The 57,671-nt window shown below is 44.5% G+C and carries 53 protein-coding genes, 2 pseudogenes and 1 riboswitch (2 of these 56 cut by a window edge); of the genes and pseudogenes, 22 read left to right on the top strand and 33 right to left on the bottom strand.

Translation table 11 applies throughout. The annotated features are described in order from the left end of the window. The 3 genes from L1D23_RS18020 to L1D23_RS18010 all read left to right on the top strand — a co-directional run. Nucleotides 1–196, top strand: partial view of a methyl-accepting chemotaxis protein gene (locus tag L1D23_RS18020; protein ID WP_239869584.1) — the 3' end only. The gene continues 1,466 nt to the left of window position 1, outside the view; the window shows 196 of its 1,662 coding nt (coding positions 1,467–1,662); the start codon falls outside the window, past its left edge; the stop codon is at nt 194–196. Nucleotides 197–627: 431 nt separating this feature from the next. Further along, nucleotides 628–2,208, top strand: a complete 1,581-nt coding sequence (locus L1D23_RS18015) for a S8 family peptidase (protein ID WP_239869582.1) — start codon at nt 628–630, stop codon at nt 2,206–2,208. A gap of 225 nt (nt 2,209–2,433) precedes the next feature. Then, entirely contained in the window at nt 2,434–3,864 is a 1,431-nt protein-coding gene (locus tag L1D23_RS18010; RefSeq protein WP_239869580.1) for an amidohydrolase, read from the top strand. A 51-nt stretch (nt 3,865–3,915) separates the two neighbouring features. On the opposite strand, the gene L1D23_RS18005 is transcribed toward L1D23_RS18010, so the two are convergent. Next, nucleotides 3,916–4,446: an AAA family ATPase gene (locus L1D23_RS18005; RefSeq protein WP_239869578.1), complete on the bottom strand. Its 531-nt coding sequence runs from the start codon at nt 4,444–4,446 to the stop codon at nt 3,916–3,918. A 203-nt stretch (nt 4,447–4,649) separates the two neighbouring features. Between L1D23_RS18005 and L1D23_RS18000 the strand changes: the two genes are divergently transcribed. The 5 genes from L1D23_RS18000 (at nt 4,650) to guaD (ending at nt 11,779) form a co-directional block, all read left to right on the top strand. Then, entirely contained in the window at nt 4,650–5,381 is a 732-nt protein-coding gene (locus L1D23_RS18000) for a GntR family transcriptional regulator (protein ID WP_239869569.1), read from the top strand. A 312-nt stretch (nt 5,382–5,693) separates the two neighbouring features. Beyond that, nucleotides 5,694–7,139 carry a xanthine dehydrogenase small subunit gene (gene xdhA / locus L1D23_RS17995; RefSeq protein ID WP_275667360.1) on the top strand — a complete coding sequence of 482 codons (1,446 nt, stop codon included), beginning with the start codon at nt 5,694–5,696 and terminating at the stop codon, nt 7,137–7,139. Continuing rightward, on the top strand, nt 7,132–9,522 hold the full coding sequence (gene xdhB / locus L1D23_RS17990; RefSeq protein ID WP_239869553.1) for a xanthine dehydrogenase molybdopterin binding subunit: 2,391 nt from the start codon (nt 7,132–7,134) through the stop codon (nt 9,520–9,522). Before xdhA ends, xdhB begins: the two co-directional genes overlap by 8 nt. 37 nt (nt 9,523–9,559) lie before the next feature. Then, entirely contained in the window at nt 9,560–10,411 is an 852-nt protein-coding gene (gene xdhC / locus L1D23_RS17985) for a xanthine dehydrogenase accessory protein XdhC (RefSeq protein WP_239869551.1), read from the top strand. Nucleotides 10,412–10,441: 30 nt separating this feature from the next. Next, nucleotides 10,442–11,779 (top strand): guanine deaminase, encoded by a 1,338-nt coding sequence (gene guaD / locus L1D23_RS17980; RefSeq protein WP_239869541.1) that lies wholly within the window; start codon nt 10,442–10,444, stop codon nt 11,777–11,779. A 39-nt stretch (nt 11,780–11,818) separates the two neighbouring features. Here the strand turns inward: guaD and L1D23_RS17975 are convergent, their stop codons facing one another. Together L1D23_RS17975 and L1D23_RS17970 are read right to left on the bottom strand one after the other, a co-directional pair. Beyond that, nucleotides 11,819–13,924, bottom strand: a complete 2,106-nt coding sequence (locus L1D23_RS17975; RefSeq protein ID WP_239869539.1) for an ATP-binding protein — start codon at nt 13,922–13,924, stop codon at nt 11,819–11,821. A gap of 5 nt (nt 13,925–13,929) precedes the next feature. Next, nucleotides 13,930–14,430, bottom strand: coding sequence for a hypothetical protein (locus L1D23_RS17970; protein ID WP_239869530.1), 501 nt, complete (start codon nt 14,428–14,430; stop codon nt 13,930–13,932). 401 nt (nt 14,431–14,831) lie between these two features. Here L1D23_RS17970 and L1D23_RS17965 point away from each other — a divergent pair, with 401 nt between their 5' ends. Beyond that, nucleotides 14,832–16,028, top strand: coding sequence for a S8 family serine peptidase (locus tag L1D23_RS17965; protein ID WP_239869520.1), 1,197 nt, complete (start codon nt 14,832–14,834; stop codon nt 16,026–16,028). 180 nt (nt 16,029–16,208) lie between these two features. Here L1D23_RS17965 and L1D23_RS17960 read toward each other — a convergent pair whose 3' ends face one another. Further along, nucleotides 16,209–18,332 (bottom strand): TonB-dependent siderophore receptor, encoded by a 2,124-nt coding sequence (locus L1D23_RS17960; RefSeq protein ID WP_239869653.1) that lies wholly within the window; start codon nt 18,330–18,332, stop codon nt 16,209–16,211. Between the two features lie 139 nt (nt 18,333–18,471). After that, nucleotides 18,472–19,404: an AraC family transcriptional regulator gene (locus L1D23_RS17955; RefSeq protein ID WP_239869503.1), complete on the bottom strand. Its 933-nt coding sequence runs from the start codon at nt 19,402–19,404 to the stop codon at nt 18,472–18,474. 419 nt (nt 19,405–19,823) lie between these two features. On the opposite strand from L1D23_RS17955, the gene L1D23_RS17950 reads away from it, so the two are divergent. After that, nucleotides 19,824–20,981: a hypothetical protein gene (locus tag L1D23_RS17950; RefSeq protein WP_239869496.1), complete on the top strand. Its 1,158-nt coding sequence runs from the start codon at nt 19,824–19,826 to the stop codon at nt 20,979–20,981. 187 nt (nt 20,982–21,168) lie between these two features. Next, nucleotides 21,169–22,602, top strand: coding sequence for a sodium:proton antiporter NhaD (nhaD, locus tag L1D23_RS17945; RefSeq protein ID WP_239869487.1), 1,434 nt, complete (start codon nt 21,169–21,171; stop codon nt 22,600–22,602). Nucleotides 22,603–22,664: 62 nt separating this feature from the next. On the opposite strand, the gene L1D23_RS17940 is transcribed toward nhaD, so the two are convergent. The 3 genes from L1D23_RS17940 to L1D23_RS17930 are packed head-to-tail and all read right to left on the bottom strand — an operon-like array spanning nt 22,665 to nt 24,873. After that, complete coding sequence (locus tag L1D23_RS17940; protein ID WP_239835777.1) at nt 22,665–23,030, bottom strand: hypothetical protein; 366 nt, start codon at nt 23,028–23,030, stop codon at nt 22,665–22,667. Further along, entirely contained in the window at nt 23,021–23,512 is a 492-nt protein-coding gene (locus L1D23_RS17935; RefSeq protein ID WP_239869479.1) for a methylated-DNA--[protein]-cysteine S-methyltransferase, read from the bottom strand. Before L1D23_RS17935 ends, L1D23_RS17940 begins: the two co-directional genes overlap by 10 nt. Further along, nucleotides 23,509–24,873 (bottom strand): AlkA N-terminal domain-containing protein, encoded by a 1,365-nt coding sequence (locus L1D23_RS17930; protein WP_239869477.1) that lies wholly within the window; start codon nt 24,871–24,873, stop codon nt 23,509–23,511. The genes L1D23_RS17935 and L1D23_RS17930 overlap by 4 nt, the downstream gene beginning before the upstream one ends. 154 nt (nt 24,874–25,027) lie before the next feature. On the opposite strand from L1D23_RS17930, the gene L1D23_RS17925 reads away from it, so the two are divergent. Beyond that, a complete protein-coding gene (locus L1D23_RS17925; RefSeq protein WP_239835774.1) occupies nt 25,028–25,231 on the top strand; it encodes a hypothetical protein in 204 nt (67 codons plus the stop codon). Between the two features lie 60 nt (nt 25,232–25,291). On the opposite strand, the gene L1D23_RS17920 is transcribed toward L1D23_RS17925, so the two are convergent. After that, nucleotides 25,292–26,185: a LysR family transcriptional regulator gene (locus L1D23_RS17920; RefSeq protein ID WP_239869469.1), complete on the bottom strand. Its 894-nt coding sequence runs from the start codon at nt 26,183–26,185 to the stop codon at nt 25,292–25,294. A 192-nt stretch (nt 26,186–26,377) separates the two neighbouring features. Between L1D23_RS17920 and L1D23_RS17915 the strand changes: the two genes are divergently transcribed. Beyond that, nucleotides 26,378–26,734 carry a DUF413 domain-containing protein gene (locus L1D23_RS17915; protein ID WP_239835772.1) on the top strand — a complete coding sequence of 119 codons (357 nt, stop codon included), beginning with the start codon at nt 26,378–26,380 and terminating at the stop codon, nt 26,732–26,734. A gap of 47 nt (nt 26,735–26,781) precedes the next feature. Here L1D23_RS17915 and L1D23_RS17910 read toward each other — a convergent pair whose 3' ends face one another. The 7 genes and pseudogenes from L1D23_RS17910 to L1D23_RS17880 all read right to left on the bottom strand — a co-directional run bounded on the left by L1D23_RS17910 (nt 26,782) and on the right by L1D23_RS17880 (nt 31,930). Further along, nucleotides 26,782–27,033 carry a DUF3081 domain-containing protein gene (locus L1D23_RS17910; RefSeq protein ID WP_019277322.1) on the bottom strand — a complete coding sequence of 84 codons (252 nt, stop codon included), beginning with the start codon at nt 27,031–27,033 and terminating at the stop codon, nt 26,782–26,784. Between the two features lie 242 nt (nt 27,034–27,275). Beyond that, nucleotides 27,276–28,665 (bottom strand): annotated as a pseudogene (locus tag L1D23_RS17905) (DASS family sodium-coupled anion symporter). Nucleotides 28,666–28,826: 161 nt separating this feature from the next. Then, nucleotides 28,827–29,675, bottom strand: a complete 849-nt coding sequence (locus L1D23_RS17900) for an alpha/beta hydrolase (protein WP_239869451.1) — start codon at nt 29,673–29,675, stop codon at nt 28,827–28,829. Nucleotides 29,676–29,791: 116 nt separating this feature from the next. Beyond that, nucleotides 29,792–30,379 (bottom strand): TetR/AcrR family transcriptional regulator, encoded by a 588-nt coding sequence (locus tag L1D23_RS17895; protein ID WP_239869644.1) that lies wholly within the window; start codon nt 30,377–30,379, stop codon nt 29,792–29,794. 231 nt (nt 30,380–30,610) lie between these two features. Continuing rightward, nucleotides 30,611–31,135: a DNA mismatch repair protein gene (locus L1D23_RS17890; protein ID WP_239869642.1), complete on the bottom strand. Its 525-nt coding sequence runs from the start codon at nt 31,133–31,135 to the stop codon at nt 30,611–30,613. Next, nucleotides 31,135–31,521: an MAPEG family protein gene (locus L1D23_RS17885; protein ID WP_239869449.1), complete on the bottom strand. Its 387-nt coding sequence runs from the start codon at nt 31,519–31,521 to the stop codon at nt 31,135–31,137. Before L1D23_RS17885 ends, L1D23_RS17890 begins: the two co-directional genes overlap by 1 nt. Nucleotides 31,522–31,618: 97 nt before the next feature. Continuing rightward, nucleotides 31,619–31,930: a metalloregulator ArsR/SmtB family transcription factor gene (locus tag L1D23_RS17880; RefSeq protein ID WP_239869435.1), complete on the bottom strand. Its 312-nt coding sequence runs from the start codon at nt 31,928–31,930 to the stop codon at nt 31,619–31,621. 242 nt (nt 31,931–32,172) lie between these two features. On the opposite strand from L1D23_RS17880, the gene L1D23_RS17875 reads away from it, so the two are divergent. Then, nucleotides 32,173–32,313: an entericidin EcnAB gene (locus L1D23_RS17875; protein ID WP_239869420.1), complete on the top strand. Its 141-nt coding sequence runs from the start codon at nt 32,173–32,175 to the stop codon at nt 32,311–32,313. A gap of 76 nt (nt 32,314–32,389) precedes the next feature. Here the strand turns inward: L1D23_RS17875 and L1D23_RS17870 are convergent, their stop codons facing one another. Continuing rightward, the gene (locus L1D23_RS17870) at nt 32,390–33,295 is read right to left on the bottom strand and encodes an EamA family transporter (protein ID WP_239869418.1); all 906 of its coding nucleotides are present in this window, start codon (nt 33,293–33,295) and stop codon (nt 32,390–32,392) included. A 549-nt stretch (nt 33,296–33,844) separates the two neighbouring features. Between L1D23_RS17870 and L1D23_RS17865 the strand changes: the two genes are divergently transcribed. After that, nucleotides 33,845–35,110 carry a RidA family protein gene (locus L1D23_RS17865; protein ID WP_239869389.1) on the top strand — a complete coding sequence of 422 codons (1,266 nt, stop codon included), beginning with the start codon at nt 33,845–33,847 and terminating at the stop codon, nt 35,108–35,110. Between the two features lie 60 nt (nt 35,111–35,170). Here the strand turns inward: L1D23_RS17865 and L1D23_RS17860 are convergent, their stop codons facing one another. Beyond that, a complete protein-coding gene (locus L1D23_RS17860) occupies nt 35,171–36,115 on the bottom strand; it encodes an NADP-dependent oxidoreductase (RefSeq protein WP_239869379.1) in 945 nt (314 codons plus the stop codon). A gap of 107 nt (nt 36,116–36,222) precedes the next feature. Between L1D23_RS17860 and L1D23_RS17855 the strand changes: the two genes are divergently transcribed. After that, on the top strand, nt 36,223–37,155 hold the full coding sequence (locus tag L1D23_RS17855) for a LysR family transcriptional regulator (protein WP_239869376.1): 933 nt from the start codon (nt 36,223–36,225) through the stop codon (nt 37,153–37,155). 68 nt (nt 37,156–37,223) lie between these two features. On the opposite strand, the gene L1D23_RS17850 is transcribed toward L1D23_RS17855, so the two are convergent. Then, the gene (locus tag L1D23_RS17850; protein ID WP_239869374.1) at nt 37,224–37,595 is read right to left on the bottom strand and encodes a nuclear transport factor 2 family protein; all 372 of its coding nucleotides are present in this window, start codon (nt 37,593–37,595) and stop codon (nt 37,224–37,226) included. 100 nt (nt 37,596–37,695) lie between these two features. Here L1D23_RS17850 and L1D23_RS17845 point away from each other — a divergent pair, with 100 nt between their 5' ends. Next, nucleotides 37,696–38,562 (top strand): LysR family transcriptional regulator, encoded by an 867-nt coding sequence (locus L1D23_RS17845; protein WP_239869372.1) that lies wholly within the window; start codon nt 37,696–37,698, stop codon nt 38,560–38,562. 105 nt (nt 38,563–38,667) lie between these two features. After that, complete coding sequence (locus tag L1D23_RS17840; protein WP_239869360.1) at nt 38,668–38,958, top strand: hypothetical protein; 291 nt, start codon at nt 38,668–38,670, stop codon at nt 38,956–38,958. A gap of 243 nt (nt 38,959–39,201) precedes the next feature. Here L1D23_RS17840 and L1D23_RS17835 read toward each other — a convergent pair whose 3' ends face one another. From L1D23_RS17835 to L1D23_RS17825, 3 genes are all read right to left on the bottom strand, one after another. Next, nucleotides 39,202–40,446 (bottom strand): hypothetical protein, encoded by a 1,245-nt coding sequence (locus L1D23_RS17835; protein ID WP_239869351.1) that lies wholly within the window; start codon nt 40,444–40,446, stop codon nt 39,202–39,204. A 236-nt stretch (nt 40,447–40,682) separates the two neighbouring features. Then, nucleotides 40,683–41,426, bottom strand: a complete 744-nt coding sequence (locus L1D23_RS17830) for a phosphatase PAP2 family protein (protein ID WP_239869349.1) — start codon at nt 41,424–41,426, stop codon at nt 40,683–40,685. Nucleotides 41,427–41,915: 489 nt separating this feature from the next. Then, on the bottom strand, nt 41,916–42,764 hold the full coding sequence (locus L1D23_RS17825; RefSeq protein ID WP_239835749.1) for an NAD(P)H-binding protein: 849 nt from the start codon (nt 42,762–42,764) through the stop codon (nt 41,916–41,918). Nucleotides 42,765–42,862: 98 nt separating this feature from the next. Between L1D23_RS17825 and L1D23_RS17820 the strand changes: the two genes are divergently transcribed. After that, a complete protein-coding gene (locus L1D23_RS17820; protein WP_239869316.1) occupies nt 42,863–43,774 on the top strand; it encodes a LysR family transcriptional regulator in 912 nt (303 codons plus the stop codon). Between the two features lie 69 nt (nt 43,775–43,843). On the opposite strand, the gene L1D23_RS17815 is transcribed toward L1D23_RS17820, so the two are convergent. Beyond that, a complete protein-coding gene (locus L1D23_RS17815; protein ID WP_239869314.1) occupies nt 43,844–44,656 on the bottom strand; it encodes a helix-turn-helix transcriptional regulator in 813 nt (270 codons plus the stop codon). Between the two features lie 105 nt (nt 44,657–44,761). On the opposite strand from L1D23_RS17815, the gene L1D23_RS17810 reads away from it, so the two are divergent. Next, complete coding sequence (locus L1D23_RS17810) at nt 44,762–45,568, top strand: sulfite exporter TauE/SafE family protein (RefSeq protein ID WP_239869640.1); 807 nt, start codon at nt 44,762–44,764, stop codon at nt 45,566–45,568. A 366-nt stretch (nt 45,569–45,934) separates the two neighbouring features. Here L1D23_RS17810 and L1D23_RS17805 read toward each other — a convergent pair whose 3' ends face one another. The 4 genes from L1D23_RS17805 to L1D23_RS17790 form a co-directional block, all read right to left on the bottom strand. Further along, nucleotides 45,935–46,549, bottom strand: coding sequence for a YopT-type cysteine protease domain-containing protein (locus L1D23_RS17805; protein ID WP_239869312.1), 615 nt, complete (start codon nt 46,547–46,549; stop codon nt 45,935–45,937). A gap of 151 nt (nt 46,550–46,700) precedes the next feature. Further along, nucleotides 46,701–47,363 carry a thiaminase II gene (tenA, locus tag L1D23_RS17800; protein ID WP_239835745.1) on the bottom strand — a complete coding sequence of 221 codons (663 nt, stop codon included), beginning with the start codon at nt 47,361–47,363 and terminating at the stop codon, nt 46,701–46,703. Between the two features lie 36 nt (nt 47,364–47,399). Then, nucleotides 47,400–48,230 carry a bifunctional hydroxymethylpyrimidine kinase/phosphomethylpyrimidine kinase gene (gene thiD / locus L1D23_RS17795; protein WP_239869295.1) on the bottom strand — a complete coding sequence of 277 codons (831 nt, stop codon included), beginning with the start codon at nt 48,228–48,230 and terminating at the stop codon, nt 47,400–47,402. 104 nt (nt 48,231–48,334) lie between these two features. Further along, a riboswitch (TPP riboswitch) is annotated at nt 48,335–48,433 on the bottom strand. Nucleotides 48,434–48,531: 98 nt separating this feature from the next. After that, nucleotides 48,532–49,035 carry a lactoylglutathione lyase family protein gene (locus L1D23_RS17790; protein ID WP_239869638.1) on the bottom strand — a complete coding sequence of 168 codons (504 nt, stop codon included), beginning with the start codon at nt 49,033–49,035 and terminating at the stop codon, nt 48,532–48,534. Between the two features lie 214 nt (nt 49,036–49,249). Between L1D23_RS17790 and L1D23_RS17785 the strand changes: the two genes are divergently transcribed. Together L1D23_RS17785 and L1D23_RS17780 are read left to right on the top strand one after the other, a co-directional pair. Further along, the gene (locus L1D23_RS17785; protein WP_239869264.1) at nt 49,250–50,080 is read left to right on the top strand and encodes an HDOD domain-containing protein; all 831 of its coding nucleotides are present in this window, start codon (nt 49,250–49,252) and stop codon (nt 50,078–50,080) included. Nucleotides 50,081–50,185: 105 nt separating this feature from the next. Continuing rightward, nucleotides 50,186–51,069, top strand: a pseudogene (locus tag L1D23_RS17780) (LysR family transcriptional regulator). Here the strand turns inward: L1D23_RS17780 and L1D23_RS17775 are convergent. The 6 genes from L1D23_RS17775 to ascB form a co-directional block, all read right to left on the bottom strand. Next, on the bottom strand, nt 51,066–51,584 hold the full coding sequence (locus L1D23_RS17775; protein WP_239869243.1) for a VCBS domain-containing protein: 519 nt from the start codon (nt 51,582–51,584) through the stop codon (nt 51,066–51,068). The pseudogene L1D23_RS17780 and the gene L1D23_RS17775 overlap by 4 nt on opposite strands. 364 nt (nt 51,585–51,948) lie before the next feature. Then, nucleotides 51,949–52,107: a hypothetical protein gene (locus L1D23_RS17770; protein WP_239869667.1), complete on the bottom strand. Its 159-nt coding sequence runs from the start codon at nt 52,105–52,107 to the stop codon at nt 51,949–51,951. A 395-nt stretch (nt 52,108–52,502) separates the two neighbouring features. Beyond that, nucleotides 52,503–54,380 (bottom strand): PhoX family phosphatase, encoded by a 1,878-nt coding sequence (locus L1D23_RS17765; protein WP_239869241.1) that lies wholly within the window; start codon nt 54,378–54,380, stop codon nt 52,503–52,505. A 651-nt stretch (nt 54,381–55,031) separates the two neighbouring features. Continuing rightward, entirely contained in the window at nt 55,032–55,859 is an 828-nt protein-coding gene (locus tag L1D23_RS17760; RefSeq protein WP_239869231.1) for an arginase, read from the bottom strand. A 7-nt stretch (nt 55,860–55,866) separates the two neighbouring features. Next, the gene (locus tag L1D23_RS17755; RefSeq protein ID WP_239869222.1) at nt 55,867–56,601 is read right to left on the bottom strand and encodes an IclR family transcriptional regulator; all 735 of its coding nucleotides are present in this window, start codon (nt 56,599–56,601) and stop codon (nt 55,867–55,869) included. 180 nt (nt 56,602–56,781) lie between these two features. After that, nucleotides 56,782–57,671 carry the 3' portion of a 6-phospho-beta-glucosidase gene (ascB, locus tag L1D23_RS17750; protein ID WP_239869636.1) on the bottom strand. The gene runs 502 nt beyond the window's last position, so the window shows 890 of its 1,392 coding nt (coding positions 503–1,392); its start codon lies off the right edge, out of view — the gene reads right to left on this strand; its stop codon occupies nt 56,782–56,784.

Raw genomic sequence — 57,671 nt, 5'->3', positions numbered from 1 at the left:
GGATATGAACTCTTTGATCGCAACCGCAACCGAAGAGCAAAGCTTGGTTGGTCAGGAAATTTCACAGCGCATAGTGGTGATTTCCGACCAGAGCTCACAATCGGCTGAACTGGCCAACGAAAACCGCTCAGGCAGCCAAGAGTTGAATCAACGCGCCAACGAACTGTACGAATTGGTAGACCGATTTAAGGTGTAACTCAACAAACTAATTGCTTTATCAAAGCCAGTAGGGCCATCCTGCTGGCTTTTTCTTTTTGTACCACTTTCTACCATAAAACATCCAATTACCTACGCCCTAATCCCACTCTTACCACGCGCTCACCCTTATCTATGCAAAATAAATCACTATTGCCTTAGCACGTAGATCCCACCTGATAGAGCAAAAGCTCTCATTTATGACTCCTATCCCACCATTCAAGAAATAGTAATAAGTCAATTTCAATAATTTTATAAACCACACGCAGATTTCTAGATTAACTAAAACAACAATATGCAACGACATGAATAAATGCATAGTTTGAAAATTGTAATCAGGTTCTCTTCGAACCATGAGAACCCATTTTGCATGCTTGTAGTTTGTAGTAGGCCATGTTCAACACTCTCTTTTACAATTCAAAGGAAGACAATATGTTTAAGAAATTATTAAGTTGTTGTATCGCCTCGACTCTTACAGTGATCTCAACCTCGGGGCTAGCACAACAAAACGAGGGAGGAGCCATCACATCAGACAACCACATGCTCGCGCCTTTAGTCACAGCGTCAGTAAAGACCGCAATTAAAAACCAATACATCGTCGTGCTCAAGCAGCCGATGACGCTCAGCAATGACGCCCAAGCACTTCAACAGTTCACTCAGCAAACCGTTTCTGGTTTAGCCAGCCAACACGCTTTAAAGATCGATAAAGTCTATGATCGTTCTTTAAGCGGTTTTGTTGCAACCCTATCAGCTGAGCAATTGAAAGCCCTTCGTGCTGATCAACAAGTTGATTTTATTGAGCAAGACCAAGTCATCTCACTTGACCCAGTTGTCTCTGCCAATGCCACTCAAACCAATCCAGTTTGGGGGTTAGACCGAATCGATCAGCGTGATTTGCCACTCAGCAACAGCTACACCTACAACTACGATGGTTCAGGTGTGACCGCTTATGTGATCGATACCGGTGTGACCAACACTCACGTCGAGTTCGGTGGCCGCGCGAGTTCCGGTTATGACTTCGTTGACAATGACAATGATTCCACCGACTGTAATGGCCACGGTACTCATGTAGCGGGAACGATTGGTGGTTCACAATACGGTGTGGCGAAAAACGTCAATATCGTAGGTGTGCGCGTACTGAGTTGTAGTGGCTCAGGTACGACTTCAGGCGTCATTGGCGGTGTGGATTGGGTAGCGGCAAACGCTTCTGGCCCATCGGTCGCTAACATGAGCTTGGGTGGTGGTGTCTCAACCGCGCTTGATCAAGCAGTTGCCAGCGCTGTTCAATCAGGCATCAGCTTTATGCTCGCAGCAGGTAACTCCAACGCTGACGCTTGTAACTCCTCACCGGCTCGCGAACCTAGCGGTGTGACTGTAGGCTCAACCACCAGCAGCGATAGTCGTTCAAGTTTCTCCAACTGGGGGAGCTGTGTCGACGTATTTGCACCGGGTTCAAACATTAAATCCGCTTGGTACGATGGCGGATACCGCACCATCAGTGGTACATCCATGGCAACGCCTCACGTAGCAGGTGTCGCAGCTCTGTATCTACAAGAAAACAACTCACTGTCACCTGCTCAAGTATCAACACTGATCAGCGAACGTGCGAGCGTAAACAAAGTCAGTGATACTAAAGGTACCGTGAATAAGCTGCTATACAGTCAAACTGACAGTGGTTGTGAACCAGATTGTGGTACACCTTCTCCAGATGGTGAACTGACTAACGGCACACCAGTGACTGGTATCAGCGGTAGCCGCGGTGAGCAGAAGCATTACTACATCGACGTGACTGCCGGTCAGACATTGACTGTCACCACTAGCGGTGGCACAGGTGATGCCGATCTCTACGTTCGCTTTGGCGCCAAACCAACGACTAGCTCTTGGGACTGCCGCCCATATCGCTACGGCAACAGTGAGACGTGTACAGTGTCTAGCACTCAAAACGGTCGCTATTACGTGATGCTTAATGGCTACACTAGCTTTAGCGGCGTCAGTGTCCAAGCTAACTACTAATTCAGCACCTCAACACATAAATGCCAGTCAGTGTTTGCTGACTGGCATTTTTTGATCCGACACATGGACAAGCCTGTTATTTTTAAGCAATTATACTTTACTCAATTCGGTAACCGCACTGACTTAAAACTGTCATATTTCAGTGTTAGGCTGGCGCGCTTTTTTACACACAGATAATTTTTCTCTTACTATCGATACGTTTCGAAAAGAGGTTTCAGGGCATCCATGAAAAAGCAAACACTCTCGATTGCTGTTGCAGCAACTCTTCTCTCTGGCTGTGCTCAATTAACACCAGAAAACCAAGTTGATCTGATGATCACCAACGGTCAAGTTCTGACCATTAACGCCGATATGGACGTGATCGACAATGGTGTCGTTGTCGTTAAAGATGACACCATTGTGGCGATTGGTGGGCAGGAACTAATTGAACAATACCAAGCAAAACAAACTATTGATGCAGACGACGGTATTGTACTACCTGGTTTTATTAATGCTCATAACCATTTGCCAATGATAGCCTTTCGTGGCCTTGGCGAAGAAGGGATTTCCAATCGTCTGTTTGCCTACTTCTTCCCGTTAGAAGGCGAAAAGCTCAGCCGAGAGCTGATTTATAACGCCACAAAACTCGGCACTATCGATCTCGCTCAAAGTGGCGTAACGACCTACGCCGACATGTATTACCATATGGATGAAATGGCCAAAGCGACCAAAGAAGTGGGGCTGCGCGCGGTATTAGGTGAGACAGTGATAAAGTTTCCCGTCGTTGATGCCAAAGAACCCTATGGTGGCATCGAATACGCGGAACACTTTATCGATACATACAAAAACGATCCACTGATCACTCCAGCTTACGCACCTCACGCCGTATACACCGTTAGTAAAGAAAAGCTGCAACAAATCAATCAGCTGTCAAAACAACATGATGTACCTGTACTGATCCATGTTGCCGAGTTCCCGAATGAGCAGGAGCGCATCAAAGAGGAGCACAACGCCAAATCTCCGGTTGATTACTTGGCACAGATTGGCGCACTGGATGAACGCACCGTTCTGGCTCACGCCATCCACCTATCAGAACAAGATCAACAACTGATCAAACAGGCTGATGCAGGTGTGTCATACAACCCAATGGCCAACGCCAAAGGTGCAACAGGTATTGCCCCAGCATGGGAGATGTATCGATCTGGTATACGTATGGGGCTAGGTACAGACGGGCCAATGAGCTCCAATCAAGTCGATCTCTGGCGTACGCTCAGCTATTCCGCCAACATGCAAAGGCTGAAGCATAACGACCGTACCATCATGATTCCTCAACAAACCATTGAGCTGGCTACCATCGGCGGCGCAAGAGCCCTACATATGGAAGACCAAATCGGTTCATTGGAGAAAGGTAAAAAAGCGGACATTATTATTGTAGAAACACAGTCTGCGAACATGATGCCAAACTATGACCCGTACGCGACTTTGGTATACCAAGCTAACCCAAGCAATGTTTCAACTACCATAGTCAACGGACAGGTCGTCATGCATGAAGGTGAAATGGAAACCGTGCAGTTGGACGACATTCGCCATAGCGTTGAAGCCTTCGAAGCCGATATCAGTGAATTTGCTAAAGAACTGGCCAAGAAAGCGATTAAATCAAAAAGTTTAATGGACTAAATGTACTGGCAGAGCTTTGCGTAAGCCCTGCCCATACCGAAATGTATTGATTCAACTTAATTGCTGCAAAAACCGTTTTGCGTGTCGAGGGCTAGTCAGACGAATAAAACGAATATGCTGGTAACGCGGGTTTGTCATATCTGCTAGATAGCGTTGGCGATTAGAATGGTACGTTTTCAATGTCCATAGAATGATTGAATCACGGCTGAAAAAGGATTTCACAATATTCTCGGTATTCCCTGTCCCGGGCCACAGCTCTTTTTGCGTCAAGCAGCGATACACTGCTCGTGTCACTGCTTGATACAGCGTTCTTAACCTTGAGTAATCAACCCAGATAACCGTGTCCACCTCTTTCCACTTTATTTCACGGCTACGATTGTAATTACCGTCCAGCACCCAATACGGCTGCTGAGTGGCCTCCTCTATCTGAGCAAAAAACTCATCATCACTCGACTCTTGCCAGTCGGCTTTCCAAAATAATCGGTCCATTTCGATGTACGGATAATTCAGTGTTTGTGCTAGTTGACGGCTGAAAGTTGACTTGCCGCTGCCACTGGTTCCCACAACATTTATCTTGTGCATAGCAACTCCCTGAATATCAGTTTCAAAAAAGGGGCGCGAGTAAAACACTTTATTAACAATCGCGCAAGAAAAATGGTTAGAATTTTGCGCCTTATACTTCACTTCTGTGGTTATCGACCTTGCCAATGCTAGCCACGTGTATACAAAGTGCAGTATCATTGTTTTATTAGGGAAATAAATAGGTTGAGGGTGACAAGCCGCCTATGGCAAATCTAAAAAATTCTGTGGCGAAAAACATTAAAACAAAAGTCGCCGGTCAAACGCAGGATGACGTGGTCTATTGCCACATCTTCGATGCGATACTTGAGCAACGGTTGCCACCAGCAACCAAACTGAATGAAGAAGCTTTAGCAGAGATCTTCAGCGTGAGTCGAACCATCATACGCCGAGCCTTGCTCCGATTGTCGATGGAACAGGTGGTCAGTATCAGGCCGAATCGCGGCGCGATGGTATCAGCACCGACCAAAGAAGAAGCGAAACAAATAATCAAAGCGCGTGAAGTCATGGAGCTTGCCATTATTGAGCTTGCCGTTGAACATGCAACCGCACCAAAGATAGAGGAATGCCGACGCTTGGTAGAGAAAGAAAACGAGGCTTTCGATAACGGTGATTACGGTAAAGGACTTCGACTATCTGGGGAATTCCACATTAAGCTGGCCGAGATGGCAAACAACGCCCCATTGCTCGCGTTCCAGAGAAGCTTAGTGTCGCAAACATCACTGCTGATTGCCCAGTATGAAACTGGCAACCATTCAAACTGCTCTCAGGACGAGCATACCCAGTTGCTAGATACGATTGAATCTGGCGATACTGAGCAAGCTATCAGCCTAATGGAAGAGCACTTATCTCATATCCGTTCCAAGCTAAACCTTGATAGTAATGCAGCTTCAAACGACCTACATGTCGTCTTTTCGGATCTATTGAAGAACAAATAATCAACTGATTTTGCATTACCTAAGTCCGGCGTCCTGTCGGACTTTTCATTTCTCACCATCAATATTGTACACAAAATAAAATACAATATTAAATTTCTTTACGTTAAAATTTTTTACGTCAACACAAACTTTAAAATCATTATATTCATAGACTTACCTTTCCAACACCCTCGTTACTGACATTTTTACCAGTCACCTTATGTTGCAATATTGTAAAATTAAAGTTGACCTTACAGTCAAATTATCCAATTATTGACCCAAAGGTCAGAAAATTATTATTGGAACAATAGTGTCAATGCACAAGGAGGTCTCTTGATTACTTTCCTACTCAATCAAGAACTCAGACAAGAGAGTGAGCTGTCGCCAAATATGACAGTGCTGCAGTACCTGAGAACACACGTACAGAAAACAGGTACTAAAGAAGGCTGTGGTTCGGGCGACTGTGGTGCCTGTACCGTGGTACTCGGTGAAGTGGTCGAAGGCCAACTTCAGTATCGCTCGGTGAATTCCTGTCTGACGTTCGTATCCGCACTACATGGTAAGCAGCTGATTACCGTTGAAGACTTGCAGAACAAAAACAAGCTTCACCCAACTCAGCAAGCGATGGTCGATTTCCACGGTTCTCAATGTGGTTACTGTACTCCAGGTTTTATCATGTCGATGTTTGCTCTGAGCAAGAACAAACCTGCGGCGAACAAGGAAGATGTCATGGAGTCTCTGGCGGGTAACTTATGCCGCTGTACCGGGTACCGCCCTATTGTTGACGCCGCTTTGTCTCTGGCTTCTGATAAACCTTTGATGGACCAGTTTGTTGAGCTGGAAAAAGAGACCATTGCTCGACTAGAAGCTCTTCAGGGACAACCCGCCAGTCTGAGCCAAGGCAACCTAACAGCGTATATCCCTCGTAGCATTGACGAACTGGCTCAAATTTACACTGCAAATCCAAAGGCCAAGCTGGTTGCTGGCGGTACTGATTTGGCTCTTGAAGTCACCCAATTCCACCGCGAGATTGAAACTTTGATCAGCGTAAATCTGGTTGAAGACATGAAAGTGTGTGAAGAAAGTGACGATGCTCTGCACATTGGTGCTAACGTTGCGATCAGCGATGCCTACCAACTTCTGACTCAACATTTCTCTGATTTTGGTGAGCTGCTGCATCGCTTTGCTTCTCTTCAGGTTCGTAATCAGGGCACACTGGGTGGCAACATTGGTAACGCCTCCCCTATCGGTGATGCGCCGCCGCTTTTGATTGCACTGAATGCACAAGTGAAATTGCGCCGTGGTAAGCAGACCAGAATCTTGCCGATTGAAGACTACTTCATCAGCTATAAAGTCACCGCTCAGCAGGAAAGTGAATTTATCGAGCAAGTGATTATTCCTAAATCAAAAGCGAACGAAACCTTCCGTGCTTACAAGCTTTCCAAGCGTCTAGACGACGATATTTCTGCGGTTTGTGGCGCATTCAATATTGAGATTGAAGACAATAAAGTCATCAATGCCCGCATCGCTTTCGGTGGTATGGCGGCAACGCCAAAACGTGCAACGCACTGTGAAAATGCGCTATTAGGCAAAGAATGGACACAAGCAACCATTGATGCCGCGATGGCTGAAATCCATAACGATTTTGAGCCATTGAGTGACTTCCGTGCCAGCAAAGAGTACCGCTCAATGACAGCAGCGAACATGCTGCGTCGCTTCTACATCGAGCAGACTCATCACAACAACCAGATCGAAACAAGGGTAACGTCTTATGTCTAACGCACATCATCAGACCATGACTCAAGAAGAGATGGTCGCCATCGTAAAGCAGGATCTGAAAACCGGCGTTGGTAAAAGCGTAAAACACGACAGCGCTCCGAAGCAGGTCACAGGTGAAGCGGTTTACATTGATGACCGCTTAGAATTCCCTAACCAGTTGCACGTGTATGCACGCCTGAGCACCCAAGCTCACGCAAAAATCACTAAACTGGACATTTCGCCGTGTTACGAATTTGAAGGCGTTGCGATTGCCATCACCCACGAAGACGTACCGGGCCAGTTGGATATCGGTGCCATTCTGCCGGGTGATCCACTGCTTGCTGACGGTCTGGTTCAATATTACGGCCAGCCAGTACTTGCCGTTGCCGCAGATGATATGGAAACGGCACGCAAAGCCGCGCAAGCCGCCATTGTTGAATACGAAGCCCTACCGCCAGTGCTCGACATAAAAGAAGCGCTTGAGAAAGAGCTGTTTGTCACTGAAAGCCACCAGCAAAAACGCGGTGACTCAGCGGCTGCACTCGCCAAAGCAAAACACGTGATTGAAGGCGATCTAGAGATTGGTGGTCAGGAACACTTCTACCTTGAGACTCAGGTCAGCAGCGTGATGCCAACCGAAGATGGTGGCATGATAGTTTATACCTCGACACAAAACCCAACTGAAGTACAAAAGCTGGTCGCCGAAGTACTTGGGGTCTCGATGCACAAAGTCGTGATCGACATGCGTCGTATGGGCGGCGGTTTCGGGGGTAAAGAAACGCAAGCCGCAGCGCCAGCGTGTATGGCTGCAGTCATTGCGCACCTGACTAAACGCCCGACTAAGATGCGTCTGCCTCGTATGGAAGACATGACCATGACGGGCAAGCGTCACCCATTTTATAACCAGTACAAAATCGGATTTAACGATGATGGCGTCATTGAAGGGGCAGACATCATCGTAGCGGGTAACTGTGGTTACTCTCCGGATCTGTCGAGCTCGATTGTCGACCGTGCCATGTTCCACTCAGACAACGCGTATTATCTGGGTGATGCTACAGTGACAGGTCACCGCTGCAAAACCAACACGGCGTCGAATACGGCTTACCGTGGATTTGGTGGCCCGCAGGGGATGATGACCATTGAGCATATCATGGATGAAATTGCCCGCTATCTGGGTAAAGATCCACTCGAAGTCCGTAAAGCGAATTACTACGGTGGTGAGGGACGTAACGTCACTCATTACTACCAGACAGTTGAAGATAACTTCCTGCCAGAAATCACTGAGCAACTTGAACAAAGCAGTGACTATCACGCACGCCGTAAAGCCATCGCTGAGTTCAACAAGCAAAGCCCGATCCTTAAAAAAGGTCTGGCGATCACACCAGTGAAATTTGGTATTTCTTTCACTGCGACTTTCCTGAATCAGGCTGGTGCGCTCATCCATATATACACCGATGGCAGTATTCATTTGAATCACGGTGGTACGGAAATGGGTCAGGGTCTGAACATCAAGGTGGCGCAAATCGTTGCTGAGGAGTTCCAAGTAGATGTTGAACGTATCCAAATCACCGCTACCAACACAGACAAAGTACCGAACACATCACCAACCGCGGCCTCATCGGGCGCCGACCTCAACGGTAAGGCCGCCCAGAACGCCGCACTGACCATTAAACAGCGTCTGATCGACTTCGCTGCCAGTCACTACAAAGTGTCTGCAGAAGAAGTGGTGTTTAAAAACGGTATGGTCGTGATTCGTGATGAAATTCTGACCTTTGAAGCCTTTGTTCAGCTGGCCTATTTCAACCAAGTATCGCTATCGAGCACTGGTTTCTACCGCACACCAAAAATCTACTATGACCATGAAAAAGCGCGTGGCCGTCCGTTCTACTACTTCGCGTACGGTGCCTCTTGTTCAGAAGTCATTGTGGATACTCTGACAGGCGAATACAAAATTCTGCGTGCAGACATTCTGCACGATGTAGGGGCTTCTCTTAACCCAGCAATTGATATTGGCCAGGTCGAGGGCGGCTTCCTGCAAGGTGTAGGCTGGCTGACCACAGAAGAGCTGATCTGGAACGAACAAGGTCGTCTGATGACCAACGGGCCTGCCAGCTACAAGATTCCGGCGATCGCCGATATGCCTATCGAGTTCCACACTCACCTTCTGGAAAATCGAGCCAACCCAGAAGATACCGTGTTTAACTCCAAGGCTGTCGGTGAGCCGCCATTCATGCTCGGCATGTCAGTCTGGAGTGCACTGAAAGATGCCATTGCCTCAGTTGCCGTTGAAGGTGCTATACCTAAATTAGATACGCCAGCAACACCAGAGCGTGTGTTGATGGCAATCAATGAGGTAACGCAAACGCAACAACAAGTGGCAAAACCGAACACGCAAGAGGTTTAAGCGGTTATTCAAGGGTTTACCGTTCAAGGAGAGACATATGTTTAAGGACAATTGGATTCATGAACTGGCACAGCTAGAGAAAAACAGTGAACCTTGCGTGATGGTGACCGTATTGGAAGACCGTGGCTCAGTGCCACGGGATGCGGGCACAAAAATGTTGGTCACTCGCGACCGTTTGATTGCCACCATTGGTGGTGGTCATCTGGAGCACATCGCCACCAAAATGGCGCGTGAAATGCTGCTCGCGGGTGAACGTTCACTGAAAGTAGAGCGCTTTAATCTCGGGGCTCGCTTAGGTCAGTGTTGTGGCGGAATGGCAACACTGAGCTTCGAGCCAATTGGCACCGCGCAAAAACATCTAGTGGTATTCGGTGCTGGCCATGTTGCCAAAGCCCTTTTACATATCGTCTCGACTCTCCCTTTCCGTGTCACTTGGATTGATGAGCGTGAAGACGTATTCCCTGACGAACTCCCTCGTAACGTAACCAAACTGGTGAGCGATGATCCGGTCGCTGAAGTGCGTGACATGTCACCAAACAGCTACTATCTGGTCATGACGCACAATCATCAACTCGATTTTGAGTTGGCAAAAGCCATCATCGATCGCGACGACAGCGCGTATTTCGGCATGATAGGTTCGCTAACCAAACGTAAAAAATTCGACATGCGTTTGGCGCAGCGCGGCTATAACCAGCAACAAATAAATACGATGATTTGCCCAATTGGAATCAGCATGGTGAATGGAAAGCATCCTGCTGAAATTGCGGTATCGGTTGCGGGTGAATTAATCGCACACTATCAGGGAATTTCGCTTGAAGAAAAACGCCCTACGCCACACAGTAAAGAAGAACAACTGAGCGATTCATCATTGGAAGAGAAAATCGCCTAGCCCCAAAGAGGGCCTTTAAAGGAAGTAAACATGACAACTCAACGTAAAGCTTATCGTGCAAGCCTTCTGCACAGTATTGCTGACCCCAAAGACGTCGGACTGGAAAACTCGTATCAGTTTTTCGACGACGGTCTTCTCGTGGTAGAAGACGGCCACGTCGTCGATATCGGTGAGACAGAAGAGGTGCTTAAAAGGCAGCCAAAGAACCTCAACATCACCGAATATGAAGACAAGCTGATCACATCAGGTTTTATTGACACCCATATTCATTATCCGCAAACCGGCATGATCGCCTCCTACGGTGAGCAACTGCTCGACTGGTTAGAAAACTACACCTTCCCAGAAGAAAGACGCTTCAAAAATCCGGTTTACGCGCATAAAGTCGCGAAGCTGTTCTTCAATGAGCTAGCGAGTAACGGCACCACCACAGCACTCGTGTTTGGTACAGTACATAAAGAGTCGGTCGACGTATTCTTTGAAGAGGCAGAGCGCCGCAACTTGCGTATGATCGCAGGTAAAGTCCTGATGGACCGCAACGCACCAGACTACCTGACCGATACACCAGAATCTGGTTATGAAGCGTCTAAAGAGCTGATTGAAAAATGGCACAACAAAGGCCGACTGCTTTATGCGGTTACGCCCCGTTTCGCCCCAACCAGCACACCGGAACAGCTGGCGACTGTAGGTAAACTTCTGGAAGAATATCCGGATGTGTACATGCATACCCACCTTTCAGAGAACAAGAAAGAGATTGAATGGGTACTTGAACTGTTCCCAGAACACGACTCTTATCTGGATGTCTACGACCATTACGGGTTGCTGCATAAGCGCTCTGTGTTTGCTCACGGTATTCATCTTTCTGATTGTGAATGTCAGCGTTTGGCAGAAACTGAATCGGCAATTGCCTTCTGTCCAACATCAAATCTGTTCCTTGGTTCTGGTCTGTTCAAACTACCTAAACTGGAAGAACATGGGGTTCGCGTCGGTATGGGCACCGATGTCGGCGCTGGTACCAGCTTCTCGATTCTTGAGACAATGAGTGAAGCGTATAAGATCATGCAGCTTCAACAGGAGAAACTGCATCCATTGAAATCCCTGTTCTTAGCAACACTGGGCGGCGCACGTTCACTCCACCTTGAAGACAAAATTGGTAACCTTGAAGTGGGTAAAGAAGCGGACTTTGTCGTGCTGGATTTACATGCAACTCAACTGATGCGTTTCCGAATGGAGCAGGCCAAAACCTTGGAAGAGAAGCTGTTTGTGCTGATGAGCCTTGGCGATGACCGCACTGTTTCTAAGACGTACATCTATGGCGAGAAAGCCTATGACACAGAGGGACGCATCGACGCAAAAAAGTTCGCTAGTTAGCCTTAAGCGCCTCTGTGCCACAGAGGCGCTTACCATTCCTTATGCGTATCTCTCTAACATCCCCTTCAACCACTCCAACTTAAATGGTTTAGAAAGCACATTATCAAACCCTTGCTCTAAATAGTTTTGTACATCACTATCAAATGTATTGGCAGTCAAAGCAATAATCGCAGTGTCTGGAGCCAAGTTATCCTGCTTTATCTGTTTAAGAGCTTCTAACCCATCCATTATCGGCATTTGTATGTCCATGAATATTATGTCAAACCGCTCTCGTCTCAATAAATCGATGCACTCTTGGCCGTTATTAACTGTTGTTACATCGGCTTGCAAGGTCGCCAACATTTTTTGAGCAACAATTTGGTTCATGCGAATATCTTCAACCAACATGACGGATACCCCTGAAGCATTTTCCTCAGGTATCGTATTCTTTTGTGGTAGCAAATCCGCTTGTTCAAGTACAGGGAGACAATGAAGCAAACTGAACAAGTCATAAGGTTTACTTAATAGGGTCATATTTTTTCTCGTGGGCAGCGTTATATCAATGTTGCCGTACACAATGAGCTTTGCTTCATCCGGGCAATTCACGTGCTTCAATGTTGTTTCCAGCGTGTCATTTGAGCTCAAATAACACAACACCGTCGACCCTTGAGGATCGTACAACCCTGCCCTATTTAACTCTTCGATAATAAAATCAGCCGCATCATCGTTATCCGCAATCACTCTCACTGTCCCCGTTGCTCGGTTATCTTCTAATAGCGGAGTTGACTCAATGACATCAACGGGGATTTCCACCTTAAACTCACTGCCTTTCCCTAACGAACTCTCTACACTGATTTCCCCCCCTAATAAAGAAACTAGGGACTGGCATATTGGCAACCCAAGCCCCGTGCCTCCGTACTTTCGGGTAATAGAGTCATCAGCTTGAGTAAACTCTTGAAACACTTTGTCTAACTGCTCTTGGTTCATACCAATCCCAGTATCTCTGACAACAATATTTAATTTCTCAGCTTGCGAATTAAGGGATATTTGAATATCAACATGGCCTGACTCCGTAAATTTGAGCGCGTTGTAGCCGAGGTTGTTGATGATTTGTACAAGCTTGGTTTTATCCGACCTTATTTTGTAGTTTCGCTCTGAAAATGCTGAGAAGAATACATCCACACCTTGCTGCTTATCGAAGTTGATGAATACCGTTTTGGACACATCTATCAGTTCACTAATAAAGAACTCATCGCTTTCTAGCTTGGACTTTCCTTGCTCTATCTTGCTCAGGTCTAGAACGTTATTAATCAGCTTGAGGAGGTGCTCTCCCGAGCTATTAATCATTGAGAGAAAGTGTTGGGTTTGCTCATCTGAAGCTTGGTAGTATTCTTTCTGACTCAAACCGATAATCGCATTCAAGGGAGTGCGCATTTCATGTGACATGTTGGCAAGAAATCGTGCTTTAGCCATAGAACTCTGCTCAGCATTGCGCTTCGCTTCTTCCATAACCTTGGTTCTTTCCTCTAAATCTTTAGCTAGCTGAGTCTGACTCAAATACATCCTAGAAATAACACCAATTATCAGCATAGAGCATAAGAAAATGATGCCTAAGTAGACATATTGTTTGTTATAGAAAGACTCTTTGAAATCGAGAAACTCAATCTGCTGACGTTGTACCTCAGCAACAAAATCTGCTAGGTAAATGTTCAAGCGTGAATAGGTACTATCAATTTGTTCCACGACTTGATCCGTACCCTCGCCGCTTGCCTGCGTTAGTTTGTCGATAGCATCAAAGACAGATGTAATCTCAGCAATGACTTGCTGAAGTTCCTCTAAGTTACCAAACTTGTCATGCACTCTCTGTGTTCTCTCCGCGAGAAGATCCTGTAGGATACTCGACTTATAAACTCTTGATGTAAACTTGAGCTTTGACAGGCTTTTCTTATTTTTTAGTGCCGAGAAAGACAGTACTTCAGATTTGACAAATAATAGCTTTGTTTTAGCAGAGATGTTGTTGTTAATGATGGTGACATAAGGTTCAGAGGCAATGTTTTTGATCTCTGAAACAGAATAGAAAACGTAGCCGATAACCACGATAAGCACAGCGCACAGCGCTGCAACAACCACAACAAAATGGCGCCCTCTATTCCAAAACCTCTCCATATGGGTCACTCAATAACAATCTCTCGAACCTGCCACACGGATAAACTGTAAAACAGATCCGTTTGTATTTCAGGATGGTCGGTGAAGGGAAAAACAACAAAAAATGGGCCTTTGTCATCAATGGTCATTTTAATACCATCTTCGTGTGTCGCGAGCAAGACACCATACTTCTTGATGTCTGATACTGGAATACTGACAACGTATTCATCCCAAGCTATCACTTTTACTGTCGAGCCTTGCGCTCCGACATAATCCAGTAAGGCGCTCAATGTTGGCCCTTGGTATTCAACAACATTAGACACAACATGGTTACTGGTCTTAATCACCCCATGCTCAAGTTGCTTTATCATTGCAGAATCAAATTCCACACCATCAGCAGTATTGGACTGAGTTATATCTCCAGAGACCCAAAGTATAGGGTCACCTTCCGGCACGGGTAGCGCATAAACCGTACTGGCTAACACCACTCCAATAACCAAAATGCTGAACCGTGTTGCCTTGCGCATAGAGCCCCCTTAACTATCTTTGAAACCATTCATACTATTTATCATTATTCAGGTTCAGTATAGACAAGGATTGATTAAATGCCTCTTCAAGCCTTTGAAGTAGCGGCAAAAGATAAATATCGAGACAAACAGTGTAAGAAAAATGTTTGCTGCATAGCCACGATTTCAATGAGAAGGTTTAAAGCCGCTTTAAAGGGGTTCAACAATCAGGAAGATGCGAGCTCCTCTAATTATCCCTAATTTAGCATTAATACACTTTTTCTTTGTTATCAACACACTGCAAAAATAGAGTGCTTCCCGATTAAAATTTCGCCTCCACGCTCCATGCTGAACCCGCAATTTATACTATTATCAATAGTATCTATACGTGCAAAAAACCAACGCAAATAGGGGATGTGACCATGGTAATCAGAACAAAAATTGCAACATTTATTGCGCTGTCTCTCCCCTCAATATCCTTCACCGCTTTTGCAGAGAAGCCTACATTTGAAATGAGCCAGCTCATGTTTGACGCACAAAATACCTGTATCGTTCGATTTGATGATTCAGTCAGCAAATTTGATGTTGAAGGTCGTGCGCGTGGCATGCTGGTGGCAGCAAATGCGCAAGCAAAACACATTTACAAACACACGATCAAAGGGTTTGCAGTCAATATGTCTTGTGATAAAGCCAAGTCGGCTTTTGCATCAGATTCTGATGTTATTAATTTTGAGCAAGACAGCTTGGTGTTTGCCATCGCCCCACCACCGGGAAAAGGTAAAAACAAAGATGAGGAGCCAAATGAGCCACCAGCGCCTCAAACCACACCTTGGGGAGTTACACGTGTCGGAGGAGCTGGCGATGGTAGAGGCTTCACTGCTTGGGTGATTGATACAGGTATCGACCTCGATCATCCGGATTTGAATGTCGACGAATCCAAAGGCTTCACTGCCTTTTCAAGTGGTCCAGATAGTAACTTTAATGATCGGCACGGGCACGGAACGCATGTAGCAGGTACGATTGCCGCACTCGACAATAGTATAGACGTTGTCGGTGTCGCTGCAGGTGCAACAGTAGTACCAGTAAAAGTACTCAATAGAAGAGGCTCAGGCACCACATCTGGTGTGATTGCGGGTGTGGATCACGTCGCTGCGAATGCATCCGATGGCGATTGTGCCAATATGAGTCTAGGCGGGGGCTTTAGCCAAAGCCTCAATGATGCAGTAGCGCGTCTTGCAACTCCAAACGAACCTGCTGGCTCAAACCCAGCTACAATTCACGTGTCTCTAGCAGCAGGGAATGAGTCACAAGATGCAAGTAATGTTTCTCCAGCTAGTGCAGAGGGAGGCAACATCTACACCATCTCTGCGATTGATTCCAACGATAACTTCGCTTCATTTTCCAACTACGGAAGCACTGAAGATGGACGCCCTGTTGATTATGCCGCTCCTGGGGTTGGTGTCTTATCGTTGCGAGCTGGCGGAGGTACAACAACGGCCAGCGGCACTTCTATGGCAGCCCCCCATGCATGCGGGGTACTTTTGATGGGTTCTCCTAGCAGCGATGGTACTGCCAATAGTGATCCAGACAGACACCCAGATCCTATCATCCACCTTTAACAATTTGAGTTCGCTTCTCTTCGTCCGTTTTCTTGTAAAGAACACGGACGTATTTATTTCGAGTTAGGCCAGACATAAAAAAACAGTCCAGTAGCTTGTCTTTAAGGCATCAACCTATAAATAATGTTAAGACTAAAAAGCAGCCAGCTTGACTGCTTTTCTACTCTTCCTATCAGGTGATTAGAACTCGTATTTGACGTTCACTTCAACAGACTGCTCTGTACCAAACCAACAGTTATATTGGTTGTAGCAAGAGTAGTATTCTTTATCAAATACGTTGTTCACGATTAAATTGGCCGTTGCTCCGTTAAGAGATTCACTCACATGACCTAAATCATACCCAACTGACATATCTACCGCAGTGTAAGATGGAACTTTGCCCTGAGTGTTGGCCGCATTCATTTCCATTTCTCCCACATAACGGGCACCGCCACTGATACGAGTACCCGCAAGTAGGCCAGTAAACACCTTGTAGTTGGCCCAGATATTCGCACTGTGCTCTGGTACGTAGATTGGCGTGGTATCTTCTAGGTCATTGCCTGAGTCTTTGGTAATTTCCATATCAAGATAGGTATAGGATGCTGCAATATCTAGACTCTCGGATGCAAACCAACGGCCTTCTAACTCTATTCCTTGAGACACCGCTTCACCGACTTGAATACGAGGACCATATACGTTGCTTGGATCCGTCATCAACATGTTCTTCTTGGTGATATGGAACAATGAGGCCGTTGCTGTTTTGGACATATCCGCTGACATGTATTTCACACCCACTTCCACTTGTTCGCCCGTTTCAGGGTCAAAAGCTCTATTGTTTTTATCTACACCGGGCGCAGGTTCAAAACTGGTCGCGTAGCTTGCAAACGGTGACAGGCCATTCTCTAACTCATACAGCGCACCGACACGATACGTGAAATGATTGTGATCAGACTTTGTCGAGTAGTACACGCTTTCTGATTCATACTGATCGAAGCGACCACCACCAATCAGTACCAGTTGATCAAGTCGAACCTGATCTTGGAAGTAAATACCTAGCTGTTTCGATTCGCTATCATCTAAATATTCACTTGTTTTAGTCAGATCATCGCGATCCAACAAATTATTGTTTGGATTGAGCGGTTCAAACTTCCCGAACCCACTTGAAGCATCAACACCATACTCGGAATAAACCGTGTTCCCGTCCATAGACTGGTAATCAACGCCAAATAACAGATTATTTTCAATGCCCGCTATGTCAACGATACCAGACACTTGATTATCAATAACAAACCCTTTTAGCTCTTCATCTGTCGAGTAAGGAGTGCGAGTGAGCGTTCCATCAGAATTCAGTCCCTCTGTGTGGTAGGTGTTCTCTTGATACAAACTTGCATCAATGAAACGAGCGTTTTGTAGCAACGTCCAGTTTGAATTGAATTCGTGGTTGATTTTGTAACCCACCATTAAAACTTCACGTTCAAACTTACTCCAGTTCACATCCCCCATCGACACGGAAGGAGCGCTCTTTTCTAACACCTCTAATGGCATAGAAGAGTTAATGCCCATTGAAGGGTCATTCTGATAGTAAACATTAAAGTTAACCAAAGTTTTGTCTGTTGCCTGCCAATCCAAGCTCGGAGCCAACACATAACGCTCTTCTTCGGCATTATCAACTTGGCTGTCTTGTTTACGTGCCAGCGCAATTAAGCGATATGAAAAGTCACTGTCACCAATTTGACCTGTCGTATCAATCGAGGCTCGCATCAGATTTCTTGAGCCGGTGGCAACATCCACTTTGCTTGACGCTTCTTCTTGAGGTGCTTTGGCTATCATATTGACCATACCACCAGGAGGCATCGCACCATACAGTACAGAGGTGGGGCCTTTAAAGATCTCCACTTGCTGGAGCGCGATAGGATCTACCTGAGGTTGCAAGTTCCAGCCTGTTAGGTGGAGCATCGACAGACCGTCATAGTAATTGAGGTTTTTTGTCTGGAAACCACGTATGGTGAAATCATCAAACATGGTTACCGAGCTACCTCGGTTCTCAGTCGCGACACCCGGTACGTATCGCAATGCTTGATTGATAGAAGTGACACCACGCTGTTCAAGCTGCTCTCCTTCAATAATCGAGATACTTTGTGGTGTTTCTTCAGGTTCTAGCGATGTTTTGGTTGCCGTATTGCGATAGGCTTTGCCCATCACAGTGATGGTTTCTAGTTCAGTTGTATCTTGACTGACTTCATCCGCAGCCATTATGGGGGCTGAAAAGGCGGTAAGCAGCGCTAAAGTAAGTGTTGAGCGCTTAAAATTTTTTGGAGTTGTCATGTGTCCCTCAAGTACCAATGCTTTCTTATCAAGAATAAATCTCATTTGCATTCTACAAACCTGAGAAACAGGAAAGTTAACAATTTGGTGCATCTTACGCGAAATAATTTAGTCAACTATCAGTAGGTCGTTCATTTGATCATTGAGACAAGCGTTCAACAGGAATCCAATATTCCATAACTGCATCGGTATCATGTTGATTGTAATTGGCGGGATAGCATTCGAGTTCATAACCATCTATGCCGCGATAGCCAGAATTAGGTAGCCAATTAAGCAGAAACCACTCCAGCGTTTTTGGCAAATGCACCACCGGGCCACAATGTTTAACAACCGCGTACGTTTGTGCGGGCACCACCAAGGTGCTCAGTTCAGAAGAGATGACAGAAGGCAATTGAGGCAGAAGCAGGTCATCGGTTAACTCCACCCCTGCCCAATATTCCATATTACTGCCGTCAAAATGGCTTTGGGTGACATCAATGACGCCTGTCAAAGCAAGCTGCCGCTCAGTTTCGTCTGGGATGGTTTGCTCTAACCGGCGCCACAGTGCAGGGACTTTTTGCTGAAAGTCAGGATTGATTGCGAATAAGCCATTAATTTCACCATGAAGCCCTTTTAGGAAAAACTCACTTTTGAATTCCACTTTCACTTCAACGAAAAGAGGACAGGCCTCTTCAGCCGTGCGTTGAGAGACCTGAATGGGTTTACGTAACCCCGTTCTGAGACCTTGTTTACGATAAGCTCTGGGACTGAGGCCAAACACTTGCTTGAACGAGCGACTGAAGCTGATTTCTGAGCTAAAGCCAAGCTCCAGAGCGATATCAATCACCCTATCAGAAGTGTCTATCAACCTTTCAGCTGCCTGACTGAGTTTGAGCTCTCGAACATAAGTGGCCACAGCCATGCCTGTTTCTGTCTGAAATACGCGCTGCAGTTGCCAGCGTGACCAACAGCTTTGGCGGGCAATATCATCCAGTGATAGCGGTTCACTGATGTGCTGATGAATAAACGACAGTACCTTGCTTATCCGACTAAACGCGTTAGAAGGCTGTTCTATGGATTTGCCTGTCGTCATGCTGTATCTCAATTAAAATTGATAGGAATTCCGCTTACTTTAACAAACATGCAAATGAGAATTAATAACAATTGTAAATATCACCAATGACGGAAACCTGAAATTGAATTTTAACCCAAAAATAACAGATAAAAATTCAACTTAAGTTACAAAGATAAAAGAAAATAAGCCAAGATAAAATCCATAAAACTCACTGCTTTTTATAGACTAAAAGTAGAAACGCCTGTACATGGTTGAGAGTCCAGTAAAGGCAAGGCATTCAAAGATTATATTTGATTAAGCAATCATTAATTATAAATAAGAATGTACGCAACAAAACATTAATCATAATTTAATATTTGAGAAACAAACATGAGTATTTAACGATGATGGAGGTTAACTAACCAATGAAGTTCATATAAAACACAAGGAAGAACACAATGAAAATGCTCGGTGTTGCTATCGCTATTGCACCTTTTATCTCTTCATTCGCTATGGCGAATTATCAGGTTCAAACGACAGAACCAAATCGCATCTCTTTTGAATTTAAAAAAGTCGCAGATATTCCCGACTTCCCAAAAGTCGTGAGTGAGAGTAATCAGGTTATTGGTTTTGTAGACCCAAATTCCACTTGGCCAGATTTACCTGACTTTTCCTCACGAGCGATGTATCGCTGGAGTGAAAGTAAAGGCGTCGAATGGCTTATTACAGAAGACATCATTAGCTCAGATCCAAAGGATATTAACAATAATGGTGACGCCACCGCTAAAGTCTGTGATGCCAACTCTTGCTACTCTGCAATTTGGACAAACAAAGGCGACATCCAAAGTTTACAAGATGAAGTTGATCTACCAATCCAACAGTTTATTGAAGAAAATGAACTGGGGTCAGCGCAACAAATGGGGCAGGATAACATTAATATCAACGAGAATGGGCAGCTTGTAGGAACAGCAGTCTTTCCTGGTCCAGCAGGGGAGCGTGCCACACTGGCTTGGCGTTGGGATAAGAAATCAGGTTTAGAGATCCTAGAAAATGCGTCTGAGAATGTCATTTCTGAAGCCACTGATAATAACAACAAAGGCACAGTGGTTGGTAGTAGTTATAGCGATGAAATCAACAATGAAACCGCCACTTACTGGGATAAAAAAGGTCAAAAAAACCAAATCATACTCGAGCAAAGTGATTACCCTTGGGGCACACTCGCAACCGCAGTCAACAACTCCGGTCTTATTGCAGGCGTTGATCGTGTCAGCTATGCGAGCCCTTGGAGATATAGCATCAACTCACAGCAAAGACTGCCTATGGAAGAGTCGACCTATGGTGGAACAAGAACCACTCATGTTCTAGAGAATGACTACATTGCAGGGGCAACTTCATCCAACTTCCCAGATGGGGACGACTTATTCCTAAGACCGGTACTTTGGGACAGTAAAGGTAACATTTATGACCTTAATGATGAATTCAATGATCCTGAAAATTACTTGGCAGGCTGGTTTGGTATTAACACAAGTTTGTTGATGGCTACACCGCTGCGTCCGAAAAGCGGAGGCTACTATGAAGGCGCTGCTGTGTATCAGTTAGTCGTAGTTCAAAAGTAAATACTAATCCCCCTCAACATACGTGTTGAGGGGCTCCAAGAGCTTTGCCAACTCAATGGCTAGAGTGCCTTTTTGAGAGAAACTGGCGATAATTCAAGCAGATCAAACCTATCTCACATACCAATAATCAAAACCTCTTTAGAATAGAGCCACCATAACAACGCACTTCTTTTCAAGGAATGAAAGTATGAAATTGCAGTGGTCCGCTTTTGTCGCCCTTTTATTGCTTCCCTTTTCGACTTTTGCAGCCAACAACACACATGAAACCTTACCATTAACTCAATCAACCATTGGCTATGTGGCTATTCTGATTTTCACCTGTGCATATGCATTGGTGATGTTAGAAGAATACCTGTCATTGAGGAAATCTAAACCTGTCCTACTTGCCGCTGGTTTAATATGGGCCATGATTGGCTATGTGTACTCGCAACACGGGCAAATCGAAGTTGCCAAATCAGCCCTCGAACATAACCTATTGGAATACGCTGAACTGTTGCTCTTCCTACTCGTCGCCATGACCTATATCAGCGCTATGGAAGAGAGGCGGCTGTTTGACGCACTGCAAGCTTGGATGGTCGGAAAAGGCTTTAATTACAAGTCGCTATTCTGGCTAACAGGTATTCTGGCATTTTTTATTTCCCCCATTGCCGATAACCTCACAACAGCTTTATTGATGTGCGCTGTGGTCATGAAAGTCGCGGGTAATAACCCCAAGTTCATCAACCTAGCGTGTATCAATATCGTTATCGCTGCCAATGCTGGTGGAGCATTTAGTCCATTTGGAGACATTACGACATTGATGGTGTGGCAAGCCGGCTATGTTTCTTTCTCTGAGTTTATGCCCTTATTCTTACCTTCCGTTGCTAATTATCTCGTGCCTGCGATTATTATGTCGATGTTTGTGCCGAGCACCACACCGGATGTTGTCCACCAGCACGTAGAACTTAAACGCGGGGCACGCCGAATTGTGGGATTATTCATTCTAACTATTGCCACCGCTGTCGCTTTCCACGCCGTACTGCACTTCCCACCAGTGATTGGGATGATGATGGGCTTAGCCTACCTTCAATTCTTTGGCTTCTTCCTACGTAAAACACTCAAAGCTTCTCTGCATAAAAAAGCCGCACTTGCGATTGCAAACCGAGATGATCTTGCCTTAAAAAGACTGGGGTCTGTTGTACCATTTGATGTATTCAGAAGAGTATCTCATGCAGAGTGGGATACGTTACTTTTCTTCTATGGTGTCGTCATGTGTGTTGGAGGATTAAGTTTACTCGGTTATTTAGGCCTAGTGTCAGAAGTCATGTACAGCCAATGGGATCCAATTTGGGCCAACGTCATGGTCGGGATCCTGTCTGCCATCGTCGATAATATTCCCGTCATGTTCGCTGTTTTAACCATGGAGCCAGAAATGTCAATGGGCAACTGGTTACTGGTAACCCTAACTGCGGGTGTCGGTGGTAGCTTACTCTCGATTGGTTCTGCTGCGGGTGTCGCTCTGATGGGCGCCGCACATGGTAAATATACTTTCTTTGGTCACCTCAAATGGGCTCCCGTAATAGGTATTGGTTATGCTGCAAGTATCGCGCTGCACCTGATGCTCAACTCAGCACTCTTTTAACGATAGTGTTTACCAAAGAAGGGCAGCTAATATGCTGCCCTTCTGGGGTTTTACCTTAACGATCAATCCAACCGGCGCTGCCAGACACTCGCCAATTGATACTTCGCACATACACTGCACGTTAATGCTTCTTTATCCCCATGGATACGCATAACGATATCGTCTCTCTTTTCCTTTGAGCTATTACGCATCGTAATAGTGAGAAAATTATCCTCGACTGAGAAAGGTTTCGTAATTTCTGGAGCCCCCACACGACTAATGGTGACCATTGCATCTTTGAACAACAGCAAATCTTGTGAGTATAAATTTTCATATACTCCTTCAAACTCATAGGTTTGCTGATTGATCATTCGTTCAAGTTTTTCTTCAAAACATCCTTGCAGCATGAACATTGCTAGCAAGGAGACTATTCCTTGTTTTAACCGCATTCCTCAGGTTCCCAATGCTCTATTTTCAACAATGCTGCTTTCCTTTCCAGCCCGCCCGCGTAGCCCGTTAACTTACCACTTTTACCTATCACTCTATGGCAAGGCACAATCACCGAAATAGGGTTCTTGCCGTTTGCCAACCCCACGGCCCTAACCGCTTTTGGGTTGCCTATCGCATCGGCAAGCTGCTGATAACTCCATGTTTCACCAAACGGTATTGTGGTTAATGCTTCCCACACCTGTTGCTGAAATATAGTCCCTTCTGCTGCTAATGGTAGCTCAAATTCCTTACGACTACCGGAAAAATACTCTTGTAACTGTTTGATTGCTTTAATAAGTATAGGATGATCTTTATCGTTTTTGCCTAACTCTTCAGGTTGTGTGGTCTGAGTCTCAAACCAAGCGCCCAACAAACCTTGCTCATTCGCCTGAAGAGTCATTTGTCCTAATGGCGTCTTAAAAGTGGTGTAGCTTTTGTTCATGCGTGGCTCCAGCAATGGAATGTGGCGTAACTCCCCCATGGAGATACACTTTCAACGTTCAGTTCAGGAAATTGATTCAGGGCTTTTTTCACAACTAAGTCTCCATCAAGGAAGCAGTTGGCCTCTGATTCTCCTCTTAGCCTCGCATAGTTGACTGTCCATGGCCCAATCCCTTTGACATCCAGCCATTGTTCTAAGTTTGCTTGTGGTTGTTCGACCATAAACCGTGCAAAGCGCGCTAATGTTTCTTTACGACTGTGCGGCATACGCAAAAAAGAAAGATCCGCTGAGGCGACTTCTTGTGGAGTAGGAAAATGCGTCACCTCTTCAGGCTGTAAGGTTTGAACCAACAAATTCAACTGCCCAATCGCAGCCTTGATCGATACCTGTTGGCCGAGAATCGCCCTGATTCCACCTTCCCAAGTACTCCAAACTCCCGGAATACGAATTCCACTCCGTATTATCAAGTTAGGGCTAATCGAGTTCAGTTTTTGTTCTATGGTTAAAATATCCGTATCTAAGTCAAACATTCTGCGTAACTGGTTAACTAACGCCTTCAAGCGACGGGTATCAGATAACTCAAATTCGACCCGCATAACTCCGGGCTTATGATACCGAATCGAAAACCAGCCTCTCGTACCTTCGAGATCAAATTTTCTCTGGTAGCTTTCATTACTCACCCACTCTAAACCTTCAATGGCTCTCATACGGTAAAAATCCAACATATGCTGCCAATCCAAAGGGCCTTTGAAAGCCAAATCAATATAACTATTTTCCACGGTCATCACCGTTTGCTCTTTTCTCACTTGTGTTGGCGTTAGTTTAATGACCTGCTTAAACGCATCATTAAATCGGCGCACACTTTTAAAACCACTTGCAAAAGCAATATCTGTGACAGACATAGAGCTGGAGTGAAGCAGTTGCTTGGCGAACATCAGTTGATGGTATAGCGCGTATTGCTTAGGCGCCATTCCAAGGTGGTCTTGGAAAAGCTGCCTCAAGTAACGATCGCTGATACCAAGCCGCCCCGCCAATTCACTCAGGCTGTGATTTTGCAGTTCACCATGCTCAATCATTTTCAACGCCCGAAGAAAAGTAGTCTCTACCCCTTTCCATGCCCAAGAACTAGGCGCGCTGTCAGGGCGGCAGCGCAAACAAGGTCTATAACCCGCTTGAAGCGCTTGTGCCTTCTCTACAAAATACTCGACATTTTCTTCTTTGGGCAGATTTGCTGGGCAGATAGGGCGACAGAAAATGCCTGTCGTTTTGACTGCAACATAAAAGCGTCCATCAAAGCGCGCATCCCTTGCCTGACGAGCACTTTGACACTCTTGCAGTGTTATTGATGGAAGTCCATTCACACTCTCATTCCTACAATCTTTCAAACCCTTAACAAGAGTCTAATTGGCTCACAATTTAATACTAGCCATTTTCGGAAGTTAATCGAATTTACTATCAGTTTAAAATCTTCTAGAGTTAGATTTGCAGATCAAATAAATAATAAGGAAGTTGGCTATGAACCTGCACACATGCACAATAGTGCTAAAAGATAATCTCACCCTTACATATGATAGCGTCGAGCAAAGCCTCAACGTGATCGAACAACACGGTGCATCCAGCATCAACAATATTTTGATTGATGCAACCGATGGCCAAACCATACGTTCTTATCACAACCTATCAGTTGAAGAGTCGATTGAAAGCTTGATGGATTTGTAAATCCTCACTTTGCAACGAGTCTACAAAGGTAAAGGCCTCGGTATACCGAGGCCTTGTTTATTATTCATCAAGTGGCAAGTCAGCCATTTGCTGTAAAGAGTAGGCTGTTATAGGGTCGATATCTTTGACTAACTCCTCAACCTGTCTGATCGCTTCTACGGATGAACTCGCCTTGCGATAACTTAAGTAGATAGGTCGGTGCCAATCCTCAACACCCGCTACTTTATATAGCTGACCACTTGTAATAAACGGCTCAACTAACGATACAGGTAAGTAAGCACTTCCTCCCTTTTCAAGGATGAAATCCATTGCAATACGTGCTGTTGATGTTCTTAGATAAGGCGCAGGAATTTTAGGATGTCGCTCAGCGTGCTCTGACGCAAACTTGGTTCCCCAATCAACATAAGCATATTTATCCTCAAATACACTTTGTAATGTATGTTCCTCCGTTGACACCAATACCAAAACGATATCAGCCACCTTTTTACAATGCAGCTCATCTGCTTTTATCTGGTCAAATGCAAATGCCATATCAAGGGTTCTTTCTTGCAAGCTGCGATTGAGAGCTTCGCGTCCCATCACTTCAGCGATAAAGCCGTAACCACCGAAAGAGTCTGTCACAATGCTCAAGCAGTTCTGCAAATAGGCATCCCAAATATTTGGCGTCCCGCCCATCGTCAGTTGTAATGCTTTTCCATTTTCCAGTGATAGTTCTAACTTTGCTTGCTGCAGTGTCGTTACCATGACGTCTGCATAACTCACCAGACGCTCACCCGATGACGTTAATTTAATGTTGTTTCGATCGCGAATAAACAGCTGGGTATCAAAATAGTTTTCTAACTGTTTAATGCGTGCACTCACTGCCGCCTGTGTGATGTACAGGTTCTCGGCCGCACGTCCGAAGTGACGTACATTGGCCAGTTCTAAAAATGTTTTAAAGACTTTGACGTCCATCGAAATACCTCAGTTAAGGGCGATAAAGGCTAACCATAATGGATTTCACTTATTTTCCCATTAAACAAACTGTTACCTAACGTTCATAAAAGTGTTTAATTGAAACGATAAAAAGGTTTTGTTTTTCTTTTGTTAAATTTACGCCTACTTTTCGTTTTAGTTCAACCCAGTAGGTTTATAGAGGCTACCAAAATGTCTGACACTCTATTTCGTCACGGCAAAAAACGTTTTTATGACAACACAAAATTTCCACGCGGCTTTGCCAAGTCTGGAGATTTTACGCTTGCAGAAGAGGAAATCCTAACGCTTTATGGGGATACCATGCAGGGTTTGGAAATGGGGATACTTGAACCTGAAAATGCGGAAGAAAAGCATTTTCTTAAGGTGATAGAAAACCCAGGTAAAGCGAAGTCAAAACTGGAGCGAGTCTGGCTGAAGTACGTGCAGTTAGCACGTGGTCGAAAGCGCTTCCACACCCTCAATGGTCGTAATAAGCCTGATGCCAGTGAGGATTATTCTGAAGAGGTCAGCTTGGCCGAAGAAGATTAACAATAGACAAAGCCCCATTCCTCGGGGCTTTCATTTTAACTAAGACATTATTTCGCGAGTGTGGCGACTTTCTTGAGGAAAGTGTCCCGCAAGTGCTCCTGATCGTATTCCAAATGATAAGTATTGTGGAAGCCAATCTTAAGCTCAACGCCATTACCACGCAGATACACACTGTACCCATCGTAGTCCGAGAAGGCTTCTACTCCTTCGTACATCTTGCCGTATTCAGTCGGCGTCCCATTTGCCATCACCGTCTCGTACGCGTGAAGTATTTTGGTCGGGTCGAGTTCGTTTTTCATCACTTGCTCTCCGTGGTTATACCTCTTAAGTATGGGTAACACGTCTACTTTTCGCCATTGTAGACCTTGAGCAAGGTCAAAAGTTCAGCAATTTATCTTTCAGCGTATAGCCCAAAAATATTTACTGGTTAGGTCAATAATTTGTACTATCCAAGTCAATAAAACCGATCCCCCAAGGGAAGGTTAGGCTAAAGAAAAGCTTAATCAAGTGCAGTAAAGGGAGCCTTTAGCTCCCTTATGCGTTACGCCCAGAATGCCATAGCGATAAAGGTAAGTGCCACAATACATGCAATATTGAGGATCAGGCCGACGCGCATCATTTCACTTTGCTGAACATGCCCGGAGCCAAACACAATAGCATTAGGCGGGGTGGCAACAGGCAACATAAAGGCACAAGATGCCGCCACTGCGATCAGTACCGAAAGCACTACTGGCGATAATCCAAACGCTTCTGCCACGCTTGCAAATACGGGGATAAGCAGCGCCGCACTAGCGGTGTTACTGGCGAACTCGGTCAGGAAGACTACAAATACAGCGATCACTGCAACGATGAAGAAGATGCCTAGGTGTGAAATTAACTCACTCAAACCGTTGGCTAAGAAAACGCTGGTACCGGTTGCTTTAAGCACGTTGCTCAGGCAGATACCACCACCAAACAACAACAGCACTCCCCAGTCTGCCGTCTTCTCGATATCTTTCCAATGCACCACGCGGGCAAAGTTAACCGCGACAATCGCACCCAAAGCGACAACTGTATCGAACTTAGCATACCCGCCAATCAACGCATTAATTGGCTTACTGAAAATCCACAGGCAAACCGTTACAGCAAAAATGCCCAAGGTGACAATTTTGCCTTTGTCCCAGTTTACTGGTTCGTCGTTAAGTTCAAACTGACCTTTCAGGTCTGGCTTAAGCACCATAAACAACACAGCCACAGCGATAGGCAGCAGGATGATGGCAGTCGGCAGGCCAAAACTCATCCAGTCTGTAAAGCTCAGCCCCCACTTCTGCTGCTGCAATGGCGTTTGGTGGGCTGCCAACGATGGTCGCGATACCGCCGATACTGGCGCTGTAAGCGATCCCGAGTAGGACAAACACATAAGTTTTGTGGCCACTTTCGGAATTCACTTTGCTCAAGACACCCAGCACTAAAGGCAACATCATCGCAGTGGTCGCGGTATTACTGATCCACATTGACAGCGCTGCAGTCACACCAAATAGCATAAAGACCGCGACACTCATCTTTCCTTTAGCGATGATTAGTACTTTATCGGCTATGACTTTGTCTAGCCCCTGACGGTGCATCGCCGCAGCTAATGCAAAGCCGCCAAGAAACAGAAAGATGATGGAATTGGCAAAATTGTTTAAGGCCGTTTGAGTATCAAACACACCAAACAAAACGGCCATAACTGGCACCAAAATAGCGGTAACGGTTACGTGCAGCGCTTCAGTGAGCCAGAGAATGGCGATAAACGTTAGCATGCTCAGACCAAGAACGACCTGAGGTTCGAAGGGCAGTGTAAAGTAGAGGGTCGCGAATAAGGCGACATTGGCGAGAACAATCAGGCTATTGCGGTTTAACAGCCACTCCCGAGTGTTTGTGGGCAATGGAACACTATCATTTCTATTCATTATTATATTTCCTCATGAGGGCCAGATGGCAATGCAAATGGTCCCACATAAGCTCATGAGGAAATATTTTTCATTTCGAAATTGTTAACCATATCAAAAACGAGGTTAACCCTGTTAACACAATGAAATAAATGGAGTTTTATTTATAGCCAATTTGTCTACTACGCAATCAACTCATCAAAACTTTGCATGACTTGAGGGCATTTCATTACTCGGCCATGGCCTTGTCCCTGAGTCGCGACCAAGGTGACATTTTCCATATCCTGTGCCGCTTTCTGCGATACAGAGAACTTAGTAAATTTATCCCCTTCGTCATGCACTATGATGGTTTTCGACTGGCGTAATTTCAGTTTGTTGTATGGGTCAATCGACTGAATCGGGTAGCGGTATTGCTCCTCCACTTCAGAGACTACCGCACTAAACAAACGCATTGAGTAGCCTGAGCGAGCGACGCTGCCAAACAGGTTATCAAGGTAATCCAATACCGGAGCGATAAGCAGTAATGGCTTGTCGACCAATTTCTGATGGTGGCACTCAATCGCTGAAGCAGTTCCCATACTGTGGCCCACTAAACCTGCCACTTCATCAACGCTATCAAGAATTGCCTCCAAACCGTGTACAAACGCCGGAATATGCCCATATAAGCCGCCGCTTTCACCATGCCCAGGATGATCATACGCCAGTGCGGTATAGCCCTGTGAAGCGATATGCTCCATCAATGGGAAGAACTGGCTCGCTGTACCAGACCAACCATGAGTGAGCACCCAAACCGGGCCTTGACCGAGTTGATAGGTCTTAAGCGGCCCTTCTTTAGATTGAACTTCACCCATGACTAAGCCTTCCGGTTGAACATTCTTTGGTTTCGTTCTCGCTGGCGTCAGCAGCAATTTGCGAGCCGTCTGCTTTGCATGACTCGGTGCCAACGTATGATGCAAGCGTGTCGTCAGGTTAACCAAACTCTTCTTAACGCTAAACTTGTTCGAGGTATTAAAATAAATCTTCTCACTCATGGTCGCTATCCTTTTTCGGGTTCGTCTCACTAAAAAACGAACGACCGTGCTATTTTTAGTTAAATTATTGGCTGAACCTAGTTCCGGTAGGACTAATGGCTCAGCCAGCTAAATGCCTATTTCCAGCTTGTCATCATGCGTTCAACGCCTTGCCAGAAATGTTGGTAACTCTCTTGCTCCCCGTGAATCGAATAGAACAAGTGGGCACTTAAATACAAACCATACAACTCAAACGTGGCCTGCTTCGGGTCAAGATCTTGGCGAAACTCACCATTTTCTACCCCTTTTGCGACCTGAATTCTCAAGTACTCGACCCAAGTCGCGATGGTTTTTTTCAATGCTTGTTGCGTTGGGTTCGCTTCTGGATTGGTCTCTTTCCATGCATCCAAAAACATGCAGCTGCCCTGAAATGAATGATTCCAACCAAGCCAATTATCCAGCAGAGTACGAATCTTTTGCTCCTGACGAAGAGCGCTTTGCTCTCTCGCTGGTGCAATCACCCGTTGGGTAAAAATCAGATTCGCATGCTCCAAAACCGCGATCTGTAAGTTATCTTTGGAGTTAAAATGAGCAAACAAACCACTTTTCGACATACCGCATTGCTTGGCCAACTCACCGATCGTCAGGCTTTCCAACCCGTTCTCGCTCGCCAATTCAAATGCCTTACTCAGGATATTGTCTCGGGTTACTTTACCTTTGCTCATCATGCTCTCACTTATTCACTCTTGTTATTTTTAGCACGTTCGTACTTTTTTGCAATCTATAAATATCTACACAAACAAAAATTCACCGTAAGAATGTAATATATGTAGAGCCGAGACCTTACTAGCTCAATATCCCGTGAAAGCCCAAGTTGTTTGACCTAGGAGCCGTCTATGAATTTTGATGATAAATATCACTGGATTGATGGCCATAATGGAGGCGCTTTTGTTTAATCAGGGTTTTCTGGCCAAGTCTCGCGCCAGAATCAAAGTCAGGCCAAAGACTTGTAAAAACAAACCGATGTTTTTGTACCAAGCAATTTTTTCATTTAATTCTGCCATGACTTCAGAAAGACCAAGGTTTTTCAAATAGTACTCATCTATTTGATTACGATAGCTCTTTTGAGCCTGATTAATTTGCATCATTAATGGACTCAGATTTTCGCGGCTGATCGGCGGAACGCTTCCACCTAACCAAGCACTGAGTTGGCCTCGCAGCGCAGTTTGTAAGGCGTCATCTATCTTTTTTTCGCCAACCTGACTGAGGTGCAGCAAAATCGCTTCGCGTTTACGCTCCAAAGTTTCGACACTGTTCCACGCGAGTTGAATCGAATAGAGGTTGTCGTCTTTCTGCTCTGAAAGCGCCGCGATCTGTGCACTCAACCTATCCAACACCACACTCGACATAACTATTGCGAGTATGTTGAGAATAAGACCTACCAGAACTAACAACCATGCTGGTGGAACTTTGAAAGGCACTACCATAATTTCCCAAATGGCAGATAAACGAGGTTAAGGATGATAAGCACGGCAATCACCAAAAAGGTCAGCTTCATACCGGTAATTCGACCTTTGAGCTTCTCAGCTAATACCGCCTTAGCGTGCATAACCCTGCCAATCACAAATACAATCCCAGCCAAGTGGATCATCCAAGGGCTAGCACCGTTAAACTCAACCATCGCCATTAAAAACAAAGTGATTGGGATATAGTCCATCGCATTGCCCTGAGCACTGCGAGCGACCTGAAGGGCATTCACTCCGCCATCTGCATAAGCAACCTTAGCACTGCGACGCTGCTTGATTACCTGTATCGATAGCCATATCATCAATGCAGCTAATATCGATGCGTAAAGCGCTGTAATCATAAGTATTTCTCCCTGTAACTCTGATTATTGTAGAGAATAATTTCAGAAGTTATGGAGAAAATCTATTAAAAAGCACTGATAAATAGGCTAGATGAGCTCAAGTTTTAAAACCTGGCTCGCAACGTTCATCAGCACAGCACTCATCTTGTAAGAAGCTAATCACACCTTCAAGGCACTGATACTCTGCTACACAATAAAGCGTTCTACCTTCACGACGCTGGCTAATTAAATTCGCCGACGCCAAGCTAGAGATATGATGAGATAACGTTGAACCTGGAATAGCCAACTCCTCTTGGATAGCGCCAACAGCAATTCCCTGATACCCTGCTTTGACCACTCTTTTATAGATAGACAGGCGCGTTGGGTGGCCCAATTCTTTCAACGCCTTTGCAACAACTCCCAGCTCCATTACTCCCCCTACACAAAAGCACAAAAGTTATATTTCTAAAATAATCGAAATATACGCATTTTTCAACGCTCGCCATCTCCTTAGAAAGGCCAATCTACTTTTGTGTGGTTACACTTTCATCGACCTGCACAAAGTTCGTTCATTCACTTCGTTTTCGGGAAGGAAATCTGATATTGAGTTCCCCCTTACTCTGCTCATTTTTGATATAGTCATACAATAATGTGTTCATTAAGGGATAAAAAATGAAAGTTTCATTGATTGCGACAGTGATGGTACTACTGATTGGTGGTTGTTCTAACACATGGCAAGGTGTAAAAGAGGATTCATCGCAAGTATGGGATAACACTAAGCAAGCCATTCACGAAGCCACCGCTGAAGAGTAAATCGACATCCTTTCTCAAAGCCAGCGCTCAGAGGCACTGTCTGATACAAGAATAGAAATGTTATGCCCTAGGGGAGTTAAAGCCGCTGTGTCACTCCCTTTAATTTTATGCGCTGGGATATGAAGGTATAAAGCCGAGAGCCTAACACTGAAGCTGATAAACCAAATAAAATCAGTGCCCCTCCTAGCATTTCTAAGTTACTCAATTGTTCATTCAAAAGTAGGCTTGAGCCGACAATACCCACTACAGGTATCAATAACGCAAAAGGTGTAACAACTGCGGTTGGGTAGTTTTTCAGTAGCCAGCCCCACAAAGCAAAAGCAGCCAAAGTTGAGATATAGCTAACGTATAGCAAAGACAACCAAGATTTTTCTGTCGTTGCTAATAACAGCGATACAGGTTGGTTTGTTTCGAAATGCCAAGAAACGAAGAACAGCGGAATTGGAGGAATCAAACTCACCCAAACCATGAAATGCAGTAAGTTCACATCGCCCATTCGTTTCATGATCAGATTGGAGACTGACCAAAATCCAGCGGCACATAGAATAAGCGTTATCCCTAATGCCGTTGCATTGCCTCCCGCGGTGTAGAAAAAGAAACTAAATCCAATACAAGCGAGTACCATACCGAATAATTGAAACCGATTTAGTGACTCTTTCCACAGCAATACACTGAGCAAAATGGTGAACACAACCTGAGCTTGCAGTAATAGCGAGGAAAGCCCCGCAGAAACATCAGACTCCATTGCCACAAATAGAAAGCTAAACTTAAGGACACCTAAAAATACGCCGACGCCAAGCACATTCCAAATTGAGGTTTTAGGGAATGGGATAAAAAATACCGCAGGTATAGCAACCACAAGAAACCGCAGTCCAGAAAATAAAATAGGTGGGATTTCTTCGAGGCCGAACTTAATAACAGAAAAGTTTACCCCCCAAATCAACACAACTAAAACCACACCAATCAGACTTTTGAAATCCATTCCCACCTCTGTCGTTTCTTATTATTCTGCCAACCGTTAATATACGCCCAGTTTATCTTTTTATCTCAGATTTTCTATCGAACCCCATCAAATACAGAGCCTCCCCATACATTGTCGTAACCTCCAAGCGATTCCATGACAGCTTTATTCAGCACTCTTGAATAGTATTTATGCGTCTATTTGGGAATAAACAATACCCTCAAAATAGCTAAAGGGGCTCGAAAGCAAGATTCTTGTGAGCTCACTACCAGAACAGAGAGAAATGTCGACTCCTAAATAATTTTAAAACGGATTAGCTATTCACTGGGGTTGAAACATTTCAGTTAAAACCAGAGTCACTCCCAGCAGGAATAATTATTTCTGGATAATTAATCGATTAGCGAATAAATATCCTATTTTTTAATTTCCTGGTCGGCAAAGTGGATTTTGATTTTTATCACAATTACCCACTGACTATTCACCTACTATCTCGTCACTTTCATCCAACAACATTAACCCTGCCAAAGATACAAAGATATCTATGGACAACCTAAAAGGATAGAAATTGACATGACTGGCGGTATTATTAAAGTTTCCAAAAACACCGAGCGTGCACCCATCAATGCACATTCTTCACAAACCGTGGCCTTTTCTCACTACAACAACTTATCGGCCCAATTACCCATCATTCCAGAAACTGGGGACGTTGTTACAGGTAGCATCAAAGAGCAGGCGAAGCAGTGTCTTGAAAACATTAAAGCCATCGTTGAAAGTATCGATCACAGTATGGAAGATGTGGTCAAAATCAACATATTCCTCAAAAGCATGGACGACCTAGACGTTGTCAATGAAGTTTACGCCAGTTACTTTAAGCAATCACTGCCAGCTCGTACGGCACTGGCTGTTTCAGACTTGCCCTTGAGTGATGCCCTTATTCAGATGGACGCCCTCATTTCAAACGGAGAAGGTACCGCTCCGCAAGCCCCATGCGACCTTGTTAAGTTATCAAGAAACACCGAAGTCGCTCCACTGAGTCCTTATTCGACTCATACCGTGGCCTTTTCTCATTACAATAACCTGTCAGCCCAATTACCTGTCGATCCAACAACAGGCAGCTTAGTGTCTGGAGGAATAAAGCCGCAGGCACAGCAATGTTTGAAGAACCTAAAAGCCGTAATGGAAAACATCGATGTGCCGTTTGATGATATCGTCAATGTTCGAGTCTATCTGACCAACTTGGCCGATCTCGACGCCATCGATGACGTTTACACAACCTTCTTCCCTGACTCAGCGATTGCCCGTAGTGTGGCTTATATGCCAGCCAGAACCATTGTTTCTGCAACTTCTTTACCAATGGGGGCTCTGGTTCAGATGGATGTGGTGGTTTCCCATGGAGACGGCACCCCACCGCAAGAAATTGAAGACAGACATGGTATTGTCATTCGAGCACACAATACTGACGGCGCTCCTTTCAATGCACTACACACTCACACAGTGGCGTTTTCTCACTACAACCACATTGCGGCTCAGTTGCCTGTCAATCCTACAACAAACCAGTTGGTTGCGGGTGGTATTGAGGAACAAACACAGCAATGCTTGACCAACATTAAAGCCATTATTGAAAGTATTGATCATGTGATGGATGACATTGTAAAAGTAAATATTCAGTTACGTCACATCAAAGATCTGCACCTTATAGACGACATTTACTCGTCGTTTTTTGAAAGAGAGCTACCAGCAAGAACCGTCATTGGCGTTTCAGACATCGCGATGAATGCCGATGTGCAGATCGACGTCGTCGTTTCTAACGGAGAAGGGACGCCCCCTCGAAGTTAAACAATAAGATAAACGATGATTGGAAAGCCGACTGAGACCGTCGGCTTTCTTACGTTCGAGTCAATATTTCAGCTTAGAGTCCACCGTCAGAACAATCTTTCCTACAGCTTTGTATTGCTCAGAGCGTTTATGAGCGAGCTGAATGTCCTCAAGTGGATAAACCGTATCTATCGGGATAGTTAATTGATGCTCATTGAACAGAGCAAGTACCTTATTAAGATCATCAGCGTTGTTTTCAACCCACATTCTTGTGAACGTTGCACCATTGGTGCCAGCATCACTTTCAGAGAGTTCATCAAACGTTGAAACAATTCGGCCACCCGCCTTCACACAGGGCACCGTTCGATGAAGCAAATCCATACCCCCCTTAGCAACAAAGGCGATATCGTATCTCATCGAAGAGTGCCAATCCTTTTGTGCTTCGCTATACACTTCATCTGCCCCTAGGGACTTTACATATTCCAATTTAATGTCGGAGGCTGTCGCCACAACATGGGCGCCTGCTGCTTTTGCGATTTGTACAGCGAAAGATCCGACACCACCTGAAGCATTATGAATGAGAACAGTTTGTCCTTGCTTAATGCCAGCATAGGTATGCAAACCTTGCCATGCCGTCACAGAAGCCAATGGTAAAGCCGCGGCTTGGATGAAGCTCATCCGCTCAGGCTTTAGTACGACCAAATCCGCGTTCACAGCGACGTATTCCGCATTAGTCCCCTGCTCAGCAATAGGCGTAAATGACAGCACTTTATCGCCCAGCTCCAAGCCATCAACCTCTGCCCCAACCTGCGCAACCACCCCAGAACAATCCCAACCTAGAATCAGTGGAAGGGTGTGAGCACCAGAGTCTGCCATCATGCCGTTACGTATATGAAAATCCACAGGGTTGACTCCAGAAGCCGCGACTTTTATCAATACCTGATTCGCTGAAATTTCTGGTTGCTCCAACTGACCAATGTTGAGTTTTACCGCGTCTCCATATTGTTTGATGAATGCTGCTTTCATAACTTTTTTCCTTATCTGTGATGAGTACAGCTTCAGTATTCAACGAATAAGCTATTTCTTCTAATTGATAGTTGATATAAAAGTTATTCCAATTAGGAATGAATTGTATGGCCAAAATTGATTTAAATCTGATTGTCATTTTTGATGCAATCATGCGCGAGCAGTCTATCACTATTGCAGCAGAGCAATTAGCGATGACCCAACCTTCAGTGTCTAAAGCGGTATCACGAATGCGTTATGCATGGAAAGATCCTCTGTTTGTCAAACATGGACGAGGAGTCACCCCTACCCCTTATGCAAGGCAGCTATGGCGAGATGTCGCCGACCCTCTCAGTAAGATAAGTCATACCATCTCTCCCCCTAAGTTCGATCCGATGACTTCTTCAACTCAGCTTAGGGTCGCGTTAACCGATGGTATCAGCTGTCTTTTCTGGCCACGGTTACGTACGATTATTGAAGATAGAGCGCAAGCGATTGATCTGTATGCAGTTCCATTTAAGGGGGATGGACAAAAGCTATTACTGGAAGCTGAGGTGGATCTGGTGCTGGATTACTACCCAACAGCGCATGAGCAAATTTCAGTTCGCCACTTATATGACAATCACTTCACCTGCGTAATGCGCCCCGATCACCTACTGGCTGATGAAACACTCTCTCTGGATACGTTTTGCGGCGCTGATCATTTATTGGTCTCACTCTCCGGTGACCCAAGCGGCGCGGTAGACAGCTGCTTGGCACTCAAAGGACGACACCGACGCGTCGCCATGACCGTCAATAGCTTTTCATCAGCTATGGACTTACTGGAAGAGTCCAACCTCATAAGCGTTATGCCTTTCACTGTGGCCAGCAAAGCAATACAGACAGGACGACTGATTCAAAAGCCGATTCCTATCTCCGTTCCTTCCCCCACAATTTCCATTGCTTGGCACCGAAGACATCAGCATAACCAAGCGTTGAAATGGCTAGTCAAAGAGATCGAAACGATTGTTGCAGCAGAACCTAACGTGTTTTCAAATCAAGGAGAGCTACATAAAGCCTGAGCGCCTACTTTCACTTCAGACATTAATTAAGAAGAAAAGGGGAAACGCCATGCGTATCCCCTTTTTTATTATCGTTCGCCCAGCACTTCGAATTCATCGTAAGTTAAGCGAGCTTTACCATCTTCCTGCAATGTCCACACTTCTTTATGTACCACACCGAATGCTTTGTTCATCGTCCACTTTGACGACAAGATATAGTTATTGTCATCGACTTTTTCCCATGTCGTATCTGTGTAAGATACATCGCTAAAGCCTTGGTCAATGATGTTTTGCCAAAACGCCTGAATTTGCTCGCGACCTTCAAACGCACCAAATGGCTTGGCGATCATGGTTGTGCCTTCGGCGTATTGCTCTGCACACCCTTTTGCATCCTGACGGTTAAATGCTGCTTTCCACGCTTCGATACCTGCCTGACACGCTTCTAATACTGATTGACTCATTGTGTTTCTCCTTCTTATCTGATGGGGAGAAGTTTAGGTCTAGGATTAACCAAGAAAAACAGATAAATTAGAAATCACTGTTTGGATAAAGAGAACAATAATGAATAAACACAAACAAATGATGATCTTCAAAGCGATAGTCGAGGCAGGCTCGATTTCGAAGGCTGCTGACAAATTGGAGTTGTCGAAATCAGTCCTGAGTACTCACCTTAAACAGCTGGAGAGTGAGCTCGCGACCGATCTGTTAAAGCGCACCACTCGTAAGCAGTCACTCACTCCTACGGGCGAAAGGTTCTATCAACATTGCATCACAATCAACGACGTTATGTCGACAGCGTGGGATGACATTCGTCAATTACAAAAAGAGCCCAGCGGCAAGCTATCTATCACCGCCCCCATTGCATTAATGGAGAGTATTGTCGTCCCGGCATTGAGTGATGCTTTTGCTCCTTTTCCCAATGTATCGCTAAACTTAGTCGCAGAAGACAAGCAGTTGGACTTAATGCAACACGACATTGATTTAGCCATTCGAGTTGGCGAGTCACCAGACAGCAATGTAAAACAAAAGCGCATTGGTCAATTTCGCGACGTACTATGCCAATCAGTAAATAGTGGTCAAGCGCCTGAAACTGCCAAGTACATCGCTAACCACTGGCAGCCCAAAACCATCACACACCGTTTTTACGATACCCAAGGCGTCCGTTCTGCTGAGCTTAAATATATTACCCATCATAAGGTCAACACGGTCAGTCAGGTGGCTAGCCTGATTCAGCGAAATATGGGGGTTGGTTTGCTTCCTGATTTTATGCTCAGTCAATATCCGGACGTGCAACCCTGCTTTAAACAAAAGCAGCTGATGCACAATAATGTCTACGCTCTTCACCCTTATTCTAAATCCCCACCCACATCGGTCATTCGAGCCATAGAAGCGATCGAAAAAAGACTGAAATCCGTGACGGTTTTTTGAACAAGCGTTTAACCAAGATCAAGCTTCATGATTATTTCACCTATTGTTCAAACTCTGTGTCCTACAATTTTAAAACGCGTCAGCAAACTAGATAAGGAGGACAGCATGATTTCAACATTTAGGGATTACGAATTACAAGACAAAAACCATTTCCATGCTCATATAGAGGTCAACCCAACAGGGTTATTAGATGTTGATATTATTGAAAAAAATGAGCATCACCAAACGGAACTCTGTGATATTAGTTTTGAGAAACTTAACGGTAAGACACGTATTAAAGGAAAAGAAGCACAACACCAATGGCAACTGGATTTGGATGATAGAGATGCAACTGAGTTGCACCATCTGATTTCTGAAGCTAATGAAGAATATGAGATTTTAATGCGTGATTTGTAAAGCTTATTAGTCAGGGAAAGTGCTATTTGCTGGCGCACTTTTCCTGATGTTTTTGCTCATCCAATCATCTCGAGTAATGCCTCAATCGAGATATTTTTAGCGGATTTGGCCGACCACAACGCCGATTTTCTTACTGCTAAGAGTCGCTCACCAAGTGTCTAAATCATTCAATGGCGATGCTCGCTACTTTTCCCATCCAAATCGCGCAAAACGGATCAATGACCCGTTTTTTATCGGTTATAGCTAAGGTGTAGTAGGTACTGGCGTCGCAGACTGCACTACAAACTCGTGTCCATCAAGCAAGCCTTTACCTTTCTTCAATTCATTCAAGCGCGCATTGACCACACCATCTTTACTGGTGAAATCAATCTTATAACTATCAACGTATTCCTGAACATATTTACTCGATAGGGACTTCAGCTTGTCTATATAGACCACAGCCTTATCAAAATCCCCTTGCGATATCACTTCCAGTTTAGGCGTCAGAAGTTGGACAAACTTATAGGGGTGGCCGACAAAGCCACTCCCCATCACCAGAGCCGCGATAATTGGCGTCGTGATCACCGCACTTTGGAACCATTCAGAGAACATCTTATGGTCATTCACTAAGCTGCCTTTAGCGGTACGATTGTTCCACTCTTTCTTAGCACGTTTAACAACTTTCGCGAGAAGGCTACGTTGAACAAAGAAGTCCACCAGTTTGATAATACGCTCAAGAATACTGGTGATTAAGCTGATCAATGAACCAACCCCTGCTGCCGCATCACCAGCGGCTTGCAAGCCAATGCCTGCCACACCCATAGTAAAATCTTTAATGCCACCCAGTGCGCCTTTCGCAGAATGGCGAGCCAGAGCGTTCGAGATAATGCTTGGGTGTCCACCCAGTAAGTCGACACCACGACCACGATAGATTTGTGAAATCAGATCTTTGGATTTTAATACCGACTTTTTCGCTGCAGAATAGAGCCCAGAAGCACTTTGCACATAGCCCCACCCAGGAATAATATTTGAGAAGGTCCCGGCAAATTCACTAGTCAGCCAAGTGCCAACTTCAGCTAACCACTCGACACCGTGCAACAAGTCGCCATAAATGTTCTTCACTTTATCAAGCAAAGAACGAAAAAAATCAGAAAACAGCTGTATCAACTTCGTTTTTATCGCAGATGTAACTTCACCAACTTTCTCCGCCGCCTTAGAAGCTTTCTTAGCTATTTTGCTGTTTTTCAGCTTGGTCATCGCATCGGTTTTATTAAGCAGACCCATTGCTGCACCTTTAAAATCAGCAAAGGGCTCAGTTCCAACCACAAAGGCCTCAAAAAAGTGCGCGTTCGAAATCTTCGCCACTTTAGTAATTTCAGTGTTAGCTAACATGTACATCGCCCCCATACGAGCATCTGCCATCTGTGCAACCTGAACACCTAATGCCGTATTAGTGGTTTTACCGAACATTTTGTCTTTAATCAGACGTTTTAATAGTTTTATCTGCATGCAAACCTCTGCCCAAACAGTAACGACACGTTAAATTCAATATCGAAAGTGATAATTACATAAACAAGACAAATAATAGCGAGTTTTATCAGTTATGTGGTCTGTTTTGCTACTTTAATTACAAAAAAGCATACGAAAATTAGGGATGCGTACAATATATCATCGCACAAGTAAAAGAAGCCCCGCAGGTCAGAGCATGACGTGCAGGACTAAGGCAGTATCAATGAGTGATTGAATCAGGTCGTTAAATGGGACCAGCGAGAGAACAGCTTTTCAGTGATCCGATCGAATTTTGGAGCCAACATATACAACATCAGGACAAATAGCACCGACCCCATAAGATCAACAGGTCGATGCATACCTAACCACAATCGGCTGTACGCCATACCAACTGCCCATACGCCTAATACCGTAGCCAGCGCGTAGCGTCGATTGTGGATAAATAACTGCCCAAAGAAAGCAAGGCAAATGGCAGCAAAGATGGTGTGACCCGATGGGAATGAATAGTCTTTCTCCCCCTGCCAATGACGTGTACGCCACGAACTCACACTGTGAGAAATGTCGTTTATCACATCTTGCTGTTGCACTGTGCTTAAATTATAGAAGTGGGATGGTTGTGGAATCAGCAGTTGATGAGTCAGAAGTTCAGTATAAGGTCGTGGACTTTCTGTCATTTGTTTAAGGCCGGTTTTGCACACAAACCCGATTAAGAGAATTAATCCAAGCTGAGCCATTTTACTCAACCACTCGATACGGTTCGGGAGCAACCGCCAAGAAATAGCGACCAAAACAAACAGAGTGATAATGGCGCCTTTTGAGCCTGCAGAGTCAGTCAAGAGGGTAAAGGTTAGCCCCAGTGGGTCCGATACGGTGCTCAGTAAATCAATATGGCTGGTCAATAAACTCATAGGCGCAATGAGCAAAAGAAAGGCGACTAAAAGGCCTGTACCATACTGTTTTTCGATAAGAAAATTCTTCACCGTGATATCCTGCACCGAATCTGTCAGATGCAGAATATTAGTCGACTCAAGGTGGAAAATTTATCAACTCCATGTCAATTTGATGAAAGATCGAACCGGCTTGCTCAAAGAGTCACAGTAAATCATTTTTATAGAAAATAACCAAAAAAACACACATTCACAAAAGCAATTTCACCCGTAAATTCAACTCAAAAAAACAGATATGGCAGTGATTAAATCACCTTATCTTGGCGAGAGACCTTCCACTAGTTGCTGCATGATTTTGACTACAGGCCTTTCTGTAACTCGCAATGAATTGGGGTCAACAGAGCTGAGTACAATCTGACAGTTCAACTATATCGTGTAACTTTCCAGTTATAGCATCACTTACTTAAATTTCATATATTTCAATATTTTAAATATAAAAAACACTTCTCTGCTATTGTTCACCGCTTCGATAACAAGCGATAACAGCTCCCAATACACAGGAACTGTCATACTCAATTATCATTAGTTTACTTTTAACCAATCGGATAGTTTGGTTGAGGCCTTAAATGGGTGCTCTAAAGTGATGGGGTCTGGTTCTTCTCCAACATTCTCAGTGTACGACAGCAAATCGACAGCATCCAATAAAGTGTCATCACCCAATTCTTTGGCATACGCCCAAGCTTGGCTCTCTGTCATGTGATGCCGAGATAAGTTTTTTGTTTTTGCATAGAGATCAGCTGCTTCTGATATTGTGAAATATTCCGGCCCAAGTAAGGTTAATCGCTTATTGTATAGCCTAGGTAGTTTATAACTCTGCACAACAGCTTGGGCGTAGTCCTCAGCGCTAATCCATCGGATGGGCTTCGTTGACTCACACATGGTAGTCACTGTCTCTTGATCAACTAATAAGTTTAGGGTCTCAAAAAACCAACTTGGCAGATATGCCATATATGGGATGCCGCTGTTTTTTAATAAGCTTTCTGCTTCTAGCTTTGCTTGTGTATCAACTCTGAAGCTGTTCTGTTCATACGCTGTCGCAGTTGAAATCATAGTTATCAATTGTATTGACGATTGATCAACGGCTCGGAGGATCTGCTTTGTTCCCTCAACATGATTCTGGAGATAAGACTCTGGGCTGCAACCACTAAGATTGATATGAACAGCTTCTACATACTTCAACGCAGCAGCTAGACTCTCGTCATCGAATAAGTCTGCTTCGACAAACTCAAACTGCGAGCCTTGAAATAACCCACGAGCTTTAGACTGGTTTCTTGAAATGACGCGAACAGTATAACCATCATTAGCAAATGCTTTCACTACAGGTGAACCAAGCATTCCGGTAGCGCCGATCACAGCAATGGTCTTGAACATAATATACTCCTTATAAATGAAGCATTCATCATAAGCGCCATTGATTAAGATTATTAGTAGGATAAAATGATTACCTGCTTACCAAAAATGGGATAACAATGGATCTTGAAGCTAGCTTATGGTTTTTAACTGTGGCTAAAACTGGCTCTTTTTCGAAAGCTGCTATCGAACTAAAGGTACCCACCAGCACCGTAAGTCGACGTATTGCTAATCTAGAAAGCCAGTTAGGGACTACGTTATTGGTTAGAAATACTCGAAATATGCAATTAACCCAATCAGGAATAGAATATTTAGCTCTAACCAAACAGCTCGAAATAAGTTATCAATCATTAAAAGATTGGCAAGACACTCAATCACAGGTATCTGGTACGTTACGTATCACCGCCCCATTACAATTTGTTGATTGGCCTCTCAGCGACTGGGCCATCGAGTTTAAATCCATCTATCCAACACTCAACATCGAACTGGTTGGCAGTAATGAAAACCTTGATTTCTTCGAAGATAGAATTGATATTGCATTTCGTCAGGGGCCCTTATTAGATTCCGATCTGAAACAAAGACGCTTGTTTGAATTGCAATACGGTATATATGCATCACCTAACTGGTTAAAAAAACAAGATGGTATCCAAGATTTGGAGTGGCTGCAGGGACATGAAGTAGTAAATATTGGAGTTAAAGGAAAAGGTTTGCCATGGCTCGTTCAGCAAGATAACAAACCGCTCACAATTTTTCCGAACTCTGGCTTGTTACTAGAATCTCCGCAGCAGGTAGTGCGAGCCGCAAAAGCAGGTTTAGGTATGATATATGTTCCGTATTTTGATGCCCATTCAGCAGTAAGAAAAGGTGAAATTGTGCCCGTGTGTAAAGCACTGTGGCCTAATTGGCTCAGCTTCTACCTTGTATTCCATGAGTCGAGAACGAAATCAAAAAAGCTGTCGATGTTTATCGAGTTTATCTTCACCAAACAGAAAGAACTGCTAAAACTCCCAGGTATTCGTGAGCCGATGTAACAAAGTCAGTTTGATTAGATTGTTCTAAACTCAGTCTGGACAAAACTAACCCAAATAAAATATTCGTAACTAAATACTGCGATTCGAAAAGTAACGCGTAGGTGACTCACCATAAACCCTGCGAAACATAGCGATAAAGTTACTGGGCGTTGAATAACCTAAAGCATAGGCGACTTCTCCTACCGATACTCCTCGTGCCATCATTTCTAGCGAATGAATTAGTAATATCTGCTGCCGCCATTCACTAAAGCTAATGTTTAACTCACTTCGAATCAAGCGTCTTAGTGTTCGAGATGAAACCGCTCCTATGCTTGCCCAATACTCAATAGAGTGTTTGCTGTTTGGATCAATTAGAATCGCTTGAGTGATCTTTTGTAGCCTTGGATCTTTGGGCAATGGAAAATAAAGTGATTCGTGGGGGCTATTGCCAACTTCGTCAGAAATCACCGAAAGAATGCGCGTACACTTGGATGATAGATCCTCTGTTTTGCTCCATGTCGATACTCTAATCGACAAGACTTTTAAGACATCACTCATTTCGATCACGCAAGGCCTAATTGGAAACTGGCCACAGACTTCTGGCGTAAACAGTAATGAGCGACCTTTCAGAGAACCACAAAAATACACGCTATGCATAGCGTTTGGAGGTATCCAACCCGCGCGATGAGGCGGTAAGATCCAAGTTCCTTCATCGGTTTTAACCTGTATTAGCCCTTCATCTATACACAACAACTGACCACGATAATGCTTGTGCCAATTATGCGGCCGTTGCTCCAACTGATTGAAATCACTCCGTTCATGCTGCCATTCCTTAGCAATTAACGCAGCTCCATTTTGCCATTCACTGTAATCACAGTTTGGCATTTCTTTAGAGATGTTCAACTTTGTCCATTATTCATTATTTTATGTCCTTATAACGTTATCATGACATGATAGAGTTCGAGTAATCTTTTCGCATCGACCAGTTTTATCGAAGGCGGATCTATGATGAACGAATCTATCTTTATCTTTTATTACATCACAGCTGGATTAGGGGTTGGCTTTCTTGCCGGACTCGTTGGAGTTGGTGGAGGTGGTATGGCAGTACCTATTTTTGCGTTACTGTTTTCCATACAAGGTATAGCAGATTCTGAACTAATCCACCTAGCACTTGGGACATCGATGGCTTCGATGATCATTACAACATTGGGTAGTATGCGTGCTCACCACAAAAAAAAGAACGTTGACTTGAGCATGGTAATCAAAATGTTGGGCGGAGTTCTGATCGGCACATTTTGCGCGACCTTAATGGCATCGAATCTACAAAGCGTACACTTAGCAGGTTTTTTCAGCGTATTTATGCTGTATGTTGCTTATAAAATGTTTCGAAGCAAAGATCATAAAAACAATAAAAGTCCACATGGAAGCATCGGTAATATCACTGTCGGCTCAGTGATTGGTTTCATTTCTGCACTGGTCTCTATAAGCGGTGCCGGTCTAATAATCCCTTATCTTATCCAGCAAAACTTTGAGGTAAGACGTGCTATTGGTACATCTGCGGCAATAGGCTTCCCAATCGCACTGTCTGGCAGTTTCGGGTACATGCTAAATGGCTGGGAAAATACAGATTTGAGCAACTTAATTTTAGGATATATATACCTTCCTGCAATGGTTTGCTTCTCCATCAGTAGTTACTTAACTACTAGCCTTGGCGTGCGATGTGCTGACTATTTTCCAAGTAATATACTCAAAAAGATCGTTGGTATTTTATGTGTTGTTCTGAGTTTCAAAATGTTGGTACAGACACTGAATTAGGGACATCCGAATATAGCCAATTATAGGTTTACAGATTGATGCGGGAATAAATCTTACCTTTTACTCATCCATTTTTTGCATACCTCAATTAACTGATTATCCGCATTGTACATAGATGCATACTGCATTTCTCAGCTGAAAGTTAAGACTGATCAGTTGAATTCGTATATCAAGGTTTAGCGTTAGCAATTTGAGTCCAAACCAATACAATAAAAAGAGCCAGTTTTTCATAAAACTGGCTCCTCGCTTGCTTAACTTCTCTCGGCGACTCTAAATAGATTCTTAGAGATTGGATGCATGCAGTAGTGAAAAATGGTAACCAGCTACACCTCACCGTGCCTTTATTAGGAAATGAACGAATACAAGTTACGCTGCTGCCACAGTCTTTACCATATGATACTGGAAAGGAGCATAGAAGTTCGCCAGTTTGGTCAACCAGCTCTCAAAATCTTTGCTAGGTACTTCAAACTCGCCAAAGTTCGGCTCAAAAATGTACACCGTATCATTGTCTGTTTTTAGGCTCCCTTGCTTTGGTGACAAGGAACGATAAAAGGCAATAGTGTGCGCACCATCAGCTCCAACAACGGTTCCAGGAAACCAGAAGGAGTAGATAAAACCTGCGTGTTGAGGTTTGGTCACGGCTTTCACAATATTTTTGATGTTAAAGTATGAATAGTCGTATAAAAGCGCCGTTTCTTTCAAACCGCGTAGTGAAATCATCATCCTATCGGCTACTTGGTAAGAAGATCCACCTTCAGACCAACGACTGGCAAACGTTTTTTGTAACACTGGGTTACCAGCCCCATCACGCACAGATAACCGCTTCATACGCTGATCCGCATTGCCTTTTTTCTCGAACATAAAACTCAGCCACTCGATACTGAAGTTATGACAAGCACCATGAGTTGCTGCTGCAGATGTCCCTTTCTTCGCCTTCATAACATCCACCTGCGAAAAATTAGCAACAATATTGTCCTTCATAGATCCTCTCCAACTTATTGTTAATAGCAATAATGCCTTTAATATTCATTCAGTTAAAAATAGCAACTAAGAGAGTAGTGACCTAATTATTTTTTAGAGTAAAAATTCAGTTTATTAGTTTGTGACCAAATTATCCGAGCCTTTATTTACGCTAGATGGCATCTAGGCCTTGTTGCCAAAACGCCACCTCCATTCTGGTCGCCGTTCTGAACACCTGAATCAGGCTCTGACCTCGTTGGCTATGCGGATTGATATCTTTTAAGAGCTGATTAAAATGCAAAGCGCTCTGCGCGACTCCATTTTGAAACGACTCACCACCATACAACTCAATCCAACTCGCATAAGGATTTCCTTCCAAAACGGTCTCCTTATTGTCTAACAAAGCACTTCCAATCACTGCATAGCCTATTGAACATGGCGCGAGCGCGGCATACAGTGCGACCAAATCCCCCATCATGCCCGTATCAAGCACATAACGCGTATAGGCGATAGTCGCCACATCTTCTGGTTCGTGTTCCAGATCTGATTCTGTCAGCCCCCACTGACCACAGTACGTCACATGATGATCTATTTCAGTTTCTAACAAGACTTGAACACTCGGTAATGCAAAGCGCATATCTTCCAATGTACGAGCTTTATAGATGGCTAAAGCATGAGCACGTACATACTGTTTAAGGAATAAGAAATCCTGCTTCAAGTAATGAAGAAAACAGTGTTGATCAAGAGTGCCGTGCGCCAGTTGCTGAACAAAATCGTGCTGCGTGTATGCCTGCCAGTCCGGCTGACAAGCTTCAATAAGATCCTGATAGTTCATTGTTTCGAATCCCCTTACTAAACATCGACTCTGCCGTTAACGAACATTGACATGCCCACAGAAAAAGTGATGGACTGGTCCATGTCCCTTGCCTACGTTGAGTTCATCAGCATGAGCGATGGCCTGGGAGATGTATTGTTTACCCAAATACACGGCTTTATGTAGTCTATTGCCTTGCGCAAGATAAGACGCAATCGCCGACGATAGAGTACAGCCTGTTCCATGAGTGTTTCGCGTTGGAAGTCGTTTGGCACTCAGAAGTTCACTCGTTTGCGCTAAGATCAGCAAATCATTGCTGTTGTCATCATTTTCTAAATGCCCTCCTTTCAGCAATACCGCTTTGGCACCCAAAGCACGTAATCCTTCGATCATATTGCCCATCTGATCTTCATTTTCCGGCACCGCACTATCGATCAAAGCCGCTCCTTCAGGAAGATTAGGGGTGATCAGATCCGCCATAGGGATAAGCTGTTCTTTTAATGTACTTATCGCAGATTGCTCCAGCAGAAGATCACCGCTAGTTGCAACCATCACAGGATCGACCACCAAATATGCAGGTTGATACTGCCTGATTTTGTCCGCAACGACCTTAATGATCCGCGCGTCAGCCAACATCCCGACTTTAACGGCAACCACATTGAGATCCGTAAACACAGCGTCAAGCTGACTTTCAATATGCTCCAGAGGAATCGGGTGAATTGCGCTTACGCCAAGCGTATTTTGTGAGGTGATAGCAGTGATAACTGAGCAGGCGTAACTGCCCGTTGCCGACATCGCTTTAATGTCGGCCTGAATACCAGCGCCGCCGCCGCTGTCTGAGCCTGCAATGGTTAATACAATCGGTGGGGTGTCTTGTGAATGTGGCATGATGGCTCCTATTACAAGACGTACAGGAACTCTCTGCCAAATATGAAGTGATCAGTACAAGATCGAATCATAGAAAGCGAGTACACCAAAGCCTGCATATTCAAACCTCGGTGCGAATAGTTCCCTACGTCAGTGCTAACTGAATCAGGTTCTACGGGTCTCGCAATGCGATCTCAGCCCTAAAGGCTCCCCGACTATTTACCGCTGATAATAACAGTAATTAAAAAGCGAATGCACTGTTAAATTTACAATAAGTGTGAATCGTCATTTAACCACTAATACGCCTAAAGAGTTGGATGGCTTACTTATAAGCACCCGCTGAGTAATGCAGCTCGTAGCTATGAGAGTAGATTTCAAGGATGTTACCGAATGGGTCTTCCATGTAGATCATGCGGTAAGGTTTCTCACCTGGGTAGTAATAGCGTGGCGCTTTCATACGCTTCTTACCACCTGCTGCAACAATCTTCTCTGCCAGCTCTTCCACATTTGGATCCTGCACACAGAAGTGGAAAATACCTGTTTTCCAATATTCGAAATTGTCTTGTGGGTTTTCCTGATTCCTAAACTCAAACAGCTCAACCCCGATACGATCACCCGTTGAAAGGTGAGCAATACGGAAATGCTCCCAACCGGCACCAAATACGTCAGTACACATTTCACCGATAGCAGAATCGTCTTCAACGATTTCGGTAGGTTCCATGATCAGGTACCAACCAAGTACTTCTGTATAAAATTTAACTGCTGCTTCTAAGTCAGGTACTGAAATACCGATATGAGAAAAATTGCGTGGATATGGAGTAGACATGTAGACCTCTTCTTTACTCATGCATTGGGAATTCTCCCGTTTCGTTGAGTCCATATTAGGTCACACTTAAATCAATTAAAAATTATCAATAATTCTTATTTTAATAATTTTTTGTTATTAAAATATTTTCAGAACTTCTTCGTTTCCAACTTTGTATGAAACTAATTTACTGTTCTATAGTAAGAAAACTCATAAGTAAAAAAGGAGAGTGCCAATGAGTCAAGAGGCTTTAATTTCTCGTCTTAACGAGTTACCAAGAATCCAGAAAGTACTGCAAGAACTGCTTGATATGGTGAATCAGGACGAGGTTGATTTTGGCGAGCTCTCGAGAAAGATCGCTACCGATCAGGTATTGAGTGCTCGATTACTTCGCATGGCGAACTCTGCCCATTTCGGTGGCAATAAAACGGTCTCTTCCGTTAACGAAGCTTTGCTTCGTGTTGGTACTGGTCCAGTAAGAACTCTGGTAGTGGCTTCCGTACTTTCTGGTGCGTTTCCTAAGCTCAAAACACTGGATATGGACCAATACTGGGAAGACACCTTCGAAGTTTCGGTCATTGCCAGCAAGATTGCCGACGAAACGGGCATGGATTCCAACGAAGTATTTACCACAGGTATTCTCCATAACATTGGAGAACTGATGATTCATACTTTAGTACCTGATGCTGCAGTCAAGATCCATGAACGTGCAGAGGCAGGAGAAGACGCGATTGCAGTCCAGGAAGAAGTACTGGATATTACTGCGCCAACATTGGGCGCTAAGTTGGCAAAGACTTGGAAGTTCCCAGAACCCATGGTGGATGCCATCGCGAATTATCATGATCCTAGAGATGCAGAACTGTCACCTAAAATGGCCACCACCCTGCACTTTGCTCGCTCGATCCACCGCGATTGGGATAAACTAGACAACGATGATGCAAAAGCACGCTATCTGGCTGAGCACCCTGACTCTCGCTTGCTGCATATTTCTGCAGCCTTCGCGCCAACTGTCGATAAATTCCGCGGCAACGGCCGAGATCTCGCGATTCAGCTCAATGCAGCCTAATGTCAAATGGCGAGGTCACAAGCCTCGCCATTTTACTCAGACTATCCAAACATCACGTTATCACATAGACTATCAAAAATAATTTTTTGTTATTAAAAGATGACTATGCTGAATCCATTGTGGCTGAAAACCTTTCAAACGTTAATCGATACCGGCCACTTTACAAAAACTGCAGAAAAGCTATTTATGGCGTCAGCCAGCACATAAAAAAGCTAGAGCAAGCATGCGGTCATGCTCTCATCGCCAGACATAACAAAGCATTTGAAATTACAGAAGCCGGGCAATCTGTCTACCGCTATGCCCTAAAAATCGAACATCAACAGGCTGAACTTCTCCATTCACTCAATATAGAAGACCCGTATTCGGGCAACGTTTCCCTTTCCTGTTCAGGAGCTCTTGCGCTACACCTCTATCCACACTTACTTAATTTACAATGTAAACACCCAAACCTAGTACCAAGGATAGAGGCAGCTCCACATTATAAAATTTTGGCCGATGTACTATCTGGAGAAAGTGATATTGGGATAGTAACGCATATACCTTCCGATTCTCGCTTCGAAGCAGAGACATTAGGAGTCGAACCTCTTTGTCTGATGCTACCTGCCAGTATATCATCAAAGAAGTTAACCGCTGATGCTTTGAAATCGATTGGTTTGATTCAGCACCCCGACGCTATCCATTACCTCTCACTGTATTTCGCCGGATGTGGGGAGCCGTGCTTGGAGAATATCAACATTGATGACATTCCCGTCACTGGGTATATCAATCAGTTGAATCAGATATTGTTACCAGTTGCCAATGGACTGGGATTTACCGTTTTGCCGAAAAGTGCACTCGATTCATTTTCAGGCAAAGACGATATTGCTATTTATCAGTCACAGAGTGAGGTTGTAGAAACTTTGTTTTGTCTGACTAAAAAACACCGCCAGTTACCGCAGCGTTTTACGACCATAATGAAAGAGATCTCTTCTCACTTTCATCGCAATTAACCAACGGTCACTTCAGTCGCTAGCTCTTCAATCACTGCCCCGCCCTCTACACCAATCAATGTGAGGCTAATAGTAATGGGATCACCAGACTCCGAATATAGTGAGAAGCTTTCAATCTTACGCTCACCATGCTGAAGAAACTGCATTTTGATGTTATAAACCGAATAATCCCAGAACCCATCTTTATCAATGCTTAAAGAACCTAGCGTTCCCTTTGCTGCAACGATACTATTGGGGTCAAATCGCGTCTGGCGTCGGTGGCTGCCTGAAATAAGAAGTCGTCCAGAATCTATCAATAATGGTGACAATTCCCATTCTATATCCTTGCTTGTCTCCTTACTGAGCATTTGACTTGCTCTTTCTCTTATTCCTTCAGTATGGCTTCGCAATAGTGAAATCGGCGTAGAACGTAATAAACGTAGACTTGCAGAAGGATTGACATCGGTAGACAAAGCGTAGGTTTCTGTACGATTAACAGCGCTTTCAGGATGGTGTGAGTTGATTGAGTGAGCCATAACCTTCTCCTATTTCCTCTAATTGCACTTGTCAAAAACGAACACATTTTTTATCAAGTGAGGTACAGTCACTAATGCAAGCTGTGCGCCAAAAAGATCGAAAAATAAATACGCACAAAAGTGCATATAATTCATTATGATAGAAATGAGAAAAAGACAACCGCATATAGATTTTCAATATGAGAAGCAAAACACAACAAGCTTCAGGCTCTATTTTCAATTTGCCAATAGGACATTTAATCATTCTATTCACCACACAGTGACTTAACTCAGACGTGATAAATAGGGCAGAATTGAATCGATAGAGACAAAAAAGGAGCCGTTATACAAGCGGCTCCTTTCTTCTACCCAATACCAATGCAATTTATGCTTCTAATACATCTTTTCCCGCGGCTTCTGCAAGGAGAAGCTGATCCGTTTCATCTAGCTGCATACCCAAAAACGGCAAACCGTGCTGGCATATCCAGCAGGCAAAGAAAACAATGATACCCAGAGCCACTAAACTCAAAACGATCATAGCCAAACCTCCTCCTTGGTTATCAACACATGTACCGATAACTCAGGTGCAGCTTCGAAAAGCTTGGACAGCTATAAGGCCTTTGTAAATACTTTATTCTTTGGCGTTTTCGATTCACTCTCAGCGGCATTTCACTGAGCCTTGTGTCTCGTATTCGTTCAGTTTTTCGTATTAACTCTGAGAGCTTACTCGGGTCTCTACACCTTTAAATTATGTGGGCACTCTTTCACTATAGTTATACCGTATACTCGGAGCAACTACATTTAGTGGTTAACAGCCAAAGGATCACAATTTTTATGCTTACTTACGCATATTTATCCCACTTGGTATTCTTAGAGGATCAAAAAAGGGGCAAACAGCCCCTTGAGTAGTGCAAATATCCCCAATGGGAATGTTTAATTTTATGCGCCGATCACGCCACCATCTTCACGAGTGATCGCAACAATGGTTGAACGTGGTTTGCTATTACCACCCGCTGGGAAGTGCGAAGGTGCCCCTTTCTCACCCGGGTGCTGAACACCGACAAACATCGTCTTGTAGTCTTCGGAGAAAGTCAAACCAGTGATTTCACAAGCGACAGGCCCCGTTAAGAAGCGACGCACCTCACCAGTCATTGGATCACCACACATCATCTGGTTGTTCCCTTGACCTGCAAAGTCTCCCTTGTTTGAGTAGTCACCATCGGTTTGGATCCACAAACGACCCGCCTTATCAAAACCAATACCATCAGGGCTGTTGAACATATTATTTTCATTGATGTTCTCACTACCTGCGTATAGGTTACCTTTATGCACAGTTGGGTTTCCTGCAATCAGATAAAGATCCCACTCGAACCCTTCACTGGTGTGGTCGCCATTCTGTGGCACCCAGCGAACAATCTGCCCGTAATGGTTTTCTTTACGTGGGTTTGGACCACCCACAGGTTGACCTTCCTTGACGCCACGGTTTTTATTGTTGGTCAACGTGCAGAAAACATGTTGGTTGTCTGGATGCACCGCAACCCACTCTGGACGATCCATAGTAGTCGCCCCAACCTGAGTCGCTGCTCGACGGGCAAACGTCACGACTTCCGCTTGGTCATGGAAACCGTTCTCTTTGGTCAAACCATTCTTACCATACGTCAGTTCTAGCCACTGACCTTTGCCTTTTAGCTCAGCATCATCCATCTCGAATTTAGCCACATACAGCGTGCCTTCTTCGAGTAGATTGCGGTTTGCTTTGTCATTGCCAGGCTGGTATTTGTTCTTCGAAACAAACTTGTAAAGGTGCTCACCACGCTCGTCGTCACCTAAATAGACGATTACATGCCCATCGTCATTGATAACCAGCGCCGCATTTTCGTGCTTAAATCGACCTAGAGCAGTACGTTTAAGCGGTGTTGATGTAGGATCATGCGGGTCAATTTCAACCACCCAGCCAAAACGATGAGGTTCATTCGGATGCTTGGCCAAGTCAAAACGCTCATCAGTGTCATGCCATTGATATTTGCTCTTCTCTGCAACAATGCCATAGCGTGCATGATCATCTGATAAGTCAGCATCACTGCTGGTACCAAAGTAGCCATTAAAGTTTTCTTCACAAGTCAGGTAAGTCCCCCAAGGAGTCTGGCCATTGGCACAGTTGTTGAACGTACCCAAAGGCTTCATACCAGTTGGATCAAGCTTAGTCTTCATCAAATCGTGACCTGCAGCTGGGCCTGTCAGCTGCATTTCTGTTACCGCTGTGATGCGACGATTGCGCTTACCATTTTTGTCCAGTTTCCATTCACCACCCGACTTGACGATTTCAAACACAGTCACGCCATGAGCTGCTTGTGCTTTCAATACATCATCTGCGGTCATCGCTTTGCCGCCATGATCAAATAAGTACTCATAATTGGTGTACTCATTATTGACTGCGATTACCGCACGATCTTTAGTGATCGGGAACAAGCTCATACCATCGGTATTATCACCAAACTGGCTGAGCTGAGCCTTAGAGTCTTGCTTACCGCTCGGATCGAATTCAGGCGCATCAGCAAATATCGGGTCACCCCAAGATAACAAAGGCGTTGCTTTATAGCCTTTTGGCACAATAATCGCATCGGATGTAGAGGCCGGAACAGCGTCAAAATTTAGTAACGTACTTTTCTTGTCTGCGGCGAATGCCTTAGTGATAGGGTTAAGTGACAGAAACGCGCCTGCACCTACTGCTGCGGTACCAGCCAAGAAACGGCGACGAGATAAGCCCGCCTCGATCATTTGGCTAAATTGAGAATCTTGCTCATCGCGATTCCACATTGCTGACTCCTTGCTCGAGTATGTTTTTTATTAATAGCGAGCGATAATAGACAGTAAAAATGACAATCTCGTTAAGGTATTGTTTCTATTAAATAAAGACGATATTACAGTTTAGTTCGAATTACATTGCACTCCCATGAAAGTGAACCTACCTTCACTTTTTACAAGTAAGACGTAATAGATATGCAAAAAAATGTGATCTAGAACCTAGCGTTATCTTGATTTGGTCGCTACATTAAATCTTGTTCATGAGGAACTTGATTCACATATGCTCAATGACGAGCAAGTCATTAAAAAGTGAGGGAATATCATGAAGAAAATGAGAAAAGCACAACTTCACCGTGTCAGAATCCAATATTGGAAAGACGCCAATAAAGACACAAACAAGAAGTAACCTGCATCCTTTCAACCTGCTCTAACAGGTATCAACGACTAAGCTGGCAATTCATTGCCAGCTTTTGAATTTCTCAACTATACAAGTCTATTTATCGTAAAATTTGTCTATCAACACATAGATCATGACATAAACATTACGAGATCAGCCTCAACAATCACCGCTCTTACCTATTGGATCATATGGCGTCTTAAGCAGCATTACGCACACACTATCTATGCTCACAGTTGGCAGTTCACATTTAGTATTCGACCCAATTACGCCACTAAAGGACTTGATGGATATAAATCCGCCAGTTGGCGTAATATACTTTGTGTTTCTTTGGAATAGAGGTGTTTATCTTTATACCCAGTCAGATGAATACAACGCACCTGAGAAGAAATGAGTACTTGGCGCAGGATTCGATTAACCATGGTCACTTCGAGAGTATGGCCTGTATCTAAGTGTGATGGCGGATAAAGACAATCAAGATCCAAGCAAATAATGAGATCATCACAATGGGAAAGAAAACTGGCAATTTGCTGCTTAACCTGAAACCGGTGACCGAAACTACACTCAGGGAGTGTTAACCAATCACATCCCAGATCTTCAGCGTATTCGCATACTTTATCGTTGTGGCTTTGTTCAACAATTCCCAAAAAGAACACTCGACATTGCGCATAGCGAGATAAAGCAAAGTGGTATACCGAGCCTCTTTGTACACCCAAGTCCGGATTAAGCTCAAAGTCTCGGCCAATATGGATAATCCCAAAACTCTTTTCGGTCGATTGAAGCAAAGGCAGTGAATAGAGTAGAGTCTCGCTATTGTTACTCAATACAACAGGTAAGCATTGGCTATCCATCACCTGACTTAACCATAATACATAATCATCCACGGCTCCTTGTAAATTGAAATGACCGCCATGTTGCCATGGATAACCACTTTCCTGACACATCCACTCAAACATCTCTTCTAAGTTTTGATCGGCCACTTCAAAGTCGATTTTTGACATGGGCTTAAGGTATTCACTGACACTGGCTAACGTTAAACACTGTGGAGCGATTAACGCAGGAATACTTTGATGACGACGAAATAGCCCAAACATACACAATTTACCTCTCTGGGGGCAAAGCCCTCGCTGCCTGTAGAACATGCAAAATAATTCTTTGCTGATTCTGTTGGACACGATGAGCAGGCGCCATTACGGACACCGCCCCCATCAGCTTAGAGCCTTTCATGACTGGTGCGCTAATACCGGATACACCAGCATCAATCTCTGATGTGCTGAGGGCATAACCTTGATGGCGAATTTGATCTAACTCCAATTGCCATTGCTCAAAGCGATGGTACTCACCAAAATGACGTAGAATCTTCTCGCATCTTGGTGCAGGCATATATGCAAGCATCACTTTGGACGATGCACCTTTAAGCAACGGCTGACTCTGCCCTTCCACATAACTGCATCGTAATGCTTGCATACTTTCCTTACGGCTAACACATAACGCGCGATAGCCAACTGGCACCATGTAAGCCGCCATTTCTTGAGTCTGTTTTTGTAAGCGATTCAATACTGAGTCGACCGAATCAAGGTTATGCTGCTTACTCTCGTAGCTCCTCATCAGCATCAATGCTGCCGGACCTATGATCAAGGTTTTGTCACTTGCACTTTCTTCAATCAAATTCCATTCTCTGAGCAATTTCAGATGACGATATAAACTGCTGATTGGCGTCCCCAGCTGCTCACTTAACACTTTCGCTGTGACTGGCTGTTCATTGACGGCGACCTGCATCAAAAGCTGGAGTACCTTCTCATTCACTTGCCCTGAGCTTTGCTTCATCGTGTTCACTTTCGGTTTTACCGCCTTATTGGATTGACGCGCAAATTATATTCTCACTTAATGAGGATTTATAAATAAATCAAACCTATCATTCTCATTTAATGGGAAACAGATCGCTGCTCAGGCTCTTTCAGCTCACTCATTGCTACACCAATGGATACAGTAAAGGAGCCAAATGGCTCCTTGAGTTCAAGATTTTAGCGATGCTCCTTGAGTTCGAATAACGTCCCGATACCAGAAAAAGCTTTTCTTGCGTTTACGCTCTAATGTGCCGCTACCATCATCATGGCGATCGACATAGATGTAACCGTAACGCTTACTCATTTGTGCAGTGGAGTTGGCAACCAAATCAATCGGCCCCCAACTGGTGAAGCCCATTAATTCCACCCCATCCAATACGGCTTCTCTGGCCTGAACTAAATGATCATTGAGATAGGCAATGCGATAATCATCCTCTATCTCACCATCGGCGTTGATTTCATCGCGCGCCCCAAGCCCATTTTCAACAATGAATAACGGCTTCTGATAGCGGTCATAAAGAAAGTTAAGCAAGATGCGTAGCCCTTTAGGATCAATCAGCCAACCCCACTGACTTTTCTCTAAATACGGATTTGGCACGCTGTCGACAATGTTACCGACCTCTTTCTGCTTGGGATCCGCACTAGCACAGCCACTCGCATAATAGCTGAATGAAATGAAGTCAACACTGGCGCTCGCCAGTTCCTCTACATCACCTGGCTGCATGTCAATCTCAATCCCTTTTTCACGGAAATAACGAAGCATGTAACCTGGGTAGCGACCACGAGTCTGGACATCACCAAAAAACAGCCATTTGTTATTTTCCTGCATCGCCGCGATGACATCGTCAGGATTGCAGGTGTACGGATAATTGATCGCGCCAAGCAGCATGTTGCCTATCTTGGCATCTGGAATAATCTCATGACACAATTTCACCGCTTTTGCATTAGCGACAAGCTGATGATGTATTGCCTGATAAATGGCCTGCTCACTGGCCTCTTCAGCCAATCCCACACCGGTAAACGGCGCGTGTAGGGACATGTTGATCTCATTAAACGTCA

It is taken from the genome of Vibrio sp. Isolate24, assembly GCF_022398215.1.
Taxonomy (GTDB): domain Bacteria; phylum Pseudomonadota; class Gammaproteobacteria; order Enterobacterales; family Vibrionaceae; genus Vibrio; species Vibrio coralliilyticus_A.
Note: the sequence above shows the minus strand (reverse complement) of the source record. Positions and strands in the feature narration are given on the sequence as shown.

What these genes read in the sequence shown, in the direction of transcription:
- L1D23_RS17775 (WP_239869243.1), bottom strand. Translation starts at nt 51,584, where the DNA reads ATGGCTCACTCAATCAACTCACACCATCCTGAAAGCGCTGTTAATCGT.
- L1D23_RS17965 (WP_239869520.1), top strand. Translation starts at nt 14,832, where the DNA reads ATGGTAATCAGAACAAAAATTGCAACATTTATTGCGCTGTCTCTCCCC.
- L1D23_RS17860 (WP_239869379.1), bottom strand. Translation starts at nt 36,115, where the DNA reads ATGAAAGCAGCATTCATCAAACAATATGGAGACGCGGTAAAACTCAAC.
- L1D23_RS17880 (WP_239869435.1), bottom strand. Translation starts at nt 31,930, where the DNA reads ATGGAGCTGGGAGTTGTTGCAAAGGCGTTGAAAGAATTGGGCCACCCA.
- L1D23_RS17835 (WP_239869351.1), bottom strand. Translation starts at nt 40,446, where the DNA reads ATGCAGATAAAACTATTAAAACGTCTGATTAAAGACAAAATGTTCGGT.
- L1D23_RS17760 (WP_239869231.1), bottom strand. Translation starts at nt 55,859, where the DNA reads ATGTTTGGGCTATTTCGTCGTCATCAAAGTATTCCTGCGTTAATCGCT.
- L1D23_RS17910 (WP_019277322.1), bottom strand. Translation starts at nt 27,033, where the DNA reads ATGAAAAACGAACTCGACCCGACCAAAATACTTCACGCGTACGAGACG.
- L1D23_RS17840 (WP_239869360.1), top strand. Translation starts at nt 38,668, where the DNA reads ATGATTTCAACATTTAGGGATTACGAATTACAAGACAAAAACCATTTC.
- L1D23_RS17870 (WP_239869418.1), bottom strand. Translation starts at nt 33,295, where the DNA reads ATGGATTTCAAAAGTCTGATTGGTGTGGTTTTAGTTGTGTTGATTTGG.
- L1D23_RS17855 (WP_239869376.1), top strand. Translation starts at nt 36,223, where the DNA reads ATGGCCAAAATTGATTTAAATCTGATTGTCATTTTTGATGCAATCATG.
- xdhB (WP_239869553.1), top strand. Translation starts at nt 7,132, where the DNA reads ATGTCTAACGCACATCATCAGACCATGACTCAAGAAGAGATGGTCGCC.
- guaD (WP_239869541.1), top strand. Translation starts at nt 10,442, where the DNA reads ATGACAACTCAACGTAAAGCTTATCGTGCAAGCCTTCTGCACAGTATT.
- L1D23_RS17925 (WP_239835774.1), top strand. Translation starts at nt 25,028, where the DNA reads ATGAACCTGCACACATGCACAATAGTGCTAAAAGATAATCTCACCCTT.
- thiD (WP_239869295.1), bottom strand. Translation starts at nt 48,230, where the DNA reads ATGCCACATTCACAAGACACCCCACCGATTGTATTAACCATTGCAGGC.
- L1D23_RS17935 (WP_239869479.1), bottom strand. Translation starts at nt 23,512, where the DNA reads ATGAACAAAAGCTACACCACTTTTAAGACGCCATTAGGACAAATGACT.
- L1D23_RS17785 (WP_239869264.1), top strand. Translation starts at nt 49,250, where the DNA reads ATGAGTCAAGAGGCTTTAATTTCTCGTCTTAACGAGTTACCAAGAATC.
- nhaD (WP_239869487.1), top strand. Translation starts at nt 21,169, where the DNA reads ATGAAATTGCAGTGGTCCGCTTTTGTCGCCCTTTTATTGCTTCCCTTT.
- L1D23_RS17950 (WP_239869496.1), top strand. Translation starts at nt 19,824, where the DNA reads ATGAAAATGCTCGGTGTTGCTATCGCTATTGCACCTTTTATCTCTTCA.
- L1D23_RS18000 (WP_239869569.1), top strand. Translation starts at nt 4,650, where the DNA reads ATGGCAAATCTAAAAAATTCTGTGGCGAAAAACATTAAAACAAAAGTC.
- L1D23_RS17850 (WP_239869374.1), bottom strand. Translation starts at nt 37,595, where the DNA reads ATGAGTCAATCAGTATTAGAAGCGTGTCAGGCAGGTATCGAAGCGTGG.
- L1D23_RS17900 (WP_239869451.1), bottom strand. Translation starts at nt 29,675, where the DNA reads ATGAGTGAGAAGATTTATTTTAATACCTCGAACAAGTTTAGCGTTAAG.
- L1D23_RS17825 (WP_239835749.1), bottom strand. Translation starts at nt 42,764, where the DNA reads ATGTTCAAGACCATTGCTGTGATCGGCGCTACCGGAATGCTTGGTTCA.
- L1D23_RS17845 (WP_239869372.1), top strand. Translation starts at nt 37,696, where the DNA reads ATGAATAAACACAAACAAATGATGATCTTCAAAGCGATAGTCGAGGCA.
- L1D23_RS17810 (WP_239869640.1), top strand. Translation starts at nt 44,762, where the DNA reads ATGAACGAATCTATCTTTATCTTTTATTACATCACAGCTGGATTAGGG.
- L1D23_RS17920 (WP_239869469.1), bottom strand. Translation starts at nt 26,185, where the DNA reads ATGGACGTCAAAGTCTTTAAAACATTTTTAGAACTGGCCAATGTACGT.
- L1D23_RS17820 (WP_239869316.1), top strand. Translation starts at nt 42,863, where the DNA reads ATGGATCTTGAAGCTAGCTTATGGTTTTTAACTGTGGCTAAAACTGGC.
- L1D23_RS17970 (WP_239869530.1), bottom strand. Translation starts at nt 14,430, where the DNA reads ATGCGCAAGGCAACACGGTTCAGCATTTTGGTTATTGGAGTGGTGTTA.
- L1D23_RS18005 (WP_239869578.1), bottom strand. Translation starts at nt 4,446, where the DNA reads ATGCACAAGATAAATGTTGTGGGAACCAGTGGCAGCGGCAAGTCAACT.
- L1D23_RS17885 (WP_239869449.1), bottom strand. Translation starts at nt 31,521, where the DNA reads ATGATTACAGCGCTTTACGCATCGATATTAGCTGCATTGATGATATGG.
- tenA (WP_239835745.1), bottom strand. Translation starts at nt 47,363, where the DNA reads ATGAACTATCAGGATCTTATTGAAGCTTGTCAGCCGGACTGGCAGGCA.
- L1D23_RS17960 (WP_239869653.1), bottom strand. Translation starts at nt 18,332, where the DNA reads ATGACAACTCCAAAAAATTTTAAGCGCTCAACACTTACTTTAGCGCTG.
- L1D23_RS17865 (WP_239869389.1), top strand. Translation starts at nt 33,845, where the DNA reads ATGACTGGCGGTATTATTAAAGTTTCCAAAAACACCGAGCGTGCACCC.
- L1D23_RS17790 (WP_239869638.1), bottom strand. Translation starts at nt 49,035, where the DNA reads ATGTCTACTCCATATCCACGCAATTTTTCTCATATCGGTATTTCAGTA.
- L1D23_RS17915 (WP_239835772.1), top strand. Translation starts at nt 26,378, where the DNA reads ATGTCTGACACTCTATTTCGTCACGGCAAAAAACGTTTTTATGACAAC.
- L1D23_RS17895 (WP_239869644.1), bottom strand. Translation starts at nt 30,379, where the DNA reads ATGAGCAAAGGTAAAGTAACCCGAGACAATATCCTGAGTAAGGCATTT.
- xdhC (WP_239869551.1), top strand. Translation starts at nt 9,560, where the DNA reads ATGTTTAAGGACAATTGGATTCATGAACTGGCACAGCTAGAGAAAAAC.
- L1D23_RS18010 (WP_239869580.1), top strand. Translation starts at nt 2,434, where the DNA reads ATGAAAAAGCAAACACTCTCGATTGCTGTTGCAGCAACTCTTCTCTCT.
- L1D23_RS17975 (WP_239869539.1), bottom strand. Translation starts at nt 13,924, where the DNA reads ATGGAGAGGTTTTGGAATAGAGGGCGCCATTTTGTTGTGGTTGTTGCA.
- L1D23_RS17765 (WP_239869241.1), bottom strand. Translation starts at nt 54,380, where the DNA reads ATGTGGAATCGCGATGAGCAAGATTCTCAATTTAGCCAAATGATCGAG.
- L1D23_RS17940 (WP_239835777.1), bottom strand. Translation starts at nt 23,030, where the DNA reads ATGCGGTTAAAACAAGGAATAGTCTCCTTGCTAGCAATGTTCATGCTG.
- L1D23_RS18015 (WP_239869582.1), top strand. Translation starts at nt 628, where the DNA reads ATGTTTAAGAAATTATTAAGTTGTTGTATCGCCTCGACTCTTACAGTG.
- L1D23_RS17875 (WP_239869420.1), top strand. Translation starts at nt 32,173, where the DNA reads ATGAAAGTTTCATTGATTGCGACAGTGATGGTACTACTGATTGGTGGT.
- L1D23_RS17805 (WP_239869312.1), bottom strand. Translation starts at nt 46,549, where the DNA reads ATGAAGGACAATATTGTTGCTAATTTTTCGCAGGTGGATGTTATGAAG.
- L1D23_RS17955 (WP_239869503.1), bottom strand. Translation starts at nt 19,404, where the DNA reads ATGACGACAGGCAAATCCATAGAACAGCCTTCTAACGCGTTTAGTCGG.